This is a genomic window from Trinickia symbiotica (genome assembly GCF_003028655.1).
Classification (GTDB): Bacteria; Pseudomonadota; Gammaproteobacteria; order Burkholderiales; family Burkholderiaceae; genus Trinickia; species Trinickia symbiotica_A.
In genome coordinates this window covers 1-42309 of record NZ_PYUC01000029.1, presented here as the reverse complement: position 1 = coordinate 42309, position 42309 = coordinate 1, and the positions used below count along the sequence as shown (strand labels likewise).

Sequence of the window (42309 nt, the reverse complement as noted above, 5' to 3'; positions counted from 1 at the left end):
CTGCACCGCGACTTCGGGATTCGCTGCCAGTTCTTCCATCGTGTACACCTGTCCATTAAAGTTGTTAATGGGCACGATGCTCGCGTCAGAACTCCTGCGCTTCAAGGCGCCTTTGCCGGGTGCTTACGATGGTCTTCTTGTTGTCCTCGATTTTTTGATAAATCGAAGCCTTGTCTTTGTCGCTTGCGATGAATAGCTCCATGGTGTGGCGCGCATTGGCACGCGTCATCGCATTGATAGCCTGGGCTGCGTCCGCTTTCACCCACTCTTTGTAGATGATGCTGTCGATGATCTCGCCGATGCTGGTCATTCCGTCCAGGCTGACCGCAATCAACATTGCGATGAGCATCAACACGAGCCCGAAGCTCGCGCCCAGGCGCATACCGATTTTTAGATTTTTAAAATTCATCCGCATTCTTTTCCACATTCCATTTGATCAATGATTTAGGCGGCTATCGCGACCCGCGCGCGCGCCTCCGGCGATGCCCGCGATCAACGTTCCGCCGATGATCGATAGGTCTCATGACTGTTCGCTGTTTATCGCTCATCGTCGGCAATGTCGTGCGGAGCCTCCGCCCGGGACATCCATTGGCTCACTTCGGCTGCTGGCATCGGCCGGCTGATCAGGTAGCCCTGTACCGCATCGCAACCTAGCTGGCGCAGATGTTCGCACTGCTCGTCCCGCTCGACGCCATCGGCCACGACGGCCAGCGTCCGCTTGATTCGAGCGTCACGAGACCAAACCTTTCGGATCGGTGAGGGCATCGATCGCGAAAACCTGCCCGATCACCTCATGATCACGATCGCTCAGCGAATCAGGATGAAACTGCAGCAGTTCCCGAAAGGTGTTCAGCAAGTGCGTCCTCGCAAGCGGGGCAGCCTTCAATATCGGCCATGCGTGCATGAGATAGGAAAGCGGTATGAGGCTTCGGCGTTCACACCAACTATCGAAGAGAAAGATGCACAGTCGATCGATGTCTTCCAGCCCATTCGGTCCTGAAAAGGTTCGCGTCATTTTTGAACGGTCTCACAAGACAAGCTTGGTTGTTGTTCGCGCCGTGAAGCTTATTCGGTGCAGCTTCGATCGCGAAAAAATTAATCAGTTGAGCCGATCCACGAGTTCCGGAACCGCCGTGAACAGGTCTGCGACGACACCATAATCTGCCACACTGAAGATTGGAGCTTCGGGATCCTTGTTTATCGCCACGATCACCTTCGAATCCTTCATGCCCGCCAGATGCTGGATTGCACCGGAAATACCCACTGCCACATACAACTGCGGCGCAACGATCTTGCCCGTCTGCCCCACCTGGTAATCGTTCGGCACGAAGCCCGCATCGACCGCTGCGCGCGAGGCGCCCAGCGCCGCGCCGAGCTTATCGGCCAGCGGCTCGAGCACCTTCGTGTAATTCTCGCCGCTGCCCAGACCCCGGCCACCCGAGACGATGATCTTCGCGCTTGTCAGTTCCGGACGATCGAGCTTCGTCACTTCGCGGCTCACGAACTGCGAAATGCCCGTATCGGCAGCGGCGTCGATCTTCTCGACCGACGCACTGCCGCCTTCGGCCGCGACCGGATCGAACCCCGTCGCGCGCACCGTGATCACCTTGAGTGGATCCGACGACTGTACGGTCGCGATAGCATTGCCCGCGTAGATTGGGCGTTCGAACGTGTCCGCGCTATCGACCGCAGTGATGTCCGAGATCTGGGCAACGTCGAGCTTGGCCGCCACGCGCGGCGCGATGTTCTTCCCGTAGGCAGTGGCCGGCGCGAGGATGTGCGAGTAACCCCTCGCGATGGTCACCACCGTCGCCTCGACGTTCTCTGCGAGGCCCTCGGCCAGTTGCGGCGCGTCGGCCAAAAGCACCTTGCTCACGCCTGCGATCGTCGAGGCACGCTCGGCCGCCGCGTCTGCATCGCGGCCGGCAACCAGCACGTGGACTTCGTCGCCCGTAAACGTGGCAATGACCGCAGCGGCCGCCACGGTGCTCAGCGTCGCGCTCTTGATCGCAGCGTTGTCGTGTTCTGCAATTACCAGAATCGTCATCTTTATTTGCTCCCTCACAGCACCTTGGCTTCGGTCTTCAGCTTCTCGACCAGCGTTTTGATGTCCGGCACCACAACACCGGCGCTGCGCCTCGGCGGCTCGGCCACCTTTAGCGTCTTGAGGCGCGGTGTCACGTCGACACCGAGGTGTTCGGGTTTCAGCGTTTCGAGCGGCTTTTTCTTCGCCTTCATGATGTTAGGCAGTGTCACGTAGCGCGGCTCATTGAGGCGCAGGTCAGTCGTGACCACTGCCGGCAGCGTCAGCGACAGCGTTTCCGTGCCGCCGTCCACTTCACGCGCGACTGTCGCCTTTCCGCCTTCGATTGTCACCTTTGAGGCGAACGTCGCCTGCGGCAGACCGGCCAACGCGGCGAGCATCTGCCCTGTCTGGTTCGAATCGTCATCGATGGCTTGTTTGCCGAGGATGACCAATGAAGGCTGCTCTCTATCGATGAGCGCCTTGAGCAGCTTGGCGACGGCCAACGGCTGCACATCCTCGTTCGACTCGATCAACACAGCGCGATCCGCACCGATCGCCAGCGCCGTACGCAGCGTTTCCTGCGCCTGGGCCACGCCTGCCGACACCGCGATGACCTCGGTTGCCACACCGGCCTCCTTCAACCGCACCGCCTCTTCCACCGCGATCTCGTCGAACGGGTTCATCGACATCTTCACATTCGCAATGTCGACACCCGTGCCTTCCGACTTGACGCGGACCTTCACGTTGTAATCGACTACGCGTTTGACTGCGACAACTACCTTCATCTCCTTTCTCCATTTTGCACTTGCGGCTTATTCCTAACTCAAATCGCGACAGTCGGTCCAAATCTCATTGCCTGTCAGAAATAAAAGCATGACTATTCCTCGGCACATCCAAAAGCGCCGAGTCATTGGCCAGTCATGCGGGTGACGATAAAGCGCAATTCCGCCCGGCCCCTCGTCGTTGGCCAAGCCGTCTAACCGTAGTGGTAGACGCCCCGGTTCGTCTTGCGCCCCAGTCGCCCAGCGGAAACCAGCTCGCGTAGCAGTGGACAAGGCCGGTACCTCGGGTCGCCAAGGTCCTTGACGAGCACCTCTGTCACCGACAGGCAGACGTCGAGTCCGATCAGGTCCGCGAGCGCGAGCGGGCCGATCGGATGATTCGCGCCGAGCTTCATGCCCGCGTCAATTTCCTCGGCGCTTGCGACGCCCTCGGCCAGCACAAAGAATGCCTCGTTGATCATCGGCACGAGGATCCGATTGACCACGAACCCCGGCGAATTCCTGACGCCGATGGGCGACTTGTCGAAGCGTTGCGTCAGCGCGTAAATCGCCTCGGCGACCGCGTCGCTCGTCTGCAAGCCACGGATAATCTCCACGAGCGGCATGAGCGGCACCGGATTGAAGAAGTGCATGCCGATGAAGCGCGAAGGATCGGCAAGCGTCGCCGCGAGCGCCGTAATGGAGATCGATGACGTGTTCGTTGCAATGACCGCGTCTGGGCGCGCCACGGCTTCAATCTGCTTCAGAATCCGTTGCTTGAGCTCGACATTTTCGGTCGCCGCTTCGATCACCAGATCAACATCCGCAAGACGCTGATACTCGGTCGAGGTCTCGATGCGCGAGAGCGCCTCGTCGCGCGCCGCCGCGTCGAGCTTCGCTTTCGCGACGAGCCGCTCGAGGCTCGCGGTCAGCGTCGCGACGCCCTTGGCGAGCTCGGCGTCGGCGACGTCGATCATCACGACCTTCAGGCCGGCGACAGCCGCGGTCTGCGCGATACCGTTACCCATCGTGCCCGCGCCGACGATACCCACGGATTTGATTGTCACTGCTGCTCCTCGATTGCGATAGTGTGCTTCATGTCTATTCAAGGCTCGCATGACGCATATCGTCCGCCAAAGTTTCTTGTACTGCAGCGTGACGGGGATCGTGTCAGAACTGTTCCTCGGACAATGCCAGCACGCCCGCTGCACCTCTCGCACTCGTGATCGAGACTTCGAGCGCCGCCGCCTGGGGCAGGACATGCTCGGCATAGAAACGCGCCGTCGCAATCTTTGCACTGCAAAATGATGGGTCGCGCGTCTCATTGGTCGACGCCGCCAGCAGCGCACGCGCCATTTGCCAACCGCAGAGAACGATGCCCGCAAGCTTTAGGTACGGGACGCTGCCGGCGAACACCGCGTTCGGGTCGTGACTCGCGTTCGCCAGGATGAAGTCGATAACCGTTTCAAGCGATCGCCGGCCTTTCTCGAGTTGCTCGCGCATCGAGACAAAGGCCGCGCCTTCGTGTGCCGCGAGCGCGTCGACGGTCTTCGACACGGCGACGAGGATTCGCTTCCCGACCGCGCCGCCGTCGCGCAGCGTCTTGCGGCTGACCAGATCGTTGGCCTGGATCGCCGTTGTGCCCTCGTAGATGGGCAGAATGCGCGCATCGCGGTAGTGCTGCGCGGCGCCAGTCTCCTCAATAAAGCCCATCCCGCCATGGACCTGAACGCCCAGACTCGTTACCTCGATCGCCAACTCCGTGCTCCAGCCCTTCACCACCGGCACGAGGTATTCGTAGATCGCCTGATGGTCGGCGCGCACGGCATTGTCGGGGTGACGATGCGCGATGTCAGTGTGAGCGGCGGCGACATAGGAGAGCGCGCGGGCGCCTTCGGTCAACGCGCGCATCGTCCCGAGCATGCGGCGCACGTCTGGATGATGGATGATTGTCACGGCCTCTTTCGCTGAGCCGTCCACGGGCCGACTCTGCACGCGCTCCTTCGCATACGAGACCGCTCTCTGATACGCACGATCGGCGACGGCAACCCCCTGTACGCCGACCGCGAAGCGCGCCGCGTTCATCATGATGAACATATACTCGAGGCCGCAGTTGACCTCGCCGACAAGATAGCCGACCGCGCCGCCGTGATCGCCGAATTGGAGCACCGCGGTCGGGCTCGCCTTGATGCCGAGTTTGTGCTCGATCGACACGCAATGCACGTCATTGCGCGCGCCCAGCGACCCGTCTTCATTGACCATGAACTTCGGTACGATGAAGAGCGAGATGCCCTTCACGCCGTCGGGTGCGGCGGGCAGACGCGCAAGCACGAGGTGCACGATATTTTCGGCCATGTCATGCTCGCCCCACGTGACGAAGATCTTCGTGCCGAAGATGCGGTAGGTGCCGTTACCTTGCGGCTCGGCGCGTGTGCGCACTAATGCGAGGTCAGAGCCGGCCTGCGGCTCGGTAAGGTTCATCGTACCTGTCCACTCGCCCGAAATGAGCTTCGGCACGTAGCGTTGCTTCTGTTCTTCGCTGCCGGCGGTCAACAACGCCTCGATTGCGCCGTCGGTCAGGAGCGGGCACAGGGCGAACGAGAGGTTCGCGGCATTGAGCATCTCGATGCAGGGCGTCGCGACCAGCTTTGGCAAAGACTGCCCCCCATAGTTGGTCGGATGCTGCAGCCCCTGCCAGCCACCTTTTACGTACTGCCGGAATGCCTCGTTGAAGCCTGGCGTCGCAGTGACAATGCCATTGCTCCAACTGCTCGGGTTCTTGTCTCCTTCGAAGTTCATCGGTGCGAGCACCTCGCCGCACAGCTTCGCCGATTCGTCGAGGACGGCCCAGGCCGTTTCGCCAGTCGCGTCCTCGAAGCCCGGTAGCGCTGCGATTTCATCCAGAGCGGCCAGTTCCTTCATCACGAACAGCATTTCCTTCACAGGGGCAGTGTAAGTCATGGTCGGTCATTCAATCGTGCAGTCATGTAGGGCGTATGGATATGGATATGCCACATCCCTAGGTCTTGTTCGCGGAGGCGCACGGCGTATCCCCGACCAGGTCGATGGCGCGTCCTGATCCAACACTTGCGCGCAAATCGAATTTCCGGACTTTTCCGGTCGATGTCTTGGGCACCTCTCCAATGCGTACCGCCTTGGGAACTTTGTACCCGGCAAGATACCGACGGCAATGTGTGATGAGCTCTTCGGCGGTCGCGTTTATCCCCTCCTTCAATTCGACAAACGCGCACGGAACTTCACCCCATTTCGGATCTGGCATTGCGACAACTGCCGCAACCGACACCGCGGGGTGCCGGTAAAGCGTGTCTTCGATCTCGATACTCGAAATGTTTTCACCACCGGAAATGATGATGTCCTTGCTGCGATCCTTGATGCGCACATAACCGTCTGGAGCGAGCACTCCCAGATCGCCGGTGTGAAACCAGCCGCCGCGGAAGGCGTCTTCAGTTGCACGTTCGTTTTTCAGATAGCCTTTCATGCAAATGTTGCCGCGGAACATGATCTCACCGACTGTTTCGCCGTCGGGTGGCACGGGTTCGAGCGTGTCTGGATTGAGCACGGTCACCGCTGACTGGAGGTGATAGCGCACGCCTTGCCGTGCAGTCAGGCGCGCTCGCTCGTCGTCATCTAGCGTCTCCCAGGCTTCCTGTTTTGCACAGACCGATGCAGGACCATACACCTCGGTCAGTCCGTACACGTGAGTCAAATCGAAGCCGATCTGCTTCATACTCGCGATCATGGAAGGGGACGGTGCCGCTCCGGCCACCATCGTCGACACCCCGTGATCGATGCCTGCGCGCCATTCTGGAGAGGCATTTGCAAGAGCACTCTGGACGATCGGCGCACCGCAGTAGTGGGTAACGCGCTCGCGCCGGATCAGGTCGAATACAGTCCTGGCATCAAATTTTCGAAGACAAACGTTGACCCCAGCGCGCGCCGCGATCGTCCACGGAAAGCACCAGCCGTTGCAATGGAACATAGGTAATGTCCAAAGGTAGACTGCATGCTTCGGCATATCCCATTCGAGGATATTGCTGAGCGCATTCAGGTAAGCACCACGATGATGGTAAACAACGCCCTTGGGGTCGCCCGTCGTGCCGGACGTGTAGTTGAGTGCAATCGAGTCCCATTCGTCGGCCGGCAGCTTCCACGCAAACTGCGGATCGCCTTCTTGAAGAAAGGCTTCGTAGTCGGTAGCGCGAGCAAATGCGTTGGGATCCGCGGGCATCACGTCGCTTACACTGATGATGCGCAACTGCGGGAGCTCGAGGGCCGCGCGACGCGCAAGTTCGGCAAACTCCGTGTCGACGATCAGAAACTTTGCCTCGCCGTGCCGCAACATGAACAGTAGCGACGCAATATCGAGCCGCGTGTTCAGCGTATTGAGCACCGCGCCGGACATCGGCACACCGAAATGCGCTTCGATCATCGCGGGAATGTTCGGTAGCAATACCGCTACGGTGTGCCCGCGGCTGATACCCGCCCGCTCGAGCGCGCTGGCGAGGCACCTTGCGCGCACGTATGTTTCGCGCCAGGTGCGGCGCACGTCACCATGGATAACCGCAAGGCGGTCTCCATAAACGTCGGCCGCTCGCGCGATAAATTCGAGAGGTGTGAGGGGGACATAGTTGGCCTGCCGGCGGCCGAGGCCCTCATCGAACATGTGCGTCATGACATCGCTTCCTAGCTTTGCTGATCTTGATCAACAAAGACTAGCAACCTACATTGTTGAGCGTCTGTCATTGCGATGACAGAGTCTTCCCGAGCGCACCATATCCTCTTTTTCTCCCAAATCCGTCCATGAATGACGTTCCAGACAGCCCGTCCGCCCCGCTCGACGTACTCGACGTCCACCGGCTGAGCGCATTCGGCCGTGACCAGATTAACCACCTTTGCCGAACGTCGGCCACGCCTGAGGCATAGCCTTGACCCGCAGCGCTTGCTGGACCAGGCGGCCTTCGGGCGGCGCGTCATCTCACTAGCGAGTTGCTTATGCGTCGCCAGTTCGTTGGACGCGCGTTTACGCTGGCCCCCCTGCCCCCAGCGGCTACCCAGAAGCTGCAAGCGAGGGATTTGCGGCCCAATACCCTCGCCGCTTACGTTTGCGACAAAACGCACGCGGTTTGTCGGGAAGCCGACGTCATTCGGCCGGCGCGAATTCTGCAAGTGCCCCGGAGGCCCGGCCTGTCGCTTTCCGGGGGCGGCGGGCCGACATGGCGCGGAATCTGCGTGAGAGCGGTCCGCGGTGACGTCTGGCCGATGCTCGAATCCGGAGCTAAAGACCATATGCCTACCGCAGAAAGAGCGTATGGCGCGGATTTGCAGCCGCGATTTGCAACCTCCGATTTCTGGCCTTTTCCTGAACTGGAGGGCGCCAATGTTTACGTTTTCAGAAAGAGGAATGCGATATGAATGATCCACGCACGACCGTAGCCATCATTGGCCCTGGAAATATCGGCACGGATCTGATGTGCAAGGTTCTCGAGTCGGAAGATTTGAGCCTGGCATTCGTGGTCGGACGCAATCCGAAGAGCCGCGGGCTCGCCATCGCAAAAGAGCGTGGCGTCGAGACGTCGGCGGATGGAATCGATTTCCTTCAGGCGCACAGCGATGCGTACGACATCGTCTTCGATGCGACCGACGCCTATGCGCATGTCGAGCACAATGCGTTCTTTTCCGCTTCGGGGAAATTTGCCGTCGATCTGACGCCGGCCTGCATCGGTATGGCGTGTGTGCCGTCAGTCAACCTGGTCGACGTCGCCGGGCAGCAAAACGTTAGCCTAATTACCTGCGGCGGACAGGCGAGTGTGCCACTCGTGCATGCGCTAAGGCAGGTGACGCAGCAGATCGACTACCTCGAGGTCGTTTCGACGATCGCGGCTGCGAGCGCCGGCGTGGCGACGCGAGAGAACATCAACAATTACCTCACGACGACGGAGCGGGCCTTGTCCCAGTTTTCGGGGGCGAACGCGGTCAAGGCGATTCTGAACATCAACCCCGCCGAACCGGGCGTCTCGATGCAAACGACGATCTATGCGAACGCGAAGTTCGGTGAATTTTCAGAGATCGAGGACGCAATCGGGAAGGCCGTCGCGTCCGTACAAGAATACGTCCCGGGGTTTCAGATCGTTCTCGCGCCGGTTCTCGATGCAGGACGAATCACTGTCAGCGTGAAGGTGCACGGCAGCGGACATCATCTGCCGAGCTATGCGGGAAATCTCGACATTATCAATTGCGCGGCTGTCGCGGTGGCGGCGTACAAGGGCAGTCTGACGAGGAGCGTGCAATCGTGAAAGGCTACATCACTCTAACCGACGCATCCCTGCGCGACGGCAATCACGCGGTGCGGCACCAGTTGACGACTGGGCAGATCACCCGCTACGCGCAGGCCGCCGACGAGGCTGGCATCGATATCGTGGAGGTGGGCCACGGTAACGGACTGGGGGCCTCATCGGCCCTGCTGGGTAAAGCGGTGACCACCGATGCGGAGATGCTGGTGTCCGTCCGCGCAAAGCTCAGGCACTCGAAGCTCGGCATTCATTTCATCCCCGGGACCGGCAAGCTATCCGATATCGAAGTTGCGCTCGAAGCGGGCGTCGACGTGTTTCGGCTGGCATCGCATTGCACCGAGGCCAATATCACGCGGCAATTCATCGAGTATGTGAGGCATGCTGGGAAAACCGCCTATGGCGTGCTGATGATGTCGCATATGGCCGATGCCGGCGAGATTCTGAAACAGTCCCGCCTTATGCAATCGTATGGCGCCCACGCGATCGTCCTGATGGACAGCGCGGGCTTTTCGACCCCGGATCTCGTTAAGGAAAAGGTCGAGCGCCTGATTGACGGTCTCTCTATACCGGTCGGGTATCACGCTCACAACAACTTGGGGCTCGCGGTGGCGAACTCGATTGCCGCGGCGGAGAGCGGTGCGACGCTACTGGACGCATGTGTTTGCGGCTTCGGCGCCGGCGCCGGCAACACGCAGCTCGAAACGCTCGTTCCAGTTCTCGAGCGCTATGGATACCGGACAGGTACGAGCTTCGAGCGTACGGTCAGACTCGCGAGGGGCGCGGACAAGGTCCTGCCGATCCGCACCCCTCACATCGCCATCGACAACATCAGCTCGGGCGTCTTCGGCCTCTTTTCGGGCTACGTTCCGCACATCGAGCGCCTTGCGTCCGAGCTGAAGATCGATTCGTTCGAGTTGTGCCAGGCGCTTGCGCATCGAAAGCTGGTGGCGGGGCAAGAGGACGTGATCGTCGAGGAAGCGTACCGTCTTGCGGCAAGGAGCGCCTAAGGCGTTGCCGTCAGGTAGTTGCGTTTGACAAAGAGAGTACTTCCCGACGTTTACCGTCCCTGTGCCGGTTGAACAACCATTGCGGAGCCATGGATCATGGTAACTAAGAGCGAAATAGCGCATTACAGCCTGGGCGACCTGCCCGTCAAGGCCCTCGGCGAAAGCATCACGCAGCAGATCGTCAACGGAAAAGATCTGACGCTTTCCCTGTTGACGCTGAAATCCGGAGCAACGGTTGCCCGGCATGCTCATCCGAACGAGCAACTGACCTACATCATGCAAGGCACGGTGGCATTTCGCGTGGGCGAAGCGCTCGAGCACGAGTTCACGGTGAGGGCCGGCGAGATGCTGCATATTCCCGCCAACGTCCCGCATAGCGCGCATGCGCTGGAGGACACGCTCGATCTCGATATCTTCTCGCCGCGGCGAACCGACTGGATGAGACCCGGCGGCGAGGACTATTTCCACAACCACTGACCGCATTGCCGCTGCGCAAGGGACGCCCAACATTCATGGCGGTACTTTCACTCGCTAAGAGGAAATCATTCATGGAACAGGAAAAAGGCAGTCTTTCGAGCGGCGTGAGCGCCGGTCAGCGGGAGCTGGATGAAAGCTATCATCCGGCGCACGTTGCCTCCCTGAGAGCACTGAAGGGGTTTTGCCCCGACTATTTCTCGATTATCGAGGAGTTCGGGCTCGGCAACTTGTGGCAACGACCAGGCTTGACGGCGCGCGACAAGGAGCTCGTGGTTTTTTCGACATTGATCACACAGGGCGATACCGAAGTCCAGTTGCGTCAGCACGTGCACACCGCGTTGAAACGAGGCATGAAGTTCGAAGAGATTCTCGAGTGCATCATCCTGCTCGCGGTCTACGTCGGGGTTCCGCGCACGTTGAACGCGATCCAGATTGTTCGATCCGAACTGGCGGAGGTCGCATGAACGTCGCCGATGCAATCGTCAGCGCTTTGCGCGAGGAAGGCATCCGGCATCTCTTCTGCGTGCCGGGGGAAACGATCGACCCCCTGCTTGAAAGCCTGACGCGCCAGCATGAAGTGAAACCCATCATTTGCGCGCATGAAGCCGGCGCAGCCTACATGGCCGATGGGTATGCACGCGCAGGCGGCCGCTTCGGCGTCTACGCGACGACGAGCGGGCCAGGCTTCACAAATTCGCTAACCGCGCTGGCGACGGCCTGCACGGACCGATCGCCGCTGCTGGCGATCTCGGGAGAAGTGAAGCAGGAGCGGGCGGGGCGGGGCGCGTTCCAGGACTCCAGCGGGGCGGGAATCCGGGGTGCCGATATGGCGGCTTCGATCACCGCGCTGCAGCTGGATCTGACTGCGCCATCGCTCACCTGGCATCACCTCGCGCGTCTGTTGCACAGCATGCTGGATCATGCGTCGCGAGGCCCGGTTCATTTGTCGATTCCCTCCGACGTTCAAGGAGCCCAGGCCACGGGCGAGTGGGCGAGGCTTCCTCGGTCCCTGTATCAGCCTCGCTTCGTGGACATCGGCAGTTGCGACGCATTCTGGGAGCAGGTCGGGACAAAGGCCAAGGTGGCTGTGCTTGCCGGTTCCGGATGCGTGCAGTCGGACGCCGCCGAAGCGCTCGTTCGGTTTGCGGAAAGCTTTGACATACCGGTGGCTACGACCCTGCCAGCAAAAGGTGTATTTCCCGAGGATCATCGCCTTAGTCTCGGTGTGATGGGCTGGCCGGGTAACAGACCGGCGATCGATGCGCTCACTTCCGGCAATCTCGATGTGCTTTTTGTGCTCGGATCGCGACTGAACATGCTGGACACGCTGATCTGGACGGATGGATTCAGGCCTCGGCATGCGCTGATCGCAAACGACATCAACGCAAGCGGTGTGTTTCAGGACTATCCTGTGGACCTACCGATACTCGGCGACGCCCGCAGCTGCCTTGACGCGCTGAACTACGCAGAGCCGTCGCTGTCCGCTCGCCTGCGAGCGAGCCGGGGAGACCGGCTGGACTGGCTCTTCTCGCTGAAACCGGACGGCACGCTGACCGATCCGATCCGGCGTAGCGCATCTCGACTAATGCGCCTGCACCCGGCTGAAGCAATCACGGTGCTGCGCCGCGTGATGCCGCGCTCAACCATGCTGTTCATCGACAGCGGCGCACACGCTTTTTTCGCGGGGCACTACTGGACCGCATTCGAACCGCGGCGTTTCTTTACGTCGATTAAGTACATGGGAGCGATGGGCTGGGCGATTCCCGCGGCGATCGGCGCGAAGCTGGCTCGTCCTAACGACCCGTGCGTGGTCGTGACCGGCGACGGCTGCATGCTGATGCACGGCGTCGAAATGCAAACTGCTGCTCGCTATGACATTCCGCTGGTATGCGTGGTACTAAATAACTCGGCGTACGGCAATCCGAAACTACGTGCTGACCGGATCAGCCCAGAGTTGGGGCGATTACATGAGCTGCCGACGCACGACTGGGCGAAATTCGCCGCATCGCTCGGAGCACTCGGCATGACCGTGCACGACGCATCGGACCTCGAGGATGCATTTGAGCAGGCGCTGCAGGCACGAACGGCCGTGGTGATCGATGTGCGCACCGAAAACGTCCCAACGCCAACCGAGGCGTTCGACCGGATGGCCGCGGGCGGGGCTCCCCTCCAAGGATCGCAGGTCCGCTCCGCTCTGCGCGCGGACGAAACGTAGGACGCCGGGCGCACAGAGGCATTCGACACTTCCAAGGAGCAGTGCTGAAATAGGCAGCTGTCGTCCGGATCGATGTCCGTCGCTGCGCTGGTGCGTTCATCCAACGTGCGGTCACTATGGCGCAAAAGTCCTAGTCGATAGGCAATGGCCTAAGTAGGCTTGCTTCCAGACGAGCCGCAATGACTCGAACTTTCCCGCTGCGTAGCTTTGGCGAAATCGTGTAGCAAAAGCTTAAGACGAGTGGGGGCCGCCCTTGAGTATCGTCAGAAGCGAAGCAGTTAAACAAAGCCCCAGTTATTACAAACGTGCATAAAACAATCGTCAGGCTTTTTCAGCGGCGTTGCGACGATCATAAATGACGGAGACAAACATGAAGGCAATCTTGAGGACGATGGACGGCTAGAGTCAAAGCGCTCGGGCGCGCTGTGTTGTGACGTTGAAGCACGCACGGGGCGCGGCGACGTGGAGCCACCCATGAGGGCAAGGCATTTTTGACGGCGATCGACGGCAAGGGCGCTAGCCTCAGGTCCTAACGCAAGAATGCGGTGTGCTCGCGCGCCGCCTTCCCCCGAAGAAGAGACCTTGGTGCGGTTCGATTGGAGATAGCCCTAGAGTATCGGGGCAAGCGGTGCTGTACCCCGTCCGAACCCGATAGCAGTCGTTGTAAAGTCGTTGCTTCGGGAGCATTTATTTACTTAGGATAACTAAATAAAAAGTCGATGCCCTATCCGGATATGACGGAATCAGACCGGCCCGAGATGATATCGAAGGAGACAGCAAAATGAATCAAGAACGATGGATAGCAACAAACGGTTTAGGCGTTGGAGTATTGGCGTTGGCGATGGCTGGCGCCGCTCACGCGCAAAGCAGCGTTACGCTGTATGGCGCCGTTGACACTGGCTTGCTTTTTACCAATAAGTCGCTGAATGCGTCGACGGGGCGGAACGGCACGGAATTTTCGCTGGTCGATAGTGCTGATTCTGTATCGATGTTCGGGCTCTCAGGCGAGGAAGACGTCGGCAACGGCGTCAAAGCGAAGTTCAAGCTTGAGAGCGGCTTCAGCATGACCAACGGCGCATTCAACGATTCAAACGGCAATTTTTTCGGACGACAGGCGTGGATCGGACTGAGCAACGGCCTCGGCGAGTTCAAGACCGGTTTGCAGTTTTCACCATTCTTACTATCGCTGTACGAACTCGACGCGCGCGGTTTATCGCAATTCGGCAGCAGCATTGTGAACTATGTCGACAACGTGTTGGCTACGGGGATTTTCAACGCCAACGCCGTGTCGTATTCGAGCCCAGTGTTCGCCGGATTACAAGGCAGCGTGATGTTCGCGTTTGGCGGCGAGGCGGGCAATTTTTCCGCCGGCCGTCAGTATTCCGCCAGCCTGAAATACGACAACGGCAGCGTGATGGTCAGTTCGTCGTTATACAACGGCAATGCGGGCGGCACGGCTCAGACGCCTGTTCCGACGACGGAGCCGTTTCTCGGTCGCATGCTCGGTGGCGCATATAAATTCGGCAAGGTAACGGTCAAGGCATCGTTCGCAAGCTACAAGGTAGCTGGCTCGTTCAACAACAACGTCTATGGTGGCGGGGTTGACTATCTGGTGCTGCCGGATCTCGATGTGAACGGCGGTGTCTGGGTCACGAGCGATCGAAATCAGACCAAAAATCACTCGCTGATGGGCGCGACGGGAGCCCGATATTTCCTATCGAAACGGACCACGGTGTATGGGCAGGTGGGCGTTGTGAACAACCACGGAGCCATGAACACTGGCCTCTCGATCGATGGGGCGCTGAACGGTGTCACGGGCACGACGGTGGGCGCCAATGTTGGTATTAATCACCATTTCTAAAAGAGATCTTTAGTCGGCGATGTTGCGCTTCGATCGGCCATCGGGCCTGCACGAACGCTATCGGACGGAGCGCAACGACTTCATTAGGGAGATGTTGATGGGAAGCGGTGGAAAGTCGCTGAGAGCGATGGTTGAAGATTGGTTGGCGCCAGCCCCAGGCAACAGCGTAAGAGTCAGTCTGTTCAAACGGGCCAGAAATGGGGCCTACGTTTGTGTGGAAGCTGACAACGTGGCAGGCCATGTATCCATGTTCTTTTTTCGCCACGACGATGGATCATGGTGTGTCTTCCCGCCGAGCCAAAAGGGTCCGTCTATGCGCACCGCTTAGCGCTCATTGGCCGAACTGTGATGCATGACGAAGCCCGAACGGTTTTGATCTGACGTTTGGGGCCCTCAACTTAGTGGGAAACCGATCGCTGTTACCTGCCTGCGCGGTCAATATGGCGCTCCGCAGTATTCCAGAAATGATGAATCAAGCTCTACAAGAGCGCATCAAGCAGATACCAGAACATATACTAGAGACACCGCATGATAGGCGAGCCGCAATTGTATGCCGACCTGTATCGTTGCCCGTTGGCGCCGCGAGCAGCTTCTGCACGAGCCCGCCTTGACGCTGCGATCGCGCGGCGGCGGACACTAGGAGGCTGACATGCGCGAGCCCTCCTCAGTCCGTGCGCCGTTAGTCGGCATCATCGCCAATCCCATTTCGGCACGCGATATCCGCCGCGTGATCGCCAACGCAAACAGCCTGCAGTTGGCAGACCGCGTGAATATCGTCCTGCGCCTTCTGGCCGCGTTGGCCGCGGGCGGCGTTAGCCGCGTTCTGATGATGCCGGACCGCGAGGGGCTGCGGGTCATGCTGCAGCGGCATCTTGCACGTTCGCAAGGGCCCGACGCCGCGCTGACGGCAGTCGATTACCTGGACATGCCGGTCACCGGTAGCGTGGACGATACGCTGCGCGCCGCAGGAATGATGCGCGAGGCTCGCGTAGCCGCCATCGTGGTGCTCGGCGGTGATGGGACGCATCGTGCGGTGGTCCGCGAGTGCGGCAAGGTACCGATCGTCGGGATCTCTACGGGCACCAACAATGCCTTTCCCGAAATGCGCGAGCCCACGATCACCGGACTGGCGACCGGCTTGTTTGCAACCGGCCGCATTCCGGCATGGTGCGCGCTCGCGAATAACAAGCGCCTGGAAGTGACGATTCGCGAGCCGAACGGAGCGGTGCGGCGCGATATCGCTCTAGTGGACGCCGTCATCTCTCGCGAGCAATACATCGGCGCGCGCGCCGTATGGAAAACCGACACGCTGGCAGCAGTCTACGTGTCATACGCCAGTCCGCAGGCGATTGGCCTATCTGCCATCGCGGGCCTGCTGGAACCGGTCGGCCGACATGAACGCGGCGGTCTGGCGATCGAACTGGGTCGGCCCGGCCGTTGCGCGTTCGAGCTGATTGCGCCGATCGCGCCCGGCCTGATGCAACCGGTGCCGATCGCTAACTGGCAGCGCCTTGAGCATGCCGTGCCGCAGCGCGTGCAACAGCACGCCGGCATCGTCGCGCTCGACGGCGAGCGCGAGCTGGCTTTCGGCCCGCACGACGAAGTCGTCGTCACCTTGCACGAGAAGGCCTTTCGCAGCATCGACGTGGCCGCCTGCATGCGCTATGCGGCGGGCGCGCAGCTGATGCGCAGCGGTGCAGGTGCACGCCTGCCCAATCCCCAGTTCGACGCCCCTACCACTCAAACCTGAAAAAGGAGACAAACGTGGAAGCAGACATCGCAGCGCAGGTTCGGCTACCGCTCGACAAGGAAACACTGCTCGCGGTCTATCGCAAGATGCGGATGATCCGTGAATTCGAAGAGCGACTGCACGTCGACTTCGGCCGCGGGGACATTCCCGGCTTCGTCCACCTCTATGCTGGCGAGGAAGCGGCGGGGGTCGGCATCCTGCATCACTTGAATGACGGCGACCGTATCGCGAGCACGCACCGTGGACATGGTCATTGCATCGCCAAAGGCGTGGATCCGGTGGCGATGATGAAGGAGATTTATGGCCGCAAGGGCGGCTCCTGCAATGGCAAGGGCGGCTCAATGCATATAGCCGACCTGTCCAAGGGAATGATGGGGGCTAACGGCATTCTCGGAGCCGGTGCGCCACTGATCTGTGGCGCGGCACTGGCTGCCAAGTTTCGCGGCAAAGGCGAGGTCGGCATCACCTTCTGCGGCGACGGCGCGTCGAACCAGGGCACCTTTCTCGAAAGCCTGAACTTGGCGGCAGTCTGGAATTTGCCGGTGATCTTCGTGATCGAGAACAACGGCTATGCCGAATCGACCGCGCGCGAATATGGCACCGCCGTGGATAGCTATGTCGATCGCGCCGCCGGCTTCGGTATCCCTGGCGTGACAGTGGACGGCACCGACTTCTTCGCCGTCCATGAGGCTGCGGGCGAAGTCATCCGGCGCGCACGCGAGGGCGGCGGGCCGTCGTTGCTCGAATGCAAAATGGTGCGCTTCTATGGCCACTTCGAAGGCGATGCGCAGACTTACCGTGCGCCCGGCGAACTCGACGACATTCGCGCCAACAAGGATTGCATCAAGAAGTTCACGCACGCAGTGACGCGTGCAGAGCTCATTTCGCGCGATGAGCTGGACGCAATCGACCATGAAGTCTTGGGGTTGATCGAGCATGCAGTGCAGGAGGCCAAGGCGGCGCCGCTGCCGGGCCCTGAAGACCTGCTCACGGACGTCTACGTCAGCTATTGAAATCATTTTGCGACGAACGATCCAATAATCAAATCAGGAGACTTAACCATGGCCCGCAAATTGAGTATGAAGCTGGCGATCAATGAAGCGATCGATCAGGAAATGAGCCGTGATCCGAGCGTGATCATGTTGGGCGAGGATATCGTCGGCGGTGCCGGCGCAAACGGCGAAAAAGACGCGTGGGGTGGTGCGCTCGGCGTGACCAAGGGCTTGTATGCCAAGCACGGCGATCGACTGCTTGACACGCCGTTGTCCGAGTCAGCCTACGTCGGGGCGGCCATTGGTGCAGCCGCGTGTGGCATGCGGCCGATTGCCGAGTTGATGTTCATCGACTTCATGGGCGTGTGTTTTGACCAGATCTATAACCAGGCTGCGAAGTTTCGCTACATGTTCGGCGGCAAGGCCGAAACGCCAGTGGTGATCCGCGCGATGGTCGGCGCCGGCTTTCGGGCCGCCGCTCAGCACAGCCAGATGCTGACACCGTTGTTTACCCACATTCCCGGCCTCAAGGTGGTGTGCCCGTCCACGCCTTATGACACCAAGGGGCTGCTGATCCAGGCCATCCGCGACAACGACCCGGTGATTTTTTGCGAGCACAAGAACCTGTACGGCCTCGAAGGCGAGGTGCCGGAGAACTCGTACACGATTCCGTTTGGCGAGGCCAACATCGTGCGCGACGGCAAACACGTATCGATCGTCACTTACGGCCTGATGGTTCATCGGGCATTGGAGGCGGCCGCGGCGCTCGCCAAGGAGGGCATCGAGGCCGAGATAGTCGATCTGCGCACGCTGTCGCCGCTGGATATCGACACGGTGCTGGAAACGGTCGAGAACACTGGCCGCTTGGTGGTGGTGGACGAGGCCAGCCCACGCTGCAACATCGCCACCGATATCTCGGCGCAGGTGGCTCAGCGCGCGTTCGGTGCCCTGAAGGCGGCCATCGAGATGGTTTGCCCGCCGCATACGCCGGTGCCGTTCTCGCCCACACTAGAAGACCTGTATATCCCCAGTGCCGGACAGATCGCGGAAGCAGCTCGCCGCACGATGAACGGAGGGCAGCACTGATGGCCGGCATTATCCCGATTGTGATGCCCAAGTGGGGGCTGGAGATGTCCGAAGGCACCGTGCAGGATTGGCTGGTTCGGGAAGGCGAGCGCATCGAAGTCGGGCAGGCGCTGGTCGATGTCGATACCGATAAGATTTCCAACGCGGTGGAAGCCTCGGATCCCGGACTGCTGCGCCGTATTGTCGCGCAGAGCGGCGAGACACTGCCCGTCAAGGCGCTGCTGGGCGTGCTGGCAGAGACGGATGTCAGCGATGCCGAGATTGAAGCTTACATCGCCGCGTTCGAGGTGCCGGCTATCGACAGCGAAGACGAGAACGGGGGGCCGACGTTCGACTATGCCGACGTCGATGGTATCCGCGTGCGTTACGCGCGGCGCGGACCGGACGAGGGCCGGCCCGTATTGTTCATCCACGGCTTCGGTGGCGACCTGAACAACTGGCTGTTCAATCTCGACGCGGTGGCGGAACAACACCCGGTGATCGCGTTGGACCTGCCGGCGCACGGGCAAAGCCAGACCAAGCTGCCTGGCACGTCCATGGCGGCGCTGGCCGCCTTCGTGTTGAAGTTCTTGGATGCTGTGGGCGAGAGCGGGCCAGTTCATCTGGTGGGTCATTCGATGGGCGGCGCCATCGCCCTCCAGATGGCGTTCGACGCGCCAGCACGCGTGGCCAGCCTGGCCTTGGTCAGCCCGGCTGGTTTCGATGCTGCCATCAACGCGGGTTATACCGACGGCTTCGTCAAGGCTCAGTCTCGCCGCGACCTCAAGCCGGTGCTGGAGCAACTGTTCGCCGATCCGGGGTTGGTGAGTCGCCAGATGATCGATGACATGCTCAAGTTCAAACGCATGGACGGGGTCGAGCCGTTGCTGGCCGAATTGAGCGCCGCGCTGTTCAAGGACGGCAAGCAGTCGGCCGTGCTGGTCGGCGATCTGCGGACATTCGGCAAGCCCATACTTGTTTTCTGGGGCAAAGACGATCGCGTCATTCCCGCAGACCAGGCAGCCAACGCACCGCCTGGCGCACAGGTGGTCCTGTTCGACGCCACTGGCCACATGGCCATGCTTGAAAAGGCCGGCGAGGTGAACGCCGCATTGCAACGGCATTTGTCCGCAGGCTGACCGCTCGAGCAGCAGACCGCACCGCCGCGGCAGGCGCCGCGGCGAGTTTTACTCGCATGACAAACGAGTAGGTGAAAGTCATTGACGCTGGTCACAAGTCAATCGGTCAATGCGAACGGCGGCGCCACTTTACACTACTTTGCTAAGCGTCGATCCGGTTCCTCTCTCCCCAAGCCGTTTCACGTGCATATGCCATTTCACATCATCGACGTCGATGCAGATTCCGCCGATCCCCTCGCGGCGGAGATCTCGCTGCTGTCGCAGGCCGCCGCGGGCAAGTGCGTCGCGCATCTGTGGCAGGCGCCGATGTCGTTGGTGGTACCGCGCAGTTACCGGCGCTTCGCTAAACTGGAAAGCGCTCGAGCTGATTTCGCACGGCGCGGCTGCCCGGTATTTTTGCGCATGTCTGGCGGTGGGCTGGTGCCGCAGGGGCCGGGGATAGTCAACCTAAGCCTGGCCTATCCGGTGCGGGGCACCGTGGGCCCATTTTCTGAGGTGGTCTATAGGCATCTGTGTGAGATCCTGCGCGAGGCGCTGGGCACATTCGGGCTTCAAACTCATTGGCAGCCGGTTGAAGGTTCCTTCTGCGACGGACGCTTCAATCTTGCGTGGGGACCTCGGGGCGATGCACGAAAGATCGCTGGTACCGCGCAATACTGGCGTGCCGTGCGACCGGACGTGCGCGGATCGCACGCCCCGCTGCATGCAGTGTTAGCTCATGCGGTGCTCCTGGTCAGTGCTGATCCAGAGAAGATCAACCGGCTCGCCAATGCTTTCGAGCGGGCTATCGAAAGCGGAAGGTCCTACGACGCCGAACGTGTGATTAGCGTGCAGCAGGCACTTTCCCGAATCGGTGTTGCGCCGCCAGATGGACTCATCGACTCTGTTACGTCGGCGCTGCGCGCGAGGGTGCTCGTTTCGAGTGCGCCTGTCGATAATGCTGTTTGAAACGAGAGCGGCTCATCGCAACGAGTTGCTCTGTTTCGCTGGCCGCTACTTAGACAGCAATGCACTCCCACGTCGCTCTGGGGAAGCTCGATCAGAGCACATTACGGATTCTTAAAGTTTCTTCCGAGGCAAAATTTTAGAGAGAATGTGCCGTCTCTTGCACTGCGTTTTGACAGCCTCCGCGAAGATAATCTCCTGGCGTAACGCCGAACTCGGCCTTGAAAGCGCGATTAAAATTCGACAAGTCTCGAAAGCCGGAATCTTGAGCTAGGTCACTGATCCTGATAGCACGACGAGAACGAGCTGCGACATCCATATACTCTGCGGCGAGCTTTAAGCGCTTGGTGCGGAGCGTCTGGATAAAACTGGTCCCGTGTGCTTCGAAATCCCGGTCGAGCTGACGCGTCGATATGCCGAGGCGTTGAGCTAGCCAGGGAAGCGAAAGCTCATCAGAGTTCAAGAAGCTTTCAATTTCTCGGACGGCCAACGCGAAGCGCGATTGTTGCGTCCGCATCGCGTGCGCGGGGCGAGAGGCGTCGTTGCGGGAAAACGTTGCTCGAGTGAGTCCAAGCAGGAGGTCTGCGTCACCACCTCGCTTCATATCGCTCAAGGTCATCACATAACGATACAAGCGCAGGAGAGCGGTTCGGTCGGCGAAATTCGGCGAGCCGCCGATAGGCCCTGCAGGCGCGTCCAGTAGCAGCAGCGCACGAGGAATATGCACGGCAATGTAGCGACAAAAGGCGTTGCCAAAGCCAATACTCGCTGGAAGCGTTGAATCAAGAAGATAGAGCTCCCCGGGCTTCAAGACGTTTCGCTCGCCGTCTTGCTCCATTTGCATCTGGCCGGAGATTGGCGCGAGGAGAAAAAGATACTCTCTCCCATCTCTACGAACGCCCTCGATGGGACGATCGATCCCCTCGATGTTGCAGGCGATGTCTACGATGCTGAGCCCAGCTACGTCATGCGGGCAAAAGTGGCCTTCGATGGCCTTTTGCCCCCTGCGCGGTACCGCGAAAAAATGACCACAGTTGTGACGCAGCGCGGCATTCCACGCTTCGAATTGCATGATTCCTCCTAGCTTTCGCGGCCTCCGACCTGATGCACCGCGAGCGGCGTACTAGGAGCGGCGAACGGGGATGTAAAGGGCAAAAGCGCTAATCAATTTTTCCAATTCGGAATGAACGCTAGCAAAACTATTATCCATCAACCATTGGTCCTTCCCCTCTCGGGGATAGTACCGAGAGACCCGCTGCGTAAGACGCAGCGGCTGCGGCTGGATTGATCGATTCTGTGGTCACCAGGATGGCGCAAAAGTCCTAGTCGATTGGAAATGGCCTAAGTAGGCTTGCTGCCAGATTAGCTGCAATGCCTCGGACGTTGCCGATGCGTTGCTGTGGCGAAATTGTGTAGCAAAAGCTTAAGACGAGTGGGGGGCGCCCTTGAGGATCGTCAGAAGCGAAGCAGTTAAGCAAAACCCGGTTATTACAAATGTGCATAAAACAATCGTCACGTGCTCTCAGAGGCGTTGCGACGATCATAAATTGACGGAGACAAACATGAAGGCAATCTTGATGACGATGCGCGGCTGGAGTCAAAGCGCTCGGACGCGCTGTGCCGTGACGTTGAAGCACGCGTGGGGCGCGGCGACGTTGTTCGCCGTGCTGATTCCGGTGGTGCATGCAGTCGCAGCCGATGCCCCGCTGACGCCGGAAGCGTCGGCGGCAAAGATGGCCGCCGAGCAGTTGATGACCGCGAAGATCGAATGGCGAGGCCCGTCATCGAGTCCGAAGCCGCTTGCCGGCAAGCGCATCGCGGTCGTGTCGTGCTGCGAGGCAGCCGATGGCGCGGCGCGCGCTTCACGCGCCATGGTCGAGGCGGGCAAGGCGCTGGGCTGGCAGGTCAACGTGCTCGATGGGCGGGGCGATCCGCAGGAGCAGAACAAGGCGCTGAATTCCGCGATCGATGCGAAGTACGACGGCATCGTGCTCGAATTCGTCGATACGACGACCGTCTCCGATGGGGTGGCGCGTGCACTCAAAGCGAAGATTCCGCTGATCACGCTCGGCACGCTGAAGAACACGCCGGACACGATACCGGATGTGTCGTGGGATTACGCCAAGCACGGCGAGGCGCTGGCGAACTACATGATCTGGAAGTCGAACGGCAACGTGAACGCGCTGATTCTGCTCAATACCGATCTCTATGTCACGCGCAACGGTCAGTGGGTTGGCACGAAGAATGTCCTGACCGACCCGAAAAAATGCAAGGACTGCAAGGTCACTGTCAAGGAATGGCCGATGGCGAACATCGACACGCAGCCCGGTTCGATCGCCACGGCGGCGTTGCAGGCGAATCCGAAGATCAACTGGGGGTGGTGCTTCGATGCTTGCATGAGCCGAGTGTCGCGCGCGCTAATCGCCTCGGGGCTGTCGTCGAAGATGCGCGGCGCGGGCTTTGACTGCAATGCCGAGAGTCTTCAACTCATCAAGGACGGGCAAGTCGAAGCGGTATGCGCGGCCGATCCGCGCGAATGGGACGCGTACGCGGTTATCGACAACCTGAACCGGTTAATGCAGGGCCAGCCCACCGTCAATCAGGGCATTCCGGTGCGGCTGTTCGACAAGACCAATATCAGTACGCTCAGCGACTACGAGATGTCACACGGCTGGCAGGGCGGCTACGACTTCCGGGCGGCTTATCGCAAGCTGTGGGGAGTGCAGAAATGAGCGATGTTCTCGATGATGACCAGCAAGTGCGCGTCCGGATTCGCGGCCTGAATAAATCGTTCGGCGCCACTCGCGCCCTGAGGGACGTGAGCATCGACTTTCGCGCGGGCCGCGTGCATGCGCTGCTCGGCGCGAATGGGTGCGGCAAGTCTACGCTCGTCAAGATTCTCTCGGGCTATCACGAACCGGACAGCGGCGAGATTTCGCCGACCGGGCACGGGGCGCGCGAGCGCATCGCATTCGTGCATCAGGACCTGGGGCTCGTACCCTCGCTGTCGGTCGCCGAGAACCTGGGCCTCGCCTGTGGTTTCACGATACGCCGGGGCGCGATCAACTGGCGCGAGCAGCATCACCGTGCGCAGAAGTTGCTCGACGATTACGGCATTGCCACCCTCGCGAGTGAGGCGGTAGGGTCGCTCGGTCCCGCGCATCAGTCGATGATCGCCATCGCGCGCGCGCTCAACAGCCTGCCGGAAAGCGGTGGGGTGTTGGTGTTGGACGAGCCGACGGCGCGCCTGCCCGTCTCCGAAGTCGACCACCTGTTGCAGATGGTGCGCCGCGTGAAGGCGCGCGGCGTCGCAATTCTCTACATCACACATCGGCTTGAAGAAGTGATGCAAGTCGCAGACGAAGTGTCCGTATTGCGCGACGGTGCGATAGTGTTCCATGGACCGACCTCTTCCATCGACAAGGAAAAGCTCGTCGGGTTGATCGTCAATAAAGCGATCAGACCGGCCGCGGCCCGTTCGGCGACGGCGGCGCGCGGGATTGAGCCGCTGCTGACGGTACGTGGCCTGTCGGGCATCCGGCTTCGTCGTGTCGATCTGAATGTCGGGCGCGGGGAGATCGTCGGTGTCGCGGGACTCGTCGGATCGGGACGTTCGGAACTGGGTCGGCTCATCTTCGGATTGCAAAAGGCGCAGGCCGGAAGCATCCGCCTGCGCCATGCCGACATCACGAATCTTTCGACGCGAGCGCTCGTCGATATGGGCCTGGCGTATGTGCCGCAGGAGCGCCGCAGCGGCGTGTTTCACGGCTTGAGCGTCGCGGAGAACTCGGTGATGGCGGACTTCGGCCAGCTGATGAGCCGCATCGGCATCGTGCCTGCACGGGAGCGGCGCGCGGCGGACGAGGTCGTGCGCAGCATGAAGGTGAAGACCGAAAGCGCCGGCACGCCCATCGAAAATCTCTCAGGCGGTAATCAGCAGAAAGTATCGCTTGGCAAGTGGTTGCGTCGGGAAGTGCAACTGCTGATTCTGGACGAGCCCACGCAGGGAATCGACATCGGCGCACGCACTGAGATATTCAACACAATTCGCGGCGTCGTGGAGACCCGAAAAATCGGTGCGCTTGTGTTCGATTCGGATCTCGACATCCTTGTCGATTTCTGCGATCGGATCATCGTCATGTGCGACGGGCAGGTGGTCGGCGAATACCACGGTGCGGAGCTTACGCACGAAACGATCAATCGCGCCGTGTACGAGCGTTAAAACACTGCCGCGCGGTTCGCGAGATAAGTTTTCATTGCTGACAGGAAGTCAACATGCGTCGCATCAATCATTTTCTCAGCCGCTTTAGCCTGCTGATCGCGCTTCTCATGCTGATCGGCTTCTTTTCTCTCATCCGGCCCGATTCGTTCGCCACGCTGGAAAACGCCGGCTCCATCATGAGCGACGGCGCAGTACTCAGCCTCATCGCCGTAGGCGTGATGGTGCCGATGATCGTCGGACAGTTCGATGTCGCGCCGGGCTTTATCGCGAGTCTCGGCGTGATGCTCACGGCGGGTCTGCAATCGAATAATCAGTGGCCGTGGCCGCTCGTGCTGGTCGCGGTGCTCGCAATCGGCGCGCTGATCGGTCTGTTGATGGGCGTGCTCGTCGGCTACCTTCAACTCAATTCGCTGGTCGTGAGCCTCGGCGTGGGCAGCGTGCTTTCTGGCATCGTGCTCTTATATTCCGGTGGGCAAGTGATCTACAAAGGTATTCCGCCTGATTTTCTCGCGCTCGGGCAAACGCGGCTATTGGGCTTCGTGCCGCTGCCGTTTCTCTATGCACTGGCGATTGCGGCAGTAATGTGGTTCATGCTTAGTTATCGTCCGGTCGGACGGCGCCTTTATGCGGTCGGCGGGGGCCCTGACGCGGCAAAGCTAATCGGGGTGAATCTTCCTCGCTATATCGCTATGTCGTTCGTCGTGTCGAGTACGCTTGCGTCGTTGGCTGGATTCATTCAGGTGGCAAGGCTCGGCGCCGGACACCCAACCGCCGCGCAGGCGTTTCTCTTACCCGCGTTCGCAGCGGCCTTTTTGAGCGCAACCTCGTTCCGACTCGGCTTCTACAACATCTGGGGCGCGTTTCTCGCGGTCTATCTCGTCGGCACCGGCACGACTGGTCTCTTTATGCTCGGCGCGGATTCATACGTGCAGCCGGTCTTCAACGGTGTCGTGCTGGTGGGTGCGGTGACGCTTGCGCGCGTGTTGATCCTGCGCCGCAATCGACGCCTCGCCCTCGCGAGAGCGGTCGATCAGCAAAATGTGGCGCCGCTTGAGCGATCCACTGTCAGCGATGCAGAGAACCCGGTCGCTGGCTGAAACCATTTTTCCGACATCCATGAGCAATGGAGATGATATGAATGCAGTAACCGACTTCGAACCTGCGACGTCGCTTGAACGGGCCCGCATCGAGCTGAGCGAGTGGCTTGCCGAATTCAACGATGCACTTGCCAGCGGTGATGCTACCAAGGTCGCGGGCCTCTTCACCGAGCATGGTTTCTGGCGCGACATGCTCGCGCTCACGTGGAACATCAAGACAGTCGAAGGAAGGCCGGCCATCGAGCACATGCTTACCGCGACGCTCGGCACGGCGCAGCCTTACGGCTTCGCCGCGAGCGAGGACCCCATCGACACGGGCGGCGTAATCGACTCATGGCTCACGTTTGAGACGCCGGTGGCGCGCTGCATCGGCCATGTGCGGCTAAAAGACGGAAAGGCCTGGACGCTGCTGACTCTCGTCAACGAACTGAAGGGGCACGAGGAAGCATCTGGCACGCGCCGGCCGATCGGCGCGGAGCACGGCGCGCGCGAGGATCGGCAGACGTGGCGCGAGAAGCGACAGAAAGAAGTCGACGAGCTCGGTATTTCGACACAGCCGTACACGCTGATCATCGGTGGCGGTCAGGGCGGCATCGCGCTCGCGGCGCGGTTGCGTCACCTCGGCGTGCCGACGCTCATCGTCGAGCGCAACGAAAAGCCTGGCGATTCGTGGAGAAAGCGCTACAAGTCGCTCTGCCTGCACGATCCGGTGTGGTACGACCATTTGCCATACATCGAGTTTCCAAAAACGTGGCCGGTGTTCTCTCCGAAGGACAAAATCGCCGACTTCCTCGAGATGTACGCGAACGTAATGGAGCTGAACTTCTGGGGTTCCACGACGGCGCGCTCGGCGACCTACGATGAGGCCAAGCAGGAATGGACTGTCGTCGTGGAGCGGAAAGGCGAAGCGATCATGCTGCATCCGAAGCAGTTAGTGCTCGCGACCGGTGTATCTGGCAAGCCGAACGTACCGGTTTATCCGGGGCAGGACGTGTTCAGGGGCGTGCAGCAGCATTCATCGCAGCATGCCGGGCCGGAAGGGTGGCGCGGCAAGAAGGTGATCGTGGTGGGCTCCAACAACTCGTCGCACGACATTTGCGCCGCCCTCTGGGAAGAAGGCGCCGATGTCACGATGGTGCAGCGCTCCAGCACGCTGGTGGTCCGCTCGGCCACGCAGATGAAGCACGCATTGGAGCCGCTTTATTCGGAAAGCGCGCTGCAGCGCGGCATCGATGTGGAAAAGGCCGATCTGATTTTCGCGTCGATTCCGTATCGGCTGCTTGGCGAAATGCACAAACCTCTGATGCAGCGCATCCGCGAGGAAGACGAGGCGTTTTATCGCTCTCTCGAAGATGCTGGCTTCATGCTCGATTACGGCGAAGATGATTCAGGCCTGTTCATGAAGTATCTGCGGCGCGGTTCGGGCTACTACATCGACGTAGGCGCGTCGCAACTGATCGCCAACGGAGAGATCAAGCTGAAGTCTCGCGTAAGCATCGCGCAGATCAAAGCGCATTCGGTGGTATTCAGCGACGACAGCGAACTATGCGCGGACCTGATCGTCTACGCGACCGGTTACGGCTCCATGAACGCTTGGGCGGCCGAAATCATTTCGCAGGAGGTGGCGGATAAGGTTGGCAAAGTGTGGGGGCTCGGCTCCGACACCATTCGCGATCCTGGGCCGTGGGAGGGCGAGTTGCGCAACATGTGGAAGCCGACAAAGCAGGAAGCGCTCTGGTTCCACGGCGGCAATCTGCATCAGTCGCGACATTACTCGAAGTATCTCGCCATTCAGCTCAAAGCACGGATGGAGGGCATCGACACGCCCGTGTACGGCATCGAGGACGTCCATCATCTCTCGTGAGGAGGGCCAGCGAAACTCGCGATGGTAAAGACGATAGGAGAAGGAATCATGTATTTGGAAAAGTTTCGCTTGGACGGTCGACGCGCTGTCGTGACCGGCGGGGGACGCGGTATCGGGCTCGAGATTTCCAAGGCGGTGGGCGAGGCGGGTGCGAGTGTCGTCATCGCCGAGCTGGATCGCGATACGGGGTGTGCCGCCGAGGATAGGCTCAAGAGCCTCGGCATTGACGCCATGGCGCGCCAGATCGACGTTACGCAACCGGACGCCGTAGCCGAGCTGGCGCGCCAGCTGAACGAAGAATGCGCGGTAGATATTCTCGTCAACAACGCGGGCATAGCGATCGTTACCGATTTCCTCGACACGCCTGACGACGTCTGGACCCGCACAATGCAAGTCAACTCCGACGCCGCCTTCTGGTGCGGCCGCGAATTCGGCCGCCACATGGCGAAGCGCGGCGCCGGCAGCATCGTGAATATCGGCTCGATGTGTGGGTACGTTGTGACCAAGCCGCACAACCCGATTCCGTACATGGCGAGCAAGGGCGCGATGCACATGACGACGAAAGCGATGGCTTGCGCGCTGGCGAAGACCGGCGTGCGCGTGAACGCGGTCGCGCCGGGTTACGTCGAGACTGAGATGACCCGGCCTTTGCGCGACATCAATCCAGACTGGCTCGCTTGCTGGGAAGAGATGACGCCGATGGGCCGCCTCGCCCACACGCACGAGATCGCAAGCGCGGTGCTGTACCTCGCGAGCGATGCAGCGAGCTATTGCACTGGCACGATTCTCACGGTAGACGGCGGCTATACGTCGTGGTGAACAACAAGTAAGGAGACGAAGAATGTATGACTTCAAAGGGCGTGCGCTGCTGATGACCGGCGCCAACGGCGGCATTTCTCGGGCCATCGCGGCCGAGTTCCACACGTGCGGTGCCAACATGGTGCTTACCGACCTCAACGAGCAGGCGCTGCGAGACTTCGCGCGGGAGCTCGATCCGTCGGGCGAGCGCATCGCGGTGGCAAAGGTGGACGTGACGCAATCCGCAGATGCCGACGCCGCTGCTCGGCTGTGCAATGAGCGCTTCGGCGGCATCGATTTCCTGGTGACCTCGGCGGGCCACTTTCCGAAGAGTCCCACGCGCGACATGACGGACGAGGAGTGGCACCGCATCATCGCTATCAATCTTGACGGGACTTTCTATGTTTCGCGAGCTGTTATGCCCTATCTGCGCGAGGGCAGTGCAATGGTGCATGTCGCATCGCTCGCGGGCCACGCCGGTGTTATCTGGCATTCGCATTACGGCGCGGCCAAAGGTGGCGTGCTCGCGTTTGCACGTAGTCTCGCGAAAGAACTTGCACCGCACACGCGCGTGAACTGCGTATCGCCAGGCATCATTGATACGCCGATGGTTCGCGCAATCATGGAGAGCGATGGCGATATGTGGCTCGCCAACACGCTGCTCAAGCGCATGGGCGACCCACGCGAAGTGGCTACGGTGGTCTCATTTCTGTGCAGCGATGGAGCGAGCTTTCTGACAGGCGAGACGATTCATATCAATGGTGGCCTCTACATCTCATCGTGATGGAGAGTGCATAAGCCCGCTATAGTCAGGATAGATCGTATGCAGACAAAGAGAACAGCCGTAATCGGCTCGGGGCGTATCGGCCGCGCGTGGGCAATCGTGTTCGCGCGCAGCGGCGCTACCGTGAGAATTCACGATGCCTCGCAAGAGATGCTGAAGGGCGCACTGCCCGCCATTCGCCAGAGCGTCGAAGATCTTGCGTCATTTGGTCTGATCGAGGAACCGGTCGATGCAATCCTCGCGCGCATCACCGCATGCGGCACGCTCGAAGAAACGGTCGGGGACGCCGTGCTTGTGCAGGAGAACATCGCCGAAGTCGTCGAGGCTAAGCTTGCGCTGTTCGCCGAACTGGATCGGCTGACCCCGCCCGACGCACTGCTTGCCAGCTCGACCTCGGGCTTGCCCGTATCGAAGTTTACTGGGGGTTTGCCGGGCCGCGCGCGCTGCTTCGTCGGGCATCCGGTGAATCCTCCTTCGCTTGTGCCGCTTGTGGAGTTGTGCGGCGCGCCGTGGACCTCGCCGGGGACGCTGGAACGGGCGCTTGCGTTCTACGAACAGGTGGGGCAAAAGCCTGTGATTGTCCGGCGCGAAATCGCGGGATTCCTGCTCAACCGTCTGCAAGGCGCTGTGCTCGATGAAGCGCTGAGCCTCTACCAACAGGGCTATGCCACTGCTGCCGACCTCGACACCGTGATGCGCGACGGGCTGGCGATGCGCTGGTGCTTCATGGGCCCGTTCGAGACCATCGATCTGAACGCTCCGGGTGGCGTCTCCGATTACGCGTCGCGCTACAGGGGCACTTATCGCGATATCGCCGCGACGCGCGTGCCGTTCGACTGGCCGGCCGAGACGTTGGACGAACTCGACGCCGAGCGCCGCAGAGTGCTATCGCGCGATCGTATCGAGGAACGCAGTCGCTGGCGCGATCGCAGTCTGATGGCGTTGCTGGCACATCGGCGCTCGCTGACGGACTAAGGTCTCACAGACTGAGGAAGCAGGAAACCGCAAATTCCGAATCGATCTTAGCCAAAACTTCCTTGTGTAATGGTGATTGCTCACCTGTGCCGTTTGATGTGATGGCGGAAAAGTCCTAGAGGGTTCGATAGACGCAGCGTAGGCTTCCGTCGACAGTTGAATGCACCGCTTAACGCGTCTTCAACATAGTAAATAGCCGGCTGCGGCTAGTCGGATCTGAAACGATTCAGTTCTGGCAACACTGGTGTTTCAGTGCATTAAACAATTAGGAGATCACCATGAAGCTTCTCGATGCATCCAACGTTGGAGTTAAGAGCCCGTTCAAGAAACGCTATGGAAACTACATTGGAGGGAGGTGGCAAGGGCCGCTCGCCGGTCAGTATTTCGAGAACGCGACTCCGATTACCGGGGAGGTTTTCTGCGAAGTTCCGCGTTCAAACGCGAGTGACATCGAGGCAGCATTGGATGCCGCACACGCGGCAAAGGCTAGTTGGGCAAAAACATCGCCGACGGAACGTGCATCCATTTTGCTTAAAATTGCAGACCGCATGGAAGCAAACCTCAGGCTACTGGCGGTAGCGGAGACTATTGAAAAGGGTAAGCCTTTGCGCGAGTCGATGTCCGGCGACATCCCTATGGCTATCGACCACTTCCGTTACTTTGCCTCGTGCATCCGCACGGAAGAGGGGACGATCTCGGAGATCGATAACTCGACGTACGCGTACCACTACAAAGAGCCGCTCGGGGTAGTCGGCCAAATCATTCCTTGGAATTTTCCGCTGTTGATGGCGGCTTGGAAGCTCGCGCCCGCATTGGCCACGGGTAACTGTATCGTGCTGAAGCCGGCGGAGCAGACGCCAGCTTCGATTCTGGTGCTAGTGGAGCTGATCCAGGATCTCTTGCCGCCTGGGGTTCTGAATGTCGTGAACGGATTCGGACTGGAAGCAGGTAAGCCGCTCGCGAGTAGTCCCCGTATCGCCAAGATTGCATTTACAGGAGAGACAACGACGGGGCAACTCATCATGGGCTATGCAGCGGAGAATCTGATTCCTGTGACTTTGGAGCTAGGCGGAAAGTCACCCAGTATCTATTTTGATGACATAGCCGCGAAAGACGATGCTCTCTTTGAGAAAGCGGTTGAGAGCTTTGCGATGTTTACGCTCAATCAAGGCGAGGCCTGCACATGTCCGTCGCGGTACCTAGTGCAAGAGTCGATCTACGAGCGCTTTATCGAACGTGCAATCAAGCGCGTGAAAGGTATCAAGGTTGGTAATCCGCTTGATATTGGCACCATGATTGGCGCCCAAGCATCGAAGGAACAGTTCGATAAGATCATGTCTTACATCAAACTTGGCTTCGAGGAGGGCGCAACGTGTCTTAGTGGCGGTCGGACTTCGGATCTTCCGGGCGACCTGAAAGGGGGCTGGTACATCGAGCCGACGATGTTCCGCGGCGAAAACAGTATGCGCATCTTCCAAGAGGAGATTTTTGGTCCGGTGGCAGGGGTAACAACTTTCAAGACCGAGGAAGAGGCGTTGCATATCGCTAACGACACGCAATACGGCCTCGCTGCAGCTGTCTGGACGCGAGATATTTCGGTTGCTCACCGTATGAGCAAGGGCATCCAGGCTGGACGCGTATGGAACAACTGCTACCATCTTTATCCTGCTCACTCAGCGTTCGGCGGCTACAAGAGATCGGGCATTGGACGAGAGAATCACAAGATGATGTTGAATCACTACCAAAACATCAAGAATGTGATTGTCAGCCACGATCCAAATCCCACCGGCCTGTATTGAGATAGGAAGGACGAGGCCTGGACCTGGTGGGAAGTTTGGTTTTCGTCTTGGTGACGATACCTGCTGAATGGATCGGTACTTTGAACAAAGAGCCAGGCACGTTCCATTAAGTCTGAAGCGCGGATTTATTGTACGGTCCCGGCCTTTATTGGCCGTTTTCGTTCCATCTGCATTTCGTGGTGCCGGTCGGCAGATGTCCCAGGCACTATTTTCCTTCGCCGGTGGCGTTGCTCAATGCGATTTTGGACAACCTCGGTCACGGACTCGTAGCCGCAATGCAGGCCAAGCCGTAATCAACTGCGCAAGATCGGGCCATCGAGTGCGCCGACTGCCTGCGCCAGAGCGTCGGCAATCGTATCTACCTGGTCCATCCCGAAGCTCGTGGCGACACGGATATGCGGTCTCGGTGTGACCTGGAACCGTGAACCTGGCTGTACGGCAATCCCGCGTGCAGCGAGCGTTACCAAAGCGTATTGCTGGTCGGATACAGGAAGCCAGATGCACAACGCATCTTGCCCCGACACGGTTATCCCTCGCTCCGCGAGTGCATCAGTCAGAACGCCACGCCTCTTTGCATACGTTTCGCGAGCAGTGGCAACCTCACGCAGTGACTCGGGATCCGTGAGAAGTGTTGCCGCAATGCATTGCAGAATCCGGCTGGTCCAGCCTTCGCGGAAGTTCCGATATGCCTGAACCTGGTCCGCGAATTTTTCGGTGCTTGAGAACACTGCAAGCCTGAAGTCGGTTCCCAGGGACTTTGAGAAAGTACGAATATGGACAGTCCGCTCAGGAAATGCGGAACCCAGGGTCAGCGGGGGCGCACTGGCCAAGCCCGCGAGGCCATCAAGCTCGATGATCAGTGTTGACTTGCCGGTAAGCACTTTGCGCAACTGGTTCAGCCGGCTCGGGCTGACTCGCTTCCCGGTCAACGAGTGCGATCCAGGCTGATAGACGAAAGCCACAGGACGCTGTTGCAACGCGGCAGCCAGCGATTCAGGAAGCGGGCCTTGTGAATCACAATCCACTCCGATGACCCGTGCACCGAGTTTTTCAAGGATATCGAACGCACGCAAGGTGGTCGGGTCTTCGATTGCTACCGTGGCACCGGGTACGATGACCATTTGCAGCGCCGCATGCAGTCCATCGTACCCCCCATTGATCGCTGTAAAGGTGCAGTCCTTGTACGGCCAATCGCCGGCAATGGCGGCTTTCAACTCGAGCGAAATCGGCTCGCGGACGTAACTGTGGAGGTTGTGGGCCAAATGCGCTTTAGCCAATGCATGTTGGAGATCAGGCAGCAATTCCGGATCGGGCGATGCAAAACGCAGATCAGCCTGGATGTTCTCGCCGTAGTTCGCGAAGTCTTCATAGCGCGCCGGTCTGAGGGACGTCTGGTCACCGCGTACCCACGTACCGGTACGACCCCCGCCGCTCACCATGCGCACCGCGCGAAGCTGTTTCCACGCGCCGGAAATGGTAGCCGGGCTCACGCCAAACGCCTCGGCAAGGTCGCGCACCGGCGGTAACTGAGTGCCGACCGGGATTGCGCCACTGCGGATCAGTTCCGCAACCTCTAACGCGATGCCGCGCATCGTCCTCGCGCTGACTTGCTCAACAAATGACTGGACGTCCATTCGCTTCTCTTATGTTCAATAACATAGTGCGAAGTGTACAGCTTCGAGCGGCGCAAGCCGACGGCCGGGACGACTACGCCCTTCGTTCAGGCGTTGCTCTGACGCAACTGATGTGCGAGGAGCTGCCGCAACGTTGGGGGCCCACCCGCGCGCGGGCAGCCATCCGCGATCAAGCTCGACAGGACCGCTCAGGACTTCCCCTAGATTTTAGTTCAATAACAAAAAACACATTGTACATTTTTTTTGGCGAACATAAGCTGCCGTCAACGTAGCTGAGCGGCGCAGTTCCACAAGGGTGCACCGTATCGATGCGGAAGTTCATCCACCGATTGTGGGGTATTAAGCAAATAATTAGGAATACTAAATGATAAAGGGATTGTCGCGATGAAAAAGCAGGTTGCAATGATGCTTGCATTTGGCGGATTGACTTCGACGGTCGGCGTTGCCCACGCACAGAGCACGGTGACCTTATACGGATTGATCGACGATGGCATCACGTATGTGTCCAACGAGAGCGGACACAAAAACATCAAGATGGATAGCGGGATTGCACACGGTAACCGTTGGGGCTTCAAAGGCCGGGAGGACCTCGGTGGCGGCACTGCAGCCATCTTTGCCCTGGAAGGCGGCTTCAACGTCAATACCGGAAAGGCAGCGAACGGCGGGGCCGTATTCGGCCGTCAATCGTGGGTGGGCCTCGACAACCAGACGTGGGGCACCCTGCAGATGGGTGACCAGTACGACATTATTTCGGACTATGTCTGCGACTACAACGTGAGCTTCATTGCAAGCGGATACGGCATTCATCAGGGTGACATCGACCGGATGAGTTGTACGCGGTTGCCCAATGCCGTGAAGTACACAACGCCCAAATTTGCTGGGTTCAGGGCTGGTGTGATGTATTCGTTCAGCAACGTTGCGGGCAGTTTCCACACAGGCAGTGCGTGGGAGGTGGGTGGTAATTACACCAATGGTCCCGTCCGTCTGGGTGTCGCGTACGCCTCCTTGCCCGGATATGCTATCGATCCTTATAACCGCCTTGGTACGCCAGTCTTCTTTGGTCAAACGGTGGCGACAGTGTCGAACAACGTGGAGACGGACCTCGTTTCGAACTTTGTGCTCGATACGTACAAGATTTTTGCGATCGGTGGCAGTTACCAGATCGGCAAGCTGACCATGATGGCCAACTTCACCAACACCGAACTTGGCCACAAGAATATGACGTCGTATATGCATGTCTATGAAGGCGGGGCGACGTATCAACTGACTCCGGCGTGGTTGGTGGCCGCAGGCTATCAGCACGATACCCTCCAGGGACATACGTGGAATCAGGTCTCGGCAGGCGTTCAGTACTCGTTGTCCAAACGTACCACAGTGTATCTATCGGGCGATTTCGTGAAGGCTTCGTCAGGGGTTAATCCAGAACTGGGCTGGTACACAACGCCGTCGCTGGCTAGCACGCAGGGCGACGTGCGCGTCGGCATCACCCATAAGTTCTGACGGGGCTGCCACACCTGGCCAGTGCGCTTTTAAGTCAAACCCGGCAAGGGCGAACTGTTATCGCGGCACCGGGCGAGAGAGACACCTCGACGCGGTGAAAAGCGTCGAGCGACCTTCGACCGGCCGAAAGCTTCGGTGGGGATAACGAAGCACATTGGTTAACACATGTAGGAGTCTGTATGCGCTGGATCAAAGGTATGGCAGTAGTCGGGGCTGCTGTGTTGTTGACTGCTCAAAGCTGGGCGGCGGCGGCAGCCTCGGTTGAGGCGCCCGCATCGATTAAGGCGAAGAAGATCTTGACCTTCTGTTCGGATCTTGAGAACCCACCAGCAGAGGGTATCGCAGATGATGGTGTGACACCGAAGGGTGCGGCCGTCGACATGATGAATGATATTGCGACATCGATGGGGGTCGCGGCGAAGATAGACAACTATCAGTTCTCCGGTCTTTTTGCTGCACTCGACACCGGAAAGTGCGATCTGGCAGTTGCCAGTCTCGGCAAAACGCCAGAGCGCGCGCAACGGTATGAGCTGGTTGACTACTGGAGGTTTGGGTCCGGCCTACTGGTTCCGACTGGGAATCCAAAACATTTGACCCGATTCGAAGACCTCTCGGGGAAACGCGTTGCTGTACTGCTTGGCAGCAATAATTCGAAGGCACTGCACAAGATCAGCGACGATTTGAAAGTAAGTGGAAGACATCCGATCGACATTGTCGAATTGGGAACAAATGCCGTCGCCTTCCAGGATTTGAGCCTTGGACGGGTCGACGCTCTGGTGAGCGATACGGTGGTTATGAATTATTACATGTCGCGCTCTCGCGGGCGGTTTTCGATTGGTGGAGTGCCGGTGCCGCCGAAAACGATGTCCATTGCGATCCCGAAGGGAAATGTCGATCTGAAAAATGCGGTGCAGGCCGCGATTGACAAGATGAACGCCAGTGGCGGGATGACGCAGTTGATCAAGCGCTGGGGGATCGAAAACGGCGTCGTTGCATGTAATTCGGCCCATCCCTGCCCCTAAGTGAAACTAGAATGGAGACCGGGGAGTAGGCAAATCATTGTGTCGGCCCTTTTTAGGTAGGTGGCCATCCCGAGGATAAAGCCCACATGAGTGGCGCTCTCTGATCTCCCACATTTCTTTCCTCCCATCCGATGGTCAGCAACTGCTTCACGCGGTATGCCTGGCTTCGCTGTCACGAAGGCTGGACGCTCGGTGGTCAGGCGTGAAGCAGCCTTCGACGACGCTCCAGTCACGACTTGCGCTGTGCGGCGCTTGGTATCTGGCCCCGTAGATTGACGAGTCGCATCGTGAAGCAACCATTGGCAGCCTTCCGACCAAGGGCGCCCCGACGAAATCAGTTCTCAAACCTGCCAGCGAACGGGTGCCCCGCGGAAGATTGGTTGCGCTGTTAGTTCAATAACAAAAAACATATTGTACATTTCGCGAATTGAACATAAGCTACATCCATCGTGAACAGACGGCCAGTGATCCCCGGTGCCAGGCTTTGCAGCCTCGCTGGTGAACAACCTGGAAGAGAAGCCTGGAAGTGCCTTGCCCTGCATTCACCCGATGCATGGACTGAGCGTCATACGTCCAGATTCACCCAGTGGTGCGCGGCAACCGCGCCTCGTGTCTGGAGAAACGCGGTTAATGCAACGTAGCGAACCTTGTCGTGAGAAGACACGGAGATAAGATGCTTAAGATCGGAGTAGACATCGGCGGGACGTTCACCGACTTCGCCGCATGGCGCGAAGGAGGAGAGCAGAAAGTTGAGACGTTGAAAGTCCCCTCGACGCCGCCTCACTTTGCAGAGGGCTTCAAGACTGGCTGCGAGGAAATGCTCAAACGCATGAAACCTCGCGCTGAGGAGCAGATCGTTGTTGTGCACGGTACTACCGTCGCTACCAACACCGTCATTGAGCGAAACGGACCGGCGATTGCGCTGTTTACGACGGAGGGTTTTCGCGACATTCTCGAACTGCAGCGCCTGCGCCTGCGTCGCGCGATCGATCTTCTCGGGGATCGCGTGCAGCCTCTCGTGCCACGCGAGCTGGTTTTTGAAATTCCGGAGCGCATGACCTCAGCAGGTCGTGTGCGCAAGGAAATCGACCTGGACGCCGTTAAACGAGCTGCATTGCAAGCCAAAGAGGCTGGGGTCGAGGGCATTGCCGTCGCTTTTCTTCACAGCTTCCGTAACCCGTCGCATGAGCATGCCGCCCGCGACGCAATCATTGCGGCGACAGGTATCCAGAACATATCGGTTTCCAGCGACATCTGGCCAAAGATTGGTGAATACGAGCGCGCCATCGTTGCAGTGCTGAATACCTACGTCAAGCCTCGGATGACCGCTTACATCGCGGAAATTGAACGTTGGCTTGGCGAGCGTTTGCCCGACTCGAAGCTTTTCATCATGCAGTCGAATGGTGGCGCGCTGGCTGCCGCAGAGGCTCGGGCGCTGCCCGTGCATACGCTGCTCTCGGGCCCGGCCTCCGGCGTGTCCGCGGCGCAGTACCTTGGTGTCTCTCTTGATGAGCGGTGCATGCTCACCATGGACATGGGCGGAACCAGCACAGATATCTCGCTTATTCAGGACGGGGAACCGTCGATTACTGGCGAAGCAGAAGTCGGTGATTTCCCGTTGATGATGCCGGTTACCGGTATCGAAGCAATTGGAGCGGGTGGTGGTTCAATCTGCTGGGTAGATGGAGGTGTGTTGCGCGTTGGTCCGCGCAGTTCCGGAGCGCGGCCGGGTCCTGCCTGCTTCGGTCATGGTGGGATGCAGCCCACGGTGACCGACGCATACCTGCTTTGTGGCCTGATCCATCCGGACCACTTCCTCGGCGGGCGGATGACTCTGGACTTGGCAGCGGCGCAAACAGCGATGCGGCCGATAGCAGAAGCGCTCGGTACGAACGTGGTGATGGCAGCTGAGGCATGCCTCACGGTTGCTACGTCGAACATGGTCGCAAGTGTCCTGCCTTACCTTGCGCGCTATGGTCTCGACCCGGCCGACGTCACGCTGGTTGTTTATGGTGGTGCCGGCTCGCTCCACGGGCCGCTGCTGGCGGCGGAGCTTGGCATCGGTCGCGTACTCGTCCCTGGCATGCCATCGGTCTTCTGCGCGTTTGGCGGACTGGTAGCAGGGCTGACGCACGATAACGTGAAAAGCATGCAGGGCATTGCTGTCGATGCCGAAACAACGCGAGCGGAATTCGCTTCGCTCGAGACCTGTGCACATCAATGGTTGACGGGCCAGAACGTTGGCGCGGGCCTTCAGGAAACCATTCTCGAATATCGTGCGGACGCCCGATATTGCGGGCAGTCGTTCCAGTTGACGGTGAATGTGCCGGCTGACGCGGCGAAGACGGGCAATGTCGCAGCAATGGAGCAGGAGTTCCATCGTCAGCACGAGCGACTTTACGCGCACTCCGACCCATCGGCGGCTGTGGAATTTACCGAGTTCCGCGTGCGCATCAGGGGGATGCTGCCCATCCCGACGCCTGAAGAGGTTTCGTCTCGCCAGGATCGCGCGGCTGACGCGCTTGTTGGGCTGAGGGATATCCAGATTGCGGGACGGTCGGCGGGGGCGTGCAAAGTCTACGCTCGGGAACGTCTGTGTGCCGGAGACTCGCTGCAAGGGACAGCGATCATTGAGCAGAACGACACGACAATTTTTGTGCCGCCCGGCTATCTGGCGACTGTCGATTCGCACAGCAATATCCTGTTGACGAAGGAGTCTTGAGATGGATGCGGTCCGGACAGCAGTAATGAATAACCGTTTCACCGCGATCGTCGAGGAAGCGTCAGCGGTCATGTATCGCACAGCTCACACGACGTTCGTCAAGCTGGTGCAGGACTATCAGTGCGCAGTCGCCACGCCTGAGGGAGAAATCTTTGCGTACCCGAGTCAATCAGGTGTGAGTTCGTTCATCGGCGTTCCTCTTCAGAAGACGATCGAGCAGTTGCACGAGCTCGGCATTGACGAGGGCGACTGCTTCCTCACGAACGATCCATTCTCGACCGATGGTCTCGTCACTCACATGATGGACGTTACGATGGTCCGCCCGATCTTCGTCGAAGGACAACTGATCGCGTTCTCATGGGGCTTTGTTCACGCATCAGATATCGGGGGCGCAGTACCCGGAAGCATTTCGCCTGCATTCACCGAAGTTTTCCAGGAGGGGATCCGCATCCGCCCCGTCAAGCTTTACAAGAAGGGTGAGATAAACGAGGACGTTCGTCGTCTCTTGCTCGATAACAGCCGGATTCCGGACGATCTCTGGGGCGACATGAAAGCCATGCTGTCGGCTTTACAGAGCATGGACCGACGGTTTCACCAGTTGTGCGAGGCGTATGGACGAAGCGTGGTCGAGCAGGGTATGCGTGACGTCCTCTCGTTTGCGGAAATGAAAGCGCGAGCAGTGATTGCGAAGATTCCTGACGGTATCTATGAGTTCGGTGACTACCTGGAGGGGATTGAGCCGGGGCAGCATACCTATATCCGTTGCGCAATGCGCGTCCATGGGAACGGCGTCACGTTCGACTTCAATGGTACAGACCCACAGATCCCAGCGGCGTACAACTTCGTTAGTGGCGATCGTACGCATCCATACACCGTCCAGGCATTCCTTTACTACCTGCTCACCGTAGAACCGGATGCGCCCCGGAACGCCGGCTTGCTGCGCGCAATCACGATGCATGCGCCGCGAGGCACCGTCATCAATGCAGAGTTTCCTGCCGCAGGTGGCTCGCGGGTCGCGGCGAGCACGCGCGTTTATGACACGTTGCTTGGCTGTCTGCAGCAGGCTGTGAAGGGTGGGCTGACGGCTTCGGGTCCGGGCATGTCGGCGGTGATCGTGCTGAGCGCACGAGACCCGCGCAGCGGAAAGCGACGGGTCAGTGTCATCAACCCGCTGTGTGGCGGTGGCGGGGGGCGCGCTGGAAGCGATGGCACTGATGCAATCGACTCGCGTTCCGGATATCTGAAAAGCGTTCCGACTGAGGTCATTGAAGTTGAGACGGTGTTGTTTGTTCACGCAACGCGTCTTCTCGAAGACAGCTATTCGCCCGGCCGCTGGCGCAGCGGTGCTGCACTCCTGATGGAGATGGAGAACACAGATGCCGAAGCGACCATGACGATTCGCGGCATGAATCGATTTTCTTTTCGCCCTTGGGGCGTGCACGGTGGGCACCCTGGCCGGATGGCCGAGGTTGTATTGAATCCAGGCAAGGATGATGAGGAGGTACTTCAGCGCGTAACAGTACTCAAGCTCAAACGCGGCGATGTCCTGCGCCTCATTACACCGTCCGGCGGTGGGTTTGGCGATCCCCTTGACCGGGATCCTGACGCGATACGGAACGACATGCAGCGCGGCATGCTGTCCGCCGAGGCAGCCTTTAAGGACTATGGGGTCGTTTTTGAGTCGGACGGTTCGATCAACTACGGCGCTACGGATGTCGCGCGGGCAGAGCGTCGCTCGACAAACGCTCCAGCAGCCTTCGATATGGGACCGGAGCGCAAGGTGTACGACGCAATCTGGCCTGACGCAGTGCGCGCCCGTTTTGCCACGGCCGCGCTGCAAGGACCAAAAGCGCATCGCCAGCTTCTGGTTGATGCCGTGCGCAAGCGTTTGACGGCGGCTGGCGAAACGGTTACGGACGAGGCGTTGCAGCGCGCCATTACGGAGGAGACGGCTCGGCTATCGGGCGATAGCGTCCTGCATTGACGGTCTTGCTGGCGGGCTTTGTATGTAGTGAAGAAAGCAAAGGGCGGTCCGCGTGTGAGAGACGGCCATAGCGTGGTATTCCGGCGCCGATCAGTTCATGTCGATCGTGATCCTGCTTCTGACAGAGACAAATCCGGGATAGTTGGCGCACTTCGAACTGACGGCACGCTCTCGGACATGACGTAAGCGGGATCAAGGAGAGAGGTAAGCAATTGTGTTAACCAATATTCATGTCGTATTCGATCCAAGCTTCTTCCTGAAGTTTGTGTTTTCGCCCAGTCCCGCGTTGCTCAAAGGACTGGTGGCAACGGTTGTAGCAGCAGCGATCGCGCAGTTTCTCGGCACAGTGATTGGCTTCGTCCTGGCCATCGCCGGCATGGCTCCCAGTCGAATTTTCAGAGGGGGCAACCAAGTTTATATCTGGTTTTTCCGAGGCACGCCTGTTCTCGTTCAGCTGGTCCTGATTTATTTCGGCCTTCCTTATCTTGTTGGATTCGATCTTTTTCCGGCTGTGATGCATATCGGTCCGTTCGAGATCAGCGGTGCATTGATCGCGGGCATTCTCGCGTTCGGGATGCACGAGGGTGCATACATGAGCGAGATCACGCGGGCCAGCATTACGGCCATTCCTCGAGGGCAGTGGGAATCTGCGCAGGCGATTGGGATGACTCCGGGTATGACAATGCATCGGATCATCATGCCGCAGGCGTTGCCACTGCTGGTTCCGGCGTTGGGAAATCAGTTCAACAACATGCTGAAGACGACCTCGTTACTGAGTGTGATCGGTGTCGCTGAAATGTTCCGCGTTGCAGAGCAGTTGCAAGCAGCTACCTTCATGACGTTTGAAGTCTACTTGGGCGTCTCGGTGTACTACCTTGCGCTCACTGGCTTGTGGACCCTGGTCCAGCATTTCATTGAAAAGCGGCTGTCGAGGCATCTCCGATCCAGGCGTAGACCTGAAACACGCGTTGGGAAGAATCCCCACCCGGAGACAGCAAGCTGAATTTGCCGGTAGCCAGATGCCAATAACTGGCGGAACGATGATGTACAGCAGTATGAACTGACATCTTCCCTTACTTTTTCATTCACGACGAAACTGGCCGTGCCGCCCGAAATTCCTGGCCGCCAGAAGTAAATTGATTTTTAACTGGTAATTCGTACTACTAATGAAGTGGTGTTAAACCGGATTACCTCAGTCACCACTGGAGAAACCTGATGTCCCAGAAGCAAAAAACGTTGAAAGAATTCGTGGCCGAGCTCAAGGCATTGACCGATGGCATGATGACCGTAGAGCCCAAAGAGATTGCCGATTTGCGCCTTGGCGAGATGGAAATCCCTGCCGGCAGCTACGGTCAATAC

At 59.3% G+C, this 42309-nt stretch carries 34 protein-coding genes and 1 pseudogene; 26 read left to right on the top strand and 9 right to left on the bottom strand.

Features of this window, described 5'->3' with window-relative positions:
• Positions 1-85: 85 nt before the first annotated feature.
• Together C9I57_RS31630 and C9I57_RS33740 are read right to left on the bottom strand one after the other, a co-directional pair.
• Entirely contained in the window at positions 86-409 is a 324-nt protein-coding gene (locus tag C9I57_RS31630; protein ID WP_181322022.1) for an MCP four helix bundle domain-containing protein, read from the bottom strand.
• 128 nt (positions 410-537) lie between these two features.
• A complete protein-coding gene (locus tag C9I57_RS33740) occupies positions 538-765 on the bottom strand; it encodes an EAL domain-containing protein (protein ID WP_107154441.1) in 228 nt (75 codons plus the stop codon).
• 28 nt (positions 766-793) lie between these two features.
• Here C9I57_RS33740 and C9I57_RS31620 point away from each other — a divergent pair, with 28 nt between their 5' ends.
• A complete protein-coding gene (locus tag C9I57_RS31620) occupies positions 794-1000 on the top strand; it encodes a hypothetical protein (protein WP_107154440.1) in 207 nt (68 codons plus the stop codon).
• Positions 1001-1099: 99 nt separating this feature from the next.
• Here C9I57_RS31620 and C9I57_RS31615 read toward each other — a convergent pair whose 3' ends face one another.
• From C9I57_RS31615 to C9I57_RS31595, 5 genes are all read right to left on the bottom strand, one after another.
• A complete protein-coding gene (locus tag C9I57_RS31615) occupies positions 1100-2047 on the bottom strand; it encodes an electron transfer flavoprotein subunit alpha/FixB family protein (protein ID WP_107154439.1) in 948 nt (315 codons plus the stop codon).
• A 14-nt stretch (positions 2048-2061) separates the two neighbouring features.
• The gene (locus tag C9I57_RS31610; RefSeq protein WP_107154438.1) at positions 2062-2811 is read right to left on the bottom strand and encodes an electron transfer flavoprotein subunit beta/FixA family protein; all 750 of its coding nucleotides are present in this window, start codon (positions 2809-2811) and stop codon (positions 2062-2064) included.
• A 191-nt stretch (positions 2812-3002) separates the two neighbouring features.
• The gene (locus C9I57_RS31605; protein ID WP_107154437.1) at positions 3003-3854 is read right to left on the bottom strand and encodes a 3-hydroxybutyryl-CoA dehydrogenase; all 852 of its coding nucleotides are present in this window, start codon (positions 3852-3854) and stop codon (positions 3003-3005) included.
• A gap of 103 nt (positions 3855-3957) precedes the next feature.
• Positions 3958-5748, bottom strand: a complete 1791-nt coding sequence (locus C9I57_RS31600) for an acyl-CoA dehydrogenase (protein ID WP_107154436.1) — start codon at positions 5746-5748, stop codon at positions 3958-3960.
• A 58-nt stretch (positions 5749-5806) separates the two neighbouring features.
• Positions 5807-7480 (bottom strand): acyl-CoA synthetase, encoded by a 1674-nt coding sequence (locus C9I57_RS31595; RefSeq protein ID WP_107154435.1) that lies wholly within the window; start codon positions 7478-7480, stop codon positions 5807-5809.
• Positions 7481-8216: 736 nt separating this feature from the next.
• Between C9I57_RS31595 and C9I57_RS31590 the strand changes: the two genes are divergently transcribed.
• The 11 genes from C9I57_RS31590 to C9I57_RS31535 all read left to right on the top strand — a co-directional run bounded on the left by C9I57_RS31590 (position 8217) and on the right by C9I57_RS31535 (position 20552).
• Entirely contained in the window at positions 8217-9101 is an 885-nt protein-coding gene (locus C9I57_RS31590) for an acetaldehyde dehydrogenase (acetylating) (RefSeq protein WP_107154434.1), read from the top strand.
• Positions 9098-10105: a 4-hydroxy-2-oxovalerate aldolase gene (gene dmpG, locus C9I57_RS31585; protein WP_107154433.1), complete on the top strand. Its 1008-nt coding sequence runs from the start codon at positions 9098-9100 to the stop codon at positions 10103-10105. The genes C9I57_RS31590 and dmpG overlap by 4 nt, the downstream gene beginning before the upstream one ends.
• 96 nt (positions 10106-10201) lie before the next feature.
• The gene (locus tag C9I57_RS31580) at positions 10202-10582 is read left to right on the top strand and encodes a cupin domain-containing protein (RefSeq protein WP_107154432.1); all 381 of its coding nucleotides are present in this window, start codon (positions 10202-10204) and stop codon (positions 10580-10582) included.
• A gap of 71 nt (positions 10583-10653) precedes the next feature.
• Entirely contained in the window at positions 10654-11046 is a 393-nt protein-coding gene (locus C9I57_RS31575) for a carboxymuconolactone decarboxylase family protein (protein WP_107154431.1), read from the top strand.
• Positions 11043-12797: a thiamine pyrophosphate-binding protein gene (locus C9I57_RS31570; protein ID WP_107154430.1), complete on the top strand. Its 1755-nt coding sequence runs from the start codon at positions 11043-11045 to the stop codon at positions 12795-12797. The genes C9I57_RS31575 and C9I57_RS31570 overlap by 4 nt, the downstream gene beginning before the upstream one ends.
• A gap of 781 nt (positions 12798-13578) precedes the next feature.
• Positions 13579-14658, top strand: a complete 1080-nt coding sequence (locus tag C9I57_RS31565) for a porin (RefSeq protein ID WP_107154429.1) — start codon at positions 13579-13581, stop codon at positions 14656-14658.
• Positions 14659-15307: 649 nt separating this feature from the next.
• Entirely contained in the window at positions 15308-16408 is a 1101-nt protein-coding gene (locus C9I57_RS31555; RefSeq protein ID WP_107154428.1) for an ATP-NAD kinase family protein, read from the top strand.
• Between the two features lie 14 nt (positions 16409-16422).
• Positions 16423-17421 (top strand): thiamine pyrophosphate-dependent dehydrogenase E1 component subunit alpha, encoded by a 999-nt coding sequence (locus C9I57_RS31550; protein ID WP_107154427.1) that lies wholly within the window; start codon positions 16423-16425, stop codon positions 17419-17421.
• Between the two features lie 48 nt (positions 17422-17469).
• Positions 17470-18486, top strand: coding sequence for an alpha-ketoacid dehydrogenase subunit beta (locus C9I57_RS31545; protein ID WP_020566083.1), 1017 nt, complete (start codon positions 17470-17472; stop codon positions 18484-18486).
• Positions 18486-19604, top strand: coding sequence for an acetoin dehydrogenase dihydrolipoyllysine-residue acetyltransferase subunit (locus C9I57_RS31540; protein ID WP_107154426.1), 1119 nt, complete (start codon positions 18486-18488; stop codon positions 19602-19604). The genes C9I57_RS31545 and C9I57_RS31540 overlap by 1 nt, the downstream gene beginning before the upstream one ends.
• A gap of 189 nt (positions 19605-19793) precedes the next feature.
• Complete coding sequence (locus C9I57_RS31535) at positions 19794-20552, top strand: lipoate--protein ligase family protein (RefSeq protein ID WP_107154443.1); 759 nt, start codon at positions 19794-19796, stop codon at positions 20550-20552.
• Between the two features lie 136 nt (positions 20553-20688).
• Here C9I57_RS31535 and C9I57_RS31530 read toward each other — a convergent pair whose 3' ends face one another.
• The gene (locus tag C9I57_RS31530; protein ID WP_107154425.1) at positions 20689-21621 is read right to left on the bottom strand and encodes a helix-turn-helix domain-containing protein; all 933 of its coding nucleotides are present in this window, start codon (positions 21619-21621) and stop codon (positions 20689-20691) included.
• Positions 21622-22111: 490 nt separating this feature from the next.
• On the opposite strand from C9I57_RS31530, the gene C9I57_RS31525 reads away from it, so the two are divergent.
• The 9 genes and pseudogenes from C9I57_RS31525 to C9I57_RS33560 form a co-directional block, all read left to right on the top strand.
• Positions 22112-23281 (top strand): sugar ABC transporter substrate-binding protein, encoded by a 1170-nt coding sequence (locus tag C9I57_RS31525; protein WP_107154424.1) that lies wholly within the window; start codon positions 22112-22114, stop codon positions 23279-23281.
• Positions 23278-24771 carry a sugar ABC transporter ATP-binding protein gene (locus tag C9I57_RS31520; protein ID WP_107154423.1) on the top strand — a complete coding sequence of 498 codons (1494 nt, stop codon included), beginning with the start codon at positions 23278-23280 and terminating at the stop codon, positions 24769-24771. The genes C9I57_RS31525 and C9I57_RS31520 overlap by 4 nt, the downstream gene beginning before the upstream one ends.
• 53 nt (positions 24772-24824) lie before the next feature.
• Complete coding sequence (locus C9I57_RS31515) at positions 24825-25868, top strand: ABC transporter permease (protein ID WP_107154422.1); 1044 nt, start codon at positions 24825-24827, stop codon at positions 25866-25868.
• Positions 25869-25905: 37 nt separating this feature from the next.
• Positions 25906-27732 carry an NAD(P)-binding domain-containing protein gene (locus C9I57_RS31510; RefSeq protein ID WP_107154421.1) on the top strand — a complete coding sequence of 609 codons (1827 nt, stop codon included), beginning with the start codon at positions 25906-25908 and terminating at the stop codon, positions 27730-27732.
• 48 nt (positions 27733-27780) lie between these two features.
• Positions 27781-28551 (top strand): SDR family NAD(P)-dependent oxidoreductase, encoded by a 771-nt coding sequence (locus C9I57_RS31505; protein WP_107154420.1) that lies wholly within the window; start codon positions 27781-27783, stop codon positions 28549-28551.
• A 22-nt stretch (positions 28552-28573) separates the two neighbouring features.
• A complete protein-coding gene (locus C9I57_RS31500) occupies positions 28574-29314 on the top strand; it encodes an SDR family NAD(P)-dependent oxidoreductase (protein WP_107154419.1) in 741 nt (246 codons plus the stop codon).
• Between the two features lie 39 nt (positions 29315-29353).
• Positions 29354-30289 (top strand): 3-hydroxyacyl-CoA dehydrogenase, encoded by a 936-nt coding sequence (locus tag C9I57_RS31495; RefSeq protein WP_107154418.1) that lies wholly within the window; start codon positions 29354-29356, stop codon positions 30287-30289.
• A 278-nt stretch (positions 30290-30567) separates the two neighbouring features.
• Positions 30568-32088: an aldehyde dehydrogenase family protein gene (locus tag C9I57_RS31490; protein WP_107154417.1), complete on the top strand. Its 1521-nt coding sequence runs from the start codon at positions 30568-30570 to the stop codon at positions 32086-32088.
• A 161-nt stretch (positions 32089-32249) separates the two neighbouring features.
• Positions 32250-32378 (top strand): annotated as a pseudogene (locus tag C9I57_RS33560) (HTH-type transcriptional regulator ArgP); the annotation flags it as partial.
• Positions 32379-32381: 3 nt separating this feature from the next.
• On the opposite strand, the gene C9I57_RS31480 reads toward C9I57_RS33560, so the two are convergent.
• Positions 32382-33722: an aminotransferase-like domain-containing protein gene (locus tag C9I57_RS31480; RefSeq protein ID WP_018439694.1), complete on the bottom strand. Its 1341-nt coding sequence runs from the start codon at positions 33720-33722 to the stop codon at positions 32382-32384.
• 384 nt (positions 33723-34106) lie between these two features.
• On the opposite strand from C9I57_RS31480, the gene C9I57_RS31475 reads away from it, so the two are divergent.
• The 5 genes from C9I57_RS31475 (at position 34107) to C9I57_RS31455 (ending at position 41953) form a co-directional block, all read left to right on the top strand.
• A complete protein-coding gene (locus tag C9I57_RS31475; protein ID WP_018439693.1) occupies positions 34107-35222 on the top strand; it encodes a porin in 1116 nt (371 codons plus the stop codon).
• 179 nt (positions 35223-35401) lie between these two features.
• Positions 35402-36244, top strand: coding sequence for an ABC transporter substrate-binding protein (locus tag C9I57_RS31470; RefSeq protein ID WP_107154416.1), 843 nt, complete (start codon positions 35402-35404; stop codon positions 36242-36244).
• Positions 36245-36917: 673 nt separating this feature from the next.
• Positions 36918-38966 (top strand): hydantoinase/oxoprolinase family protein, encoded by a 2049-nt coding sequence (locus C9I57_RS31465; RefSeq protein ID WP_107154415.1) that lies wholly within the window; start codon positions 36918-36920, stop codon positions 38964-38966.
• Between the two features lies 1 nt (position 38967).
• Positions 38968-40950 (top strand): hydantoinase B/oxoprolinase family protein, encoded by a 1983-nt coding sequence (locus tag C9I57_RS31460; protein ID WP_107154414.1) that lies wholly within the window; start codon positions 38968-38970, stop codon positions 40948-40950.
• 214 nt (positions 40951-41164) lie between these two features.
• Positions 41165-41953, top strand: coding sequence for an amino acid ABC transporter permease (locus C9I57_RS31455; protein WP_107154413.1), 789 nt, complete (start codon positions 41165-41167; stop codon positions 41951-41953).
• Positions 41954-42309: the final 356 nt, after the last annotated feature.

What these genes read in the sequence shown, in the direction of transcription:
- C9I57_RS31630 (WP_181322022.1), bottom strand. Translation starts at nt 409, where the DNA reads ATGAATTTTAAAAATCTAAAAATCGGTATGCGCCTGGGCGCGAGCTTC.
- C9I57_RS33740 (WP_107154441.1), bottom strand. Translation starts at nt 765, where the DNA reads ATGCCCTCACCGATCCGAAAGGTTTGGTCTCGTGACGCTCGAATCAAG.
- C9I57_RS31620 (WP_107154440.1), top strand. Translation starts at nt 794, where the DNA reads ATGATCACGATCGCTCAGCGAATCAGGATGAAACTGCAGCAGTTCCCG.
- C9I57_RS31615 (WP_107154439.1), bottom strand. Translation starts at nt 2,047, where the DNA reads ATGACGATTCTGGTAATTGCAGAACACGACAACGCTGCGATCAAGAGC.
- C9I57_RS31610 (WP_107154438.1), bottom strand. Translation starts at nt 2,811, where the DNA reads ATGAAGGTAGTTGTCGCAGTCAAACGCGTAGTCGATTACAACGTGAAG.
- C9I57_RS31600 (WP_107154436.1), bottom strand. Translation starts at nt 5,748, where the DNA reads ATGACTTACACTGCCCCTGTGAAGGAAATGCTGTTCGTGATGAAGGAA.
- C9I57_RS31595 (WP_107154435.1), bottom strand. Translation starts at nt 7,480, where the DNA reads ATGACGCACATGTTCGATGAGGGCCTCGGCCGCCGGCAGGCCAACTAT.
- C9I57_RS31590 (WP_107154434.1), top strand. Translation starts at nt 8,217, where the DNA reads ATGAATGATCCACGCACGACCGTAGCCATCATTGGCCCTGGAAATATC.
- C9I57_RS31580 (WP_107154432.1), top strand. Translation starts at nt 10,202, where the DNA reads ATGGTAACTAAGAGCGAAATAGCGCATTACAGCCTGGGCGACCTGCCC.
- C9I57_RS31575 (WP_107154431.1), top strand. Translation starts at nt 10,654, where the DNA reads ATGGAACAGGAAAAAGGCAGTCTTTCGAGCGGCGTGAGCGCCGGTCAG.
- C9I57_RS31570 (WP_107154430.1), top strand. Translation starts at nt 11,043, where the DNA reads ATGAACGTCGCCGATGCAATCGTCAGCGCTTTGCGCGAGGAAGGCATC.
- C9I57_RS31565 (WP_107154429.1), top strand. Translation starts at nt 13,579, where the DNA reads ATGAATCAAGAACGATGGATAGCAACAAACGGTTTAGGCGTTGGAGTA.
- C9I57_RS31555 (WP_107154428.1), top strand. Translation starts at nt 15,308, where the DNA reads ATGCGCGAGCCCTCCTCAGTCCGTGCGCCGTTAGTCGGCATCATCGCC.
- C9I57_RS31545 (WP_020566083.1), top strand. Translation starts at nt 17,470, where the DNA reads ATGGCCCGCAAATTGAGTATGAAGCTGGCGATCAATGAAGCGATCGAT.
- C9I57_RS31540 (WP_107154426.1), top strand. Translation starts at nt 18,486, where the DNA reads ATGGCCGGCATTATCCCGATTGTGATGCCCAAGTGGGGGCTGGAGATG.
- C9I57_RS31535 (WP_107154443.1), top strand. Translation starts at nt 19,794, where the DNA reads ATGCCATTTCACATCATCGACGTCGATGCAGATTCCGCCGATCCCCTC.
- C9I57_RS31530 (WP_107154425.1), bottom strand. Translation starts at nt 21,621, where the DNA reads ATGCAATTCGAAGCGTGGAATGCCGCGCTGCGTCACAACTGTGGTCAT.
- C9I57_RS31525 (WP_107154424.1), top strand. Translation starts at nt 22,112, where the DNA reads ATGAAGGCAATCTTGATGACGATGCGCGGCTGGAGTCAAAGCGCTCGG.
- C9I57_RS31520 (WP_107154423.1), top strand. Translation starts at nt 23,278, where the DNA reads ATGAGCGATGTTCTCGATGATGACCAGCAAGTGCGCGTCCGGATTCGC.
- C9I57_RS31515 (WP_107154422.1), top strand. Translation starts at nt 24,825, where the DNA reads ATGCGTCGCATCAATCATTTTCTCAGCCGCTTTAGCCTGCTGATCGCG.
- C9I57_RS31510 (WP_107154421.1), top strand. Translation starts at nt 25,906, where the DNA reads ATGAATGCAGTAACCGACTTCGAACCTGCGACGTCGCTTGAACGGGCC.
- C9I57_RS31505 (WP_107154420.1), top strand. Translation starts at nt 27,781, where the DNA reads ATGTATTTGGAAAAGTTTCGCTTGGACGGTCGACGCGCTGTCGTGACC.
- C9I57_RS31500 (WP_107154419.1), top strand. Translation starts at nt 28,574, where the DNA reads ATGTATGACTTCAAAGGGCGTGCGCTGCTGATGACCGGCGCCAACGGC.
- C9I57_RS31495 (WP_107154418.1), top strand. Translation starts at nt 29,354, where the DNA reads ATGCAGACAAAGAGAACAGCCGTAATCGGCTCGGGGCGTATCGGCCGC.
- C9I57_RS31490 (WP_107154417.1), top strand. Translation starts at nt 30,568, where the DNA reads ATGAAGCTTCTCGATGCATCCAACGTTGGAGTTAAGAGCCCGTTCAAG.
- C9I57_RS31480 (WP_018439694.1), bottom strand. Translation starts at nt 33,722, where the DNA reads ATGGACGTCCAGTCATTTGTTGAGCAAGTCAGCGCGAGGACGATGCGC.
- C9I57_RS31475 (WP_018439693.1), top strand. Translation starts at nt 34,107, where the DNA reads ATGAAAAAGCAGGTTGCAATGATGCTTGCATTTGGCGGATTGACTTCG.
- C9I57_RS31470 (WP_107154416.1), top strand. Translation starts at nt 35,402, where the DNA reads ATGCGCTGGATCAAAGGTATGGCAGTAGTCGGGGCTGCTGTGTTGTTG.
- C9I57_RS31465 (WP_107154415.1), top strand. Translation starts at nt 36,918, where the DNA reads ATGCTTAAGATCGGAGTAGACATCGGCGGGACGTTCACCGACTTCGCC.
- C9I57_RS31460 (WP_107154414.1), top strand. Translation starts at nt 38,968, where the DNA reads ATGGATGCGGTCCGGACAGCAGTAATGAATAACCGTTTCACCGCGATC.